Origin of the sequence: Pseudoteredinibacter isoporae (assembly GCF_040372805.1) — a bacterium.
GTDB lineage: Bacteria > Pseudomonadota > Gammaproteobacteria > Pseudomonadales > Cellvibrionaceae > Pseudoteredinibacter > Pseudoteredinibacter isoporae_A.
The window spans coordinates 57,672-114,110 of sequence record NZ_BAABWJ010000005.1 but is presented as its reverse complement, the minus strand read 5'-3'; the positions used below and the strand labels follow the sequence as shown (position 1 = coordinate 114,110).

Sequence of the window (56,439 nt, the reverse complement as noted above, 5' to 3'; positions counted from 1 at the left end):
TGAGGAATACGTTCGCTACTGGATGCACAATGGCTACATCAATATCGACGGCGAAAAGATGTCAAAGTCTTTAGGAAATTTCCGTCTGGTAAGAGATTTGCTGAAAGTGTATCCGGGTGAGGTTCTACGTTACGGCATTCTATCGGCGCATTATCGCTCAGATATGGACTTCTCTCAGAAGTTGTTGGAGGAATCCCGCGATAACCTGGATTACATTTACGGTGTTCTGCGTGATGAGCAAGCTGTTGAAGCTGCTGGCTGCGATGTGAAAACCTTATCGGCCTATCAGGCGCTGCTGGATGACCTGAACAGTCGCCAGGCAATCACTGAAATGCTGGCCATTGCCAAACGATTGAAGTTGGCTGAAATGCAAGACAAGGCTCAGCTGAAAGGGGAGTTGCTGGCGATAGCCTCGGTATTGGGTCTATTGCAGCAGGAGCCAGAGCAATGGTTTACCCAAGGTAGCGAGGATGACTTGGCAGCGGATGTAATTGAGCAGCTTATCGCAGAACGTTTACAGTCGAGAGCCGACAAAAACTTTGCACGTGCTGATGAGATTCGTGACGAGCTGAAAGCTCAAGGCGTATTGCTGGATGACTATCGTGCTGATGATGGCAGTATTGCCACCAAATGGCGGCGTGAATCCTAGGCGGCTGACACCGAAAGAGGCGATCTCATGAAGGTATTGGTTTGGGCATTGTTGTTGATTTGCCTTCTGAGTTTTTTTCAACGAGATCGTTTTGCCAGTAGTCTTCAGCTTGATGCTCGTTTGTTGCAGGAACCCTTGCAACAAGCCCAGGCACTCGAGCGGAAGCAAATACAGTTCAAAGATCGCCAATATTATGTCGATCGCAAATTTCGCTATGAGTTGTATGGTCTCGTGGTGTCTTATCGCGAACACGATGGCGATCAGATGCTGCACAAGAGCTGGGGCGATCATCTCAATGTAGCGGATATCTGTGTTATCTGGAGCGACACTGCACAGTCACCGTTTTTGAATCAACTGGATTTTTGGAACGGCCAGTTCACCTGTAATGTCAAAACACGCAGCAATGAAGCCTGGGCGAGTTTTGATATGACGCAATTGTCGAATAACCATTTGATTACGGCCAGCCCCTATATTCGCGAGCAGATTCGTAAAGTTGGCATCGGCGACCAAATTGTGATTAAAGGGTGGTTATCTGAGTATGGCCATGAACAGGGCCTGATTCGCGGCACCAGCGTCACGCGCGACGATACCGGGAATGGCGCCTGCGAAACCATCTATGTCGAACAGTTTCAAGTTTTACGTTCGGGGCAAAGTATCTGGCGAAAGGTGTTTTATGTCAGTGCAGGCTTATTGATAATGCTGGGGCTTTGGTATTTTTTCAGTCCCTTTAAGCCTGGTCGTAAAGCGCCGTAACCGCACTGGTGGGTGAAGCTTTCGTGACGGCTATCGTAAAATGATACACATGATTTTTTAAGAAAAGAGATTCCTATGACAGTCACTCCAGATTTTCGATTTCGGCGCCTTCGAAGAACCTCGGTGTTACGCCAGTTGGTGCGTGAGAATCACCTGCGGCCGGAGGATTTCATTTTACCTATCTTTGTGGAAGAGGGAATTCAAGAGCCGGTCGATATTCCCAGTATGCCAGGGGTAAAGCGATTCCCTGAAACTCAATTGGGCGGTGAATTACGCCGTTTGTGGGAGTTGGGCCTGAAAGCCGTTATTTTATTTGGCGTCAGTCAAAACAAAGACGATTGCGGAAGCGATACCTGGAACGATAAAGGCTTGATGGCTCGTTGTATTCGGATTGCCAAAGCGGCAACACCCGAGATGCTGATCATCAGTGACAACTGCTTTTGTGAATACACCGACCACGGTCACTGCGGTGTGGTTCATGATGATGATGTGGACAATGATCTGACCTTGGAAAATTTACAGGCACAGGCCGTTACCGCCGCTCGAGCAGGTGTAGATATGATCGCACCTTCGGGAATGATGGATGGGATGATCGCGGCTATTCGTGAGGCACTTGATGCGGATGGCTATGGCCACATTCCCATCATGAGTTATTCCACAAAATTTGCATCAGCATTTTATGGGCCATTTCGCGATGCGGTAGATAGCAACTTCAAAGGCAGTCGCAACACCTATCAGATGGACCCGGCAAACGGGCGTGAAGCTCTGGCGGAATCTTTGCAAGATGAAGGTGAGGGTGCGGATATTCTTATGGTGAAGCCTGGCTTAGCCTATCTGGATATCCTGCGTGAAATTCGTGACAGCAGCAATCAGCCTCTGGCGGTGTACCACGTGAGTGGCGAGTATGCGATGATTAAGGCAGCGGCTGCTGCGGGTGTCATCGACGAAAAAGCCGTGGTGATGGAAACCATGATTGCCTTTAAACGTGCCGGTTGTGATTTGATTCTGACGTATTATGCCGAAGATATTATTGCCTGGTTGAACGAACCGTAAAAACGAAGTGCCCTCAGAATGATAAAAACATTGATGATCATTACCCTAGCGTTGAGTGTATTGTTATTGCTCGCCGCCGCCTTCGTGGGCCCAGCCCAATTTGAACATTGGTTATCGGATGATAAGACCACAGAGGCGGTTGCGGCTTCAGACAGCGCTTGGTGTCTCATGATGGAAGAGAAGCCCAACAAGGAATGGCAGGAAGAGGAGTTTCAACGTTTTGCCAATGAGTGTTTGGAGTAACTCCGGTTTTCAGTGGCTAAAAATGAGCAATAAGGCATCACGAGGCCGGTGCGACTAGGCCGGCAACCATCGTCTAAACAGATCGAAAGCTCTTTCCATAGCTTTCGATTTTTCAACCCAGTTAAGTAGATCGACATTATGGCGAACAGCCCATCTATAGAAGACAATGTGTTTACCCGACTCATGGCCAATAAAGCCTTTGAGATGTTTGTGGTTACTGTCATTATTCTTTCCGCACTTGTGGTCGGCGCGAAAACGTATCCGATTCCTCCAGCGGCCTTGAAGGTGTTGGCGGTTTTGGATTGGGTCATTACCTTTATCTTTTTGGTTGAAATCAGTATCCGTTTTATTGCGGAGCCAGAAAAGAAAAAGTTTTTCAACAAAGCCTGGAACGTTTTTGACACCTTGATTGTTGTGGTCAGTTTGATCCCTATTGAAAATGGGGAAATGGCCTTACTGGGTCGACTCATCCGGATTTTCCGAGTGCTTCGAATGGTGTCGATCATTCCAGAGTTGCGAATGCTGCTCAACTCATTGGTGAAAGCTTTGCCACAGTTGGGTTACGTTATGCTGCTGATGTTTATTATTTTTTATATTTACGCAGCAATTGGCAGCACCTTGTTCCACGACATCAACCCCGAACTCTGGGGGGACATCACCATCGCCTTGCTGACCCTGTTCCGGGTCATGACCTTCGAAGACTGGACCGATGTGATGTACGAGACGATGACGGTGTATAAACTGAGTTGGATCTTCTATCTTACCTTCATCTTTTTTACGGCCTTTGCGTTTCTGAATATGATCATCGGTATTGTGGTGAATGTTCTGGAGGAAGAGCACAGTCGCGAGCGTGAGGAGGCCGCAGAGGCCAGTGGTGAGCCCACCATGTTTGATTTACAGGATCAGCTCCGAGAGATTCAACAGCAATTGAAAGAGTTGAAACAGGGGAAAGACTAGCTCCCTGCATCATCAGCGGACGACTTTCCCGGGTTCTGGAACGCTTGTTGAATCGTGTGCCATAAGGGTACACGGTTGACATGACAAAATAATCTTAGGAATTTCCGGCGCCTAAAGCCCTTGTGGCGCCTTAATTTTCACGTTTTATGTTGCCCTGGCAATAATGCAGAATGAATTGTATACACTTTAGTGATCATTTCTTGGCTACACTGATTAGATAATAAGCTCAAAGCTTATCTTCGTTGTGTAGCCATGGAGGTGGCCATGAATAAAGTGTTGCTCGGATGGGCACTCGCTGCTTGGGCGTTCAGTGCGCCATTAAGCCAAGCCAATACTGATCAATCATCTACGGTGACCAGCGTCCCGCACCATCTGCTTGAAAAGAGTCGTGGTGATACAGGGGCCATTCAATTGGATGAACGTGGTCTACACCTCAATTACCCGGAAGAGCGGCGCCAGGTCGATTCCCTGCAATGGCCTTGGCGTGCCATTGGCCAGGTAAACGTCGCTGCATCCCACTATTGCAGCGGGGTTCTTATTGCCCCTGGCAAGGTTTTGACTGTTGCTCATTGTCTCTGGGATGCCTATCGAAAAGATTGGTATAAGCCTAAAGACATCCACTTTGTTGCTGCCTATTCCCAGGGCAACTATTTGGCTTACAGCCGCATTCATTCTTTTATGGCTGCTGGAAGGTTTAACGCGACCGGTCAGATTGATCTGGAAACGGTACATACCGACTGGGCCATTCTGGATTTGCAGCAGGATATTGGCGATAAAATTGGGTACTTACCGCTCTCGGAAAAGCGTCGAATCGCATCCGGTGCTGAAGTGACATTGGCGGGGTATCGGCGAGATCGACCGGAAGTGCTGACCGCGCAAGAGGGGTGTAAGATTCTGGCCTGGAATCGTTCCGGTGCGTCTTTTGATCACAACTGTGAAATTATTCAGGGAGACTCCGGTGGGCCCATTTTGCAACGTCATAAAGGTTATTGGCAGGTTCTGGGGATTCAATCCCTGGAAGCTAAAATGGAGGATAAGCGTTGGGGAGTTGCTGTGGCTGCTAGGGCCTTGCCATTTGCAAAGCCCTAGCGATATAACGTTTATTGACTGTTTCTGTGTTTATGAATGATTTCCGCGCTGGGGGGCACGCGCTTTGCGACGTGCTTCTTTCTGTGCCGCTTTTTCCTCTTTGATACGCTTAACGTCGGCTAGCTCGTGGGTAATCATATCGGGCGTCTCCAGAGTAATGTCACCGATTTGCCCACTGCGTAGATCTTTGATCAACAATTCTGAAACCTTGTGCAAGTCAGCGCGGCCGCCGGCGCGAACGCAGGCACGTCGCTTGGCGATGGCTTCAAGGTTGTCTATTTCACTGTCATACACATCGTTGAGCTGATAGCGCGCTTTCAGCAGTTCGGGGTAGTGTTTCTGTAAAAAACCGATGGCGTAGTAAGCTATATCTTCATACTCCATCGCCGTATCTTTAATCGCGCCGGACACGCCCAGACGGTATGCACTGTGTTCGTTCTCCACTTTGGGCCATAACATGCCAGGCGTATCCCACAGCATAATACCGTTGCGAAGATTAATTTTTTGCTGGCCTTTGGTTACCGCTGGCTCATTGCCGACTTTGGCTATGGAGCGCCCAGCCAGGGTATTGATCAAGGTGGACTTTCCGACATTGGGAATGCCCAAAATCATCGCGTTGATGGTTTTAAACTGATTGGTATCTGGCAGCAGCTTACGACAGAGGTCGGGCAGGATTTTGGCTTTGGAGGATTGCTGATTAGTAATCGCCAGGGTTTTTACACCGGCTTCCTGTTCAAAATGCTGTTGCCATATTTCGGTGCGTTGTGGGTCAGCCAAATCAGTTTTAGTCAAAACCTTAATACTGGGTTTGTCGCCGCGCAATTCTGCGATCATGGGGTTCTGGCTTGAATAGGGAAGGCGAGCGTCAAGCACTTCGATGTACAAATCGATCTGCGAGGCCGCTTCGCGTACTTCTTTTTGGGCTTTGTGCATATGCCCGGGATACCACTGAATGGCCATGGCGCTCTCTCTTGCGGTTGAATTGTGGGTGAAAACCGAATCGGGTTCAGTTGTTGTTGGCCACTTGAAAACTCGGATTATTCAACAAGGGCTGACTTAACTTGTGAAACTGACGTGGTGCAATGTATTGCAGTACTTCCTTACCATCTTCACTTAAGGCGATGTCCAGTCCTTTATCGGGATAGAGAAAGTGATCCACCTCTTTAGAGTGCAATTGTGTACCGGCTTGACCAAAGCGATTCACAATGATGTCTTCATCGAGGTTGATGGCGGGAATAAAGCTGATGCTCGCGATTGGCGTTTGCTTGGCGATGTCCCAATCGGCATCGGTGGGCAGTAATTTACGGGCCCCGCTGGCCATATAATCGCCATGTTCCAGATTCTGAATCATCTGTTGCAGTTGGCTGGCGGGAATATCGACCACCAGAATAAGCTTGCCTTGTAGGGGACCTGCTTTGTAGTGGCTGATGTAACTCTCAAGGCTGGCGTGGTTCTGTTGGTCGATCACAATGGCGCTTTCACTGTCCTTGCCAATGATCTGTAGAGCGTCCTCCAGGGTGGTATGGCCCAGGCGGAGACCAAAGACTTCACTGCTGCCATCGTCAAAATTATTGATCTGCCAGGGAAGGCCTTTGACGATGCGCTGTGGCGGACTGTCTGGAGCCGGGCCGCAGGCGACTAATACTACGCTGAACAGGGCGACAAGCGCGCCGGGCAATAGCCTTTTTCTGTCAAAATTCGCCAAAATTTTCATGTTAAACTCGCCCTCGATCCCCTGGATTGCTCAAGGTGCGCAGTATAGCAAATGGCGCAATCCAGGAAAAATTTACCGGTCGCCTCGAGGCCGGAATGTATGGCTCAAAAAGCAGACAACAAGGAAAATAAGATGCTGATTGAACACTTTATGCCCCGCTTCTGTGAAACCGATGCATTAGGGCATATCAATAATGTGAGTTACAGCGCTTGGGTTGAACAGAGTCGAACCAGTTTGCTCATGAATCGCGATGAAATTGCCTTTCGAGAAGGTTTCAATTTTGTGTTAGCTAACGTCAATATGGATTTTATGGCTGAAGGTTACTTTGGTCAGCAAGTCAGTAATCACAGCTGGATCTCTGAACTTGGGCGTAGTTCCCTCTGCATTCGAACCGACGTTTTTCAGGATAATCGTCAACTGTTGAATGCCCGCTCAACACTGGTGTATTTTGACTTAACACAAAAGAAAACCTGTCCAATGCCGGATGACTTCCGTGCATTGATTGAACAATCCTCAGCTTTCCGCCCAGAATAATGCCGATATCCCATAAACCTGGAATTCCGTGACAGCCGAGCGGGTATGGATGCGCTATAACCGTGAATACCATAAACAAGTGAAACCACTATAGAGGTTAGAAACATGCAGGCGATTGTGGCCCAAGATTTTGCAGATGATCTTTCCCGTTTGTCCATCACCGAACGTGAGAAACCGGAGCCTGGCCCTGGGCAGGTAAGAGTTCGCATGCTCAGAGCGGCAGTGAATCCTTCGGATTTCAATTTTATTCGTGGTGATTACCGCGATGCTCTCGGGCGCTTGATCTGGAACTATGGCCAAAACGAATGCTATTTCGATCCGGCTCGGCAAATGCGTTATCCCGAGCACCCGTACGTGCTCGGTGGAGAAGGGGTTGGGATTGTCGATGCCTGCGGCAGCAGTCTTATGGCTCGTCGCCTGAAAGGCAAGCGCGTGGCGATCAGTGCCGGACCGCCGGAAGGTACCTGGCAGGAATACACATTAGTTGATGCCAAAAAAGCGATTCCGGTTCCAGACAGTCTGAGCCATGATCAGGCCGCAATGTACACCATCAATCCTTTGTCGAGTTTTGCCATGGTACGCAAGGTGTTGAAAGTCGACACAGGCGAATACCTTTTGCAAAGCGGCGCCAATTCTGCGTTGGGAAAAATGGTCATTCGGTTGAGTAAAGAATTTGGTTTTCGCACAATTAACCTCGTGCGAGAGTCAAAACAGAAAGAGGGCTTACTGGCTTTGGGGGCCGACGAGGTCATTGTTTATCCTGAAGAAGATCTCTTGGCCAGAGTGGCGGAAATAAGCAAGGGGCAGGGTGTTAAGTACGCAATGGATTGCATTGGCGGCGATTTAGCCAGTGACATGGCCCGTTGTCTTGGGGTCTCGGGTACGTTGCTTTTCTATGGCACACTGGGGGCAAATGAGTGCACCATTCCCGCTCGTGATTTGATGATGCCAGGGGCCCGAGTTGAAGGTTTTTTTGCCGGTAATTGGCTGGGGCAACAATCGGTGCTGAGTTTGTTGTCCACTGTCCGTCAAATGGGCAAATTGTCCGCTAAAGGGATTTTCCATTCCGATATCAGTGAAGTCGTGCCTTTTACCGACTACCAGAGAGCCCTGGGCCTAAGCCAGGAGGCAGGTAAAGGCGGTAAAGTCGTGCTGAGCTTCGCAGACTGATGGGCGTTTGAGCCATGCTGCAAGGCCAGGCCACAAACGTTACAATAACGATTTGTTGAGCTGAACATCGTAGACACTATGGCTTTACTCGAGATTTATGCAGGCCCCAAAGCAAAGCGCCATATCACTGAGCGGGGCCTGAGCCCGGCAGACATTTCAACCATTTTTGGCGCCTCAGGTGCGGCAAAGTGGTTGGCAATTTACGGTCTGGATCGGGCGATATTTGAGCAGTGGCTGCCTGCCGGTACGAGTGGCAAATCAAGTGAAACCCTGGACGAGAAGTCGGCAATAAAAGTGTATGGTACCTCGGTTGGTGCCTGGAAGCTCGCCGCAGCCTGCCAACGCCAGCCTGGCGAAGCATTGGAAAAACTCGCCAATGCATACATCAATCAAAGCTACGCCAAAAAAGCCAAACCCGAAGATGTCGTCTACGAAACCGAACGCATCTTGCAAACTTTTTTACCTGATGCGCATATTGACCAAATCTTAACGCACCCCTATTTGCGCTATAGCTGTGGAGCAGTAAAGTGCCGGAGTTTTTTAGGGCAGGAGCGTTCATGGCGGTTGGCGGCTGGTATGGCAGAAGGTTTTTACCGTTCTCTCGGGCGCGGCGGTTATGGCCAAATGTTCGAACGAGCGGTGTTCAGCGATCCGAGAAATAAACCGGCATTGCAAGAAGAGCCTGGAGTGCGCACTCAGCACATCAGTCTGGGGGAAGACAATCTCAGGGCTGCCTTACGGGCCTCAGCCGCGATCCCTTATATTATGGATCCCATCCGCGAGATAGAGGGCGCTGAACCCGGTTTATACCGCGACGGCGGTTTGCTCGATTACCATCCCATTCCTCAACGCTTTTGGCAGGAACCTGGTCTGGTTCTGTATCCGCACTTTTATAACTATTTGGTGCCAAACTGGTTTGATAAGTTTTATGCCTCTCGCAAGGCAAAAGCGGAAGACTTGGAAAATGTCATTATGCTTTCGCCCAGTGCTGAATTTATCGCGCAGTTACCGGATGGGCGTTTACCTGATCGAAAGGATTTTTCGATTTACAAAGGCCGTAATGACATTCGTCAAGCGCGTTGGCGCCAGGCCATGACAGCGAGCCTTGCTCTGGGTGACGCGTTTTTACGTTGGGTTAACAGTGCTGACCCCAGTCGTGACGTGCTCGACTTCGGCGAACAGTAATAATGAGTGTGGCTTCCGAACTTCTCGCGGATTTGTCTCTGCCCGATTTACCGATTCTGGAATTACTGCCCGAACTTGCAGAAGCGCTGGAAGGTTCAGCTGATACGCTGATCTTGCAGGCAGCTCCCGGTGCAGGCAAAACCACTATTCTGCCACTGCTGGCGCTCAAGCTCGGCCTGTTTAAGAGCCAAAAAATCATCGTGTTGGAGCCGAGACGCTTGGCGGCGAAAGCGGCAGCTGAACGAATGTCCGTCTTGTTAGGTGAGTCGGTGGGGCAGACAGTGGGTTATCGCGTACGTATGGAAAGCCGCGTGAGCAAATCAACTCGCCTGGAAGTGATGACCGAAGGTTTGTTTTTACGTCGATTGCAGAACGATCCAGAGCTTGAAGGTGTTGGCTTGCTCATTTTTGATGAGATGCATGAGCGTCATTTGGATGGCGATTTGGCGTTGGCATTGGCTCTGCAATCGAGGGACATTTTTCGCGAAGACTCGACGTTGAAAATCCTTCTGATGTCAGCGACGCTGCAAAGCGAGCAGTTGCAGCAGCGCTTTCCTGAGGCACCAATGATTCAAAGCGAAGGACGACAATACCCAGTTAACGTGGAATATCAGGGACAGCTCAGTTTGTCTGGATGCTATCGACAAGAAATGGCTGAACGACTGGAGAGAGCACTGCACATTGCATTGACAAAAGTGCCCGGCGCGGTACTGGTTTTTTTGCCCGGGCAAGGAGAAATCAAATTCTGTCTGGAATATCTACAGGAACGCTTTGTCGATTGGCGAGATACATCGGGAAATCAGCTGTGTTTTTCACCTTTGTACGGCGACCTGCCTTTAGAGAGACAGTTTGAGGCTATTGCTTCCGCTAAAAGTGGATTCAGAAAAATTGTTCTGGCGACCGATATTGCCGAATCGAGTCTCACCATTGATGGCGTGACGGTGGTGATTGATGGTGGTTTGAAGCGCAGTTCTGCCTTTGACCCGAACACCGGAATGAATCGCCTGCTTACCGAACGCTGTTCCAAGGCCAGCAGTAAACAGCGCGCCGGGCGAGCGGGGCGTCTGCAGGAGGGTTATTGTCTGCGGCTCTGGCACGAAAGCGAACAAGAAGGCTTCGCGGAACATGGTCAAGCTGAAATCTTGCGAGCAGATCTCAGCCCGCTTTGCCTTCAGACTGCTGCCTGGGGAGCACAAACATTGGATGAATTGCAGTGGTTGGATGTTCCGCCACAGGCCCATGCTTGGCAAGCTTGTGAATTACTGGCGTCGCTTTCGGCTCTCCAGGATTTAGGAAGCGATCGAGATGCTCAGGCGTTTCCCACTATGCAGGTGAGTCAGCATGGTGAGCAGTTGGTCCAACTGCCGATGCATCCACGATTGGCACATATGCTCGCTCTGTCGGGAGATCAAGCTTCGTTGGCTACCCAAATTGCGGCCTTACTCATGGAGAAGGATCCGCTGGGGCAGCGTGCAAACAGTTGTGATATTGAATTGCGCTTACAGTGGCTGGCCGGAGACCACGACACTAAGTACAATCCCGGTGCTCGTCATCGTATCCGTAGCAGTGTTAAACAAATGACTCAACAGCTGGGGCAGCAAGAAGCAACGTCCGCGGGGAGCATGAATACGTCATCACCCGGTTCTGCTGCCGAGTTATTGCTGCTCGCATACCCTGATCGTCTGGCGAAACGCTTACGACAAAATAACGACGGTTATTACATTTATCAGCTGAGTAATGGTCGTCAGGCGATGCTGGCCGCTACAGACCCATTAAGTCGGGAAGCATTTCTGCTGGCGGCGCAACTCGGTGGTCGAAAAGGCCAGCAGTACGATCGAATTTATCTGGCAGCAGCTGCAAGCTTGGACAGTATTCAAACACATTGCCGGGATCAATTACGCTACGAAGCCTACACCAACTGGGACAAACTGGAAGGGCGCTTTGTGGCGGAAGAACGATGTTATCTTGGTCGTTTATTGTTGGATAAAAAGAAACTCGCATCGGTATCGCCGGAACTTAAAAGCACCGCTCTGATGAATTACATCAAACAGCACCATCGTGATTGTTTGGTGATTAAGGATGACTGCCAACAACTAACCGCGCGGATTAACTGGCTTCATCGCCTGGAGCCTGATAAGGGTCATCTGCATATACAATGGCCGGAAATCCTTGAACGTCTTGAGCCTGTTTTGGCGCCAGAATTGACGCGTATTAACAGACTGAGTGAGTTGGCATCACTGGATTTAAAAAACAGTATTCTGGCGTTGATGAATTGGGAAGAGCAACAATACCTCGATAAACATTTACCGACGACGTTTGGCGTACCGAGTGGTGCGCAAAAGACTCTGAGTTATCAAGGTGAGTCCGCAGTGTTGGCGGTAAAATTGCAGGAAATGTTTGGCTGTACCGAAAGCCCCAGATTATTACAAGGCAAACTGCCCATCAGTATTGAGCTGTTGTCGCCTGCAGGGCGGCCGCTGGCTGTTACTCAGGATCTTAGCAGCTTTTGGCAGAATGCTTACCAGGATGTTAAAAAAGAAATGAAGGGACGCTACCCGAAACACCCATGGCCAGATGACCCATTGCAGGCACTGGCGACCAGTAAAACCAAAGCGGCATTGGCCAGGTCCAATAAACGCTAGACATGAGATTGACCCATGAAGATTACAAAAGACACTGTTGTTTCCTTTCATTACCGGCTGTGGAACAGCGCCGAAGAACCAGCAACAGAATTGGAAAGTTCACACGGCGAGCAAGCCAGTTTATATTTGCACGGTTACGGTAACATTTTGTCCTCCCTAGAAGAGGCGATGTTGGATCACGAAGCGGGGGATGTATTCAGCGTCAAGCTGAGCCCGGAAAAGGCCTATGGCTTAAGGCGCGAAAATTGGACTCAGCGTGTGCCTATCAAACATCTTCTTGGTAATAAAAAGCCCAAGTTGGGAGACATTGTTCATATCAATACCGATCAGGGACAAAAGCAGGCAACAGTTATTAAAGTGGGCTTAAAAAACGTTGACATCGATGCAAACCACCCTTTGGCTGGTAAAGATATTCAGTTTGATATTGAAATACTGTCGGTTCGTGAAGCAACGGCTTCTGAGATCGATCACGGTCACGCTCACGGCCCCGGTGGCCATCAGCATTAAATAGAGGCATACTGCTCTGACACCACGGTGTTTGACCTGAGCTTCGGTTTGGGTCTCGGAAACGAAGCGCCAGATTATTTTTACAATCAATCACTCGATAAAAATCGTGGAAAATAGTTGGATGGAAAAGGGTATGTCTGTTTCACTTAGAAAGTTGATGTTGCTGGCAACATTGTTGTTCCCAGTTGCTGCGGTGGCCCAAGTTGAACTGAATCAAACGCCGAGCAAAACCACCAATTTAAGTAAACCAAGGGCATTACCCGATGACGTTTCAACTCCCGTGCCTGGCAACCGTGCCGCGCAACGGGAAAGCGATCGCACAATCTTTAAGGACTGGGTGCTGAATTGCACCGATGGGGATTGCATTGTTCATCAATACATTTTGGACGATAAAAAGCGAGTCATCAGTTCAGTGTCCTTACATCAAAAAGGACCGTCGATATTGATTACCTTTACGGTCCCGTTAATGACGCGTATTGATCACGGCGTCGATCTCAGCGTGTTGCGTTATGACGACAAAGAAATTTTTAAAAAGAACTACGGCTATTCTTACTGCACTCAAATCGGATGCATGCTGACTTATCCGCTACAGGATGAGTTGGTAAAAGCAATGCAGGCGGGCAGAAAGTTACGACTGAATTTTGCCGCGCTGGATGGGCGAAAGGTAACGTCGATTCATTCACTGTTTGGTTTCAGTAAGGCTCTTAACCACTTCGAAGGCTTGCCTCAGGCAGCCAAAAGCCAATAATACGATTATCAGCTGAGTTGGCAGCCAGTCAGAACTCGAATCAGGTCTTTGGGAGACAGGGCGTCGTCCAGGGCGGCTTGGGTTTCCTGACTCATTTCAATCGCCCCCAGAGCCAAATCAACAGCGGCAGATTCGAGTAAAACCTCGGCTTGGCGTGGCAGGGCTTGATCCTTTACGCGAGCCTTAAACGTTTGGCATATCTGATCAATATCCGAGGTGCTGATATCGTGTTTGGCAAATAGCTTTTGTGGGTCCATAGGGACATCTCTGCGAATCAAATAAAGGCGCCACCATACCGGAGGGTGTGCGTGATGTCGATATTCCCCTGAATTCCAGATGCTTGATTCCTATCGCCTACGTGCTCCCAATAAGCGCTCCAGGGCTACTCAAAAGTGCACTGAAATAGGCTATAATTCGCGCTTTCGACGACTGCTGACGGGAACACTGTGTCCAAAGAACGAAATGAAACCATGGCGGGCTTTTACTCCCGCACGGCACTGGCTGAGAAGCTTGATATGCCGTTAAAAGTGCTGACCAAGACGCTTTTGGACGCCGGTTGGATTCAATATTTGGACGAAAGCTGGAAGCTGACCGCCAAAGGTGAATTTGAGGGTGGCGAAATACGACACAGCAAACGCTATGGTGACTACATTGTTTGGCCATCGCGGGTCTGTGAGCACGCCATCTTTGCCGATCGAGAGCCTGGCAGTCTCAGCGCCTCAGCTATTGCGCAGAAATTCTCCATCAAGGCACGTCAGGTCAACGCTTTACTGGCGGAGCAGGGCCTGATTGAACGGGACATTCGTGGATGGCGCTTGAGCCCATTTGGACGACAGTGTGGTGGCAGTATTCACACCCATGAACCTTCCGGGCGTACCTACGCACTCTGGGAACAGGACTTTTTGGACCGCCTGAAGCCTTTAGCCGCAGAGCTACAGGATCTTGCTGCCGGGAGTGTGCTCAGCGAAGAGGAACTGGCCCAGAAACACAGTTGCGTGGCTTTGGATGGCCAAGAGCACCCATGTCGAGCTCTGAAACTGGTTGGGGACTGGCTGTATCTGGCGGGCCTCGGGCATAGCTGTGGTCGGGCCTTACCCCGAGAACGCAGTTTGAAAAGCCAGTTTTATCTGCCTGACAGTCGCCTGTACCTGGAAGTGTGGGGGCTGGATCTGAGCCCTCAGGAGATCAGCGCTCAATTTCAGCGCCAGGAATACTATGAGCGTGAGGGCAGTCCCTATGTCAGCCTCAGCCTGCCAGATCTGGCCCATCTTGATGAACTGCTGGCAAGGCAGTTACTTGAGCGCGGGGTCGAGTCTTATCAGCATCTTTAACCATTTTTAGTGGGTGAAAATCCAAGCAGTTCAGACCCGGTTAAGTTGCACTTTGTCACAATCTCTCCAGTTTGAGTAATAACGCATGGCTTGAAAGGTGGCCATGCTAGTGGAGGTCGTTGTGCAAACCGTAGCCAATGCAGGGAATGGCATGAAAAGTCTGGTATTTTCCGACACGCTGCTAACCGAAGCCGAAATAGAGTGCTTTGAAGTCGGGCGCAAAATACAACGTCGTGCCCTGGTGAAAAGGTCTTTTGATGGGCGTGGCTTTTTAGATTCCCTGACTATGAGTTCCCTGAGCTGGTCTCGTTCTTCCTGGTGTTTCACCTTGCAACTGCTGGTGTATCTCTTGTGCTTGCCTGTGAACGCGGTTTGGCAGGTCTTAAAACAACTCTGGCTGTGGATGCTGTTCCCTTTTCGCTACATGGCGACGTATATGCCTCCGCGGGGCTTTAGCGCACCGGGCGAAAAAACCTTGCAGGGTATCCATTACCAGTTTACCCCTTATTTTGAATTGCAGGGGCATGACTATATTGAGTGCATCAACCGTTGGGTGAAAATTCTCTACGGACTGGATAAAGCCAAATACCACAATTTTGCGCGCTACCTGCATCAGGAGCGCAAACGCTTGAAAGATCAGGGTGTGAACGACCCGAGCTTTTTAGCCGTGACTTACCGAAATCAACTGAGTGCGGCTCGTCAGCGCTTAAGCAAGGATCTCGGCAACTACTGAATCTCTCCCAAAACTGTTCTAAATTGTTTCTAGTCAGTTATGCTTGCGCCCGGCCCAGTGCCGGGCTTTTCTTGTCTACTCGCCTCGAATCTGGTTACACTTCGGCTCTTTAATGTGTAAAGAGCACGACTACTTTTCGGCCAAAGGAAACCGCCATGAACAAACAGTGTCATGAAGTTGATTATCAAATTATCGGTGAGAGCATGCAGCTTGTCGAAGTGGAGCTCGATCCAGGTGAAGCGGTCATCGCTGAAGCCGGTGCGATGAATTACTTTGAGGAAGGCATCGAATTCGAAACCAAAATGGGTGACGGCTCTGATGCGGAGCAGGGCATTCTGGGGAAACTGTGGGGAGCGGGAAAGCGTGCCTTGACTGGTGAGTCTGTATTCATGACGCACTTTACTCATCAAGGCGCCGGAAAATCTAAAGTGGCTTTTGCCGCACCATTTCCCGGTAGCATTGTTCCCGTTGATATGTCTGAGATTGGCGGCGAATTAATTTGCCAAAAAGACAGTTTTCTCTGCGCGGCCAAGGGCACGCGTATTGGCATCGCTTTGCAAAAGCGTTTGGGCGCAGGATTTTTTGGCGGAGAAGGTTTTATCCTTCAGCGCTTAAACGGTGACGGTATGGCATTTGTGCACGCGGGAGGAACCGTGGTGCGAAAAGAGCTGAAGGGTGAGTCTCTGAAAGTCGATACCGGTTGTATTGTTGGGTTTACCTCTGGGATTGATTATGACATCCGTTTGGCCAGCGGCTTGAAGAGTATGTTCTTCGGTGGTGAAGGTTTGTTTTTGGCGGAGTTAAGTGGCACGGGTACGGTATGGCTGCAAAGTTTGCCCTTTTCCCGACTGGCTGATCGAATTATTTCACATGCCCCAAGCATGGGTGGCAGTGATCAAGGCGAAAGCTAATGTGTGAAAGTGGAGGCATTACCAGAAAGTGGCAATGCCTCTGAACGCCTGTCTTTGAGACCGCGTGGTTTATTTTCCGCCGTCCACGTCATAGGGGTTTTTCGGCATATGAGCTTCGATGCGTTCAATGGCATTCTTATAAATGTCATTGACACGGGGCAATAGCCCAACTTCCATACGGCGGGACAACATTGTGATAGGGAAGAGGCAGTGTTGTGTTTTGGGAACACAAACGGCACGGCTTTTACCCAATCTGTCTTCATAGTTTTGCCATTCCAGCTTTTCTTCGTTGACCAAAACTTGACCAAGTACGGCGCCGAGTGCCTGTAGCTTTAAGCGGTCATCTCGCTTGATCAAGCTGCGATCAATAATACGCTGCATCAGCTTTAAATCTTGCTTGGTACCGTGCAGACCTCCACCGAAGTTACGGCGACTGATTTCATCGATAGAATCAATTTGTTTTTGGATGTGGCTGCGGTCAATCCAGCCAAGATCTTTCACGCTGAGTTCCTCATCCTGTGCAAATGCAGATGAGCACAGTAAACCCATGCACAAGACGGCCACAAGAGACAGACGGCTCTTTGCCATATTGCTTTGCTGCTTCATATCAACTCCTATGTTCTATCGAGTGAGCTATTCGGGCGCTGCCAGTATAGCCAAGGCGAAGGGGGATAGATAGCAGGGGCCTTGAAATCCAGGCTGGGGTATACTGAGGCCTTTTACGTGAAGGACATTCAAGCCCTATGGCACTTAGCTTCTTTACCGCCAGCTACATGCAGCATGCGGCCCAGGCCAATCAATTTCGTTGTCAGACCCCCAGTGCTGAATTGGGTACCGGAGGTCGCCCGGAATATCTACTTCGGGAGTTAAAACAAGCCTTTGTTGGCAAAGCCGGGAAAATCCATGGCAATTTCAGTCGGGATCTGGCGGAAGCCCCCCTCAAGCCCTGGTTGCAGGGGCTACAGGAAGAAAAGATGAGTTTCAAAAGCCTCGGTGAAAAGCTATGGCAGCACTTTGAAACCAAACTGGCAGGCAGCAGCGTGGACCTGGACGCGCACATTCTGTTATTTGTCGAAAGTCTGGCTGAATGCGATTTCCTGCATCTGTTTTTGCTCGATCATAAAGAAGGTTTATACCTGGATACCGAACTGCAATTGTCCGATAGCCTGTATCTCGATATCAGTAAGATCATTGCTGGCTGCCGCATTAACATCACCGACGCCCTGATCACTGATCCCGAGGTCCAGAGCGACAGCTCAATATCAATGTTGCGCCCAAGGGGTGACAAAGAACTGAGTGATTTCTTTACCGAAGTGGTGGGTATGGGTGATGCTCTGGACACGAAAGCGGATACGGAAAACTTTCTGGATGCTGTTGCTGAATTCACCAAAGATATGGAAGAAGACCAAGCCGCTCTGTGCCGCAGCGAGGTGGTCGATTTTTGTATATCTCAGGATAAACTGGGCGAAGCCGTCGTGTTTGAAGAGCTATCCAGTGCTTTGGTCGAATCCAAAGCTGTAGAAGATGACGCCAGTTTTGCGAGCTTTGTATCCGATTACCAGTCCCAGCGGGATATTGCCAAAACGGAAGAGCTGATTCCAGATCGGGCCAAGTTACGCCAATTTTTACGTATCAGCGGCCGCAGTGAACAACTCAGCATGAGTTTTAATGCGGAGTGTTTGGGCGACAGTATTGTCTATGATCCATCGGCTGACAGTTTAACGATCAAAGCGATCCCGAATGCATTGAAAATGCGTTTGTTAGAACATCTGAATCAGGGCTAGTTATTTGGGGTTAAGCGGTTGGGTTTATAATGATTACTGAGGCTGTAGGCTTAGTATGTTGTTCCGGATACCGATAACGTACGGAATTGGACGCGCAAGCAAGTAGGCACATGAATAGAGTGGGTTATACAAATGGATAACGGCCCAGCTCATTGAATGCGGAGGAAACTCAATGAAACACTTATCTATCATCTCTCTGGTGGTAAGCTTACTGCTGGGCTTTTTTTGCTTCCAGCTGTGGCAGCAATCGTCTGACCTTGCCACGCGAATGCAAGCTCTTGAAAAGCAGAATGAACAACTTGCTGCTGAGCTGAAAGCCAGTCAGGACGAAATGGGCTTTATTCGTGAAAAACTGTTAGAGTTTGAGCGTACCAGCCTGAAAGGCATTGCAGATCAAGCCAATGATGCCTTTTTGGAGGGCTGGGAATCATTGATCGGTATCGTTGGTAAAGAAATCGATCAGGCAAGAAAGAACATCGAACAGCAGCGCCGCAGTACGCCCAATTCCAATCAACAGGGTAAAACACCGGGTTCTGGGAATGGTGGCTCCGCTCAACGCGATAATGGCATTACGGAAAACCCAAAAGAAACCTAAATCAGCATTAAGGATAACGCACCATGAAAGCCCTCAAAATATTGATCGGCCTGATCGTCTTAGTGGTCATTGCCGTCGTTGTAATAGGGATGTTGTTTTTAAATAACATCAATCAGCTTACTGTCGATACCGTACAGGATCAGGGCAGCCAGCTGCTGAAAACAGAAGTCAAACTTCAAGCTGCCAATATTGAGCTCACCAAAGGCAAAGGCAGTCTGCAGAATCTGACCGTGGCCAACCCAAGTGGCTTCAGCCAGGCCAATGCCCTGGAAATGGGTGCCGTAACTCTACAGATCGATCCTGAATCCCTACTGGGAGACGTTAAGGTGATCAAAGAAATCAGTGTTGATGGTGCCCGATTGCTCGCCGAACAGAAAAATCTGAAAGACACGAATCTGCAAGCCCTTTTGGACAATATCCAGCAGTCTGCTGGTCCCACAGAAGATACTGCGCCCGCAGAGCCAGGTCCGGAAGTACGCTTGATGGTCGAAAAATTCCGTTTCACCAATGGTCAGCTGAATTTGAAGAGCGCTCAGTTTGGTGAGCGCACGATTAACTTGCCGACCATTGCTCTGGATAATATCGGTGATAAAACGACGGGTTTAACGCCTGAGCAACTCGGACAAGCCGTTGTAGCGCCGTTATTGGAACAGGTGAAAGCCGCAGTTACTAAAGAGCTGACCGAGCTGGCGAAGGATAAGGCCGAAGAAAAGCTGAAAGAAAAGCTCAAGGAAAAATTGTCTGACAAGATCGGTGGTGAAGCCGTCGATAAACTGAAAAGCATATTCGGGCGCTAATTCTGTAGCGTCTTTTGAAAGCGGTGCAGAGATTGTTCTGTGCGCCGCTTTTACCAGATCATCCGAGTCTCAATCAGCCAGTGGCTTATAATCCAATGTCATCCGCCAGTTGCTGCAAGGCGTCTTCTGAAAGCTGCCTCCGATCACCAATCAGCTTGGCTGGATTGCCGGCAACGATCGCGTAATCGGGCACATCTTTACTGATCAGGCTGCCCATTCCGACAACGGCATGATTCCCTATGCGAACACCGTCTACGATGCCCACTCTGGCGCCCAACCACACGTCGTGGCCAAGTGTAATGCCTTTTGACGTGACAGCCTGTTGATGGATCGCCCTATCGAGTGACATGCCATGATTAAAAGCGTAAAGCGTGCAATAGGGGGCTAGACGGCAGTTGTCGCCAATGGCGATGCCGTGCCGGCCGCCATCCAGACTGCAATGGTGGTTAATGCTGACCTGGCACCCGATTGAAATCGGGCCGTGCAGAACGCAGTCCGCGGCCACAAAGCTATTCGCGCCTATGTCGATCAAACGACCGGGTTCAGCAAACAGTTTGGCCTCTGGTGCGATAAAACAAGGCTCAGCGATGTTGACGGTTTCCAAGGACATCAAGCGGTGTTGCAGCTCATCCTGCCAGGGTTTGGCCCAAGTAAGGTGCTTGCTTTTTAAGCGAAAGTACAACCAAGGCATGAAACTCAACCTGAGTTTGTGTTGAGGAATGTAGTCTATCTCTTTGTTTTTGCTCATTTTAAGTTTCTTGCACTTCGGCAAATAAAGACGGCTGAACGTTGTATAAGAAAAAGCTATTAGCAGGATTGCTTAAATTAAATATTCAAATATACGCGAAAATGGATAATAGCAAACATCCGAGGTGCAGCAAGCACCATTACTGACAGCGAGAGGATTTAAAGATGAGTTATACCGTTTTTGGCCGCCCAGGTTGTGGTTTTTGTGAGCAGGCAAAACGTCTATTAGGACAGAAGTCATTGGCATTCCGCTACGTGGATATTCATGCGGAAGGCATCAGTCAGGCCGATCTGGAAAAGACCATTGGCCGACCCGTAAAGACTGTCCCTCAAATTTTTAAAGAAAGCGAATACGTTGGTGGCTACACCGAGTTAGCAGCCAGCTTAGCCCAACATTAACCCCTGCCGATCCGCTCTTCGAGCGCTTTGCCCGCCGTTATTCTTCCCAGAGGGGGAAGAATACTCCGGGCGTTTCTTTATTGTCGCTTCTTTCCTTGCTGAAATTTGCCAAAGCCACAGGGTCTTGTTTAATATTTCAACAGTTGGGCCGATAAATACTTTGAGTGTTAACAAACTGATTTCAGTTTTGTTAGCGAAAACGTGTTGAAAGCGGTGTGTTTTATGATCAATATTCCCAATATATTTCGCCCGGGGGTGACTCGCAAAGCACTGAAACGTAAAGTGCCAGGGCAAAGCAATGTGACTCACACCCAAGCCACAGATGCCGCAGGTGAATACAACACAGTCGATCGTCGTCAAGGCGAGCGTCGCAAAGAAGATAAAGACGTCGTATTGGATACCCGGAAAAAGAATCGCCGCAAAGGCGATGATCAGCCCCACATTGATATCAATGCCTGATTCTTCAATCCTGTAAAATAATAAGCTTATTCGTTATTGAATATAGCGAAAAGCTATTACTTGTATTAGATTAAAATAATTCCCCAATTTAAATTCTTGGCCTACAGTTACGGCCATGATGACATCCATTGAGCAAAGGACAATCTTGTGAGCAGTGAAACCCCATACGATTATGATTTTCTGGTAATTGGTGCAGGCTCTGGCGGTGTGCGCGCCAGTCGCATGGCCTCGGGACTCGGCGCCAAGGTTGCCGTGATTGAAGACAGTGCCCTGGGTGGCACCTGTGTAAACGTTGGCTGTGTGCCGAAAAAGCTGTTTGTGTACGGCTCACATTTCAGTGAAGAGTTCGAAGCGGCCGAAGGCTTTGGTTGGACCGTTGGCAAAAGTGAATTTCACTGGCCGACATTACGTGATCGCAAAACCGCAGAAATTGAACGTTTGAATGGCATTTATGGAAATATTCTAGGCGGCGCCGATGTTGAAATTATTCGTGGTCGTGGCGTTGTAAAAGGACCAAACACCGTTGCGGTCGGTGAACAGGAATACACGGCCAAGCATATCTTGATAGCTGTAGGGGGATGGCCTTATGTTCCGGAATTTCCTGGCAGCGAACATGTGATCAGCTCGAATGAGGTTTTTTATCTGGATGAATTCCCGAAACGCGCTTTGGTTGTAGGTGGTGGTTATATCGCCGTTGAATTTGCCGGTATTTTTGCGGGACTGGGCGCTGAGACCCATCAAGCGTATCGTGGCCCGATGTTCCTGCGTGGCTTTGATGAGGATTTGCGTGAATTCGTCGCCAACGAAATGCAGCAGAAAGGCGTAAACCTGCATTTCAATACCGATGTCAGTGAGATTGTTAAAAACGACGATGGCAGTTTGAAGGTCAGCTTTAACGATGGCCGTGAGCTGGAAGTGGATACGGTTATGTACGCCACAGGCCGCCGGGCCAAAACAGAAGGTTTGGGTCTTGAAAATACTCAAGTGGAGATGCGTGCGAACGGTTCGATTGTGGTGGATGAACAGTATCAAACAGCCGAGCCAAGCATTTATGCCCTAGGTGATGTGATTGGTGGTATTGAATTGACGCCGGTGGCATTGGCGGAAGGTATGGCACTGGCACACAATCTTTTTGGCGAAGGTGGTCGCCGTGTTGATTACGATAATATTGCGACAGCGGTATTCAGCCAGCCCAATATCGCAACGGTTGGTTTGACCGAAGCGGAGGCAAAAGAAAAATACTCCCAGGTTGATGTGTACAAGTCAGAGTTCAAACATATGAAACATACGCTCAGTGGTTTGCCCGAGCGCACGTTGATGAAAATCATTGTGGATCGAGACAGTGATAAGGTTCTGGGTTGCCACATGGTTGGAAGCGATGCCGGCGAAATTATTCAAGGCCTGGCCGTAGCGATTCGTGCGGGTGCGACTAAGGCTATTTTCGACAGCACCATTGGTATTCACCCAACGGCCGCTGAAGAATTCGTGACCATGCGTGAACCTGTCAGCTGAGGGTGTTTTGATTTCGAAATTGGACCGGTGACAGACCGGTCCAGCGTTTGAAGGCGTGGGAAAAATTAGCGGTTTCACTGTATTTCAACAGTTCGGCAATGTGTTCAATCGATAAGCCAGTTTTGAGGTACTGCTTGGCAAGCTCACAACGAGTATCATTCAGTAATTTTTGATAACTACTGTTTTCTTCCTGTAGGCGTCTGCGCAAACTGCGCTCTGACAGATGCAGCTGTTCAGCAAGGCTTTTAATTCCTGGAAACTGACCGGGCTCGGCCAGCATTAAACGCCTGACTTTGTCGATAAACCCACCTTGCTGACTGAAGCTTTTCAGCAACTGCTCGCATTGTTTGCGAAGGTATATCGCTGCCTGGGCGTCCCTTTGTGGCAGGATTCCTTGTAATAACCTTGGATCGAAAAGCAGGGCATTACAGGGTTGGTTAAAGACCACGTCACAACGAAAAAATTGCTCATAGCGTTCAACGTTATTTTGACCGTCGTGTACCAAGTGAATTTTTGTGGCTTGCTGTTTTTGCATGGAAAAACTGTTAAACGCCGTGATAGCGGCAGACAGATCACGATCACTGTATATTCTGAGTAAATCGTCTGGCAATTCGTAGCTGGGAGCGAAGACAAAACCCGCAAGATCGTCGATGTTTCGAATGGCGATATTAAAGTGTGAAAACGTTAATTCACCGAAATCGGCGACCAGTTCCAAGGCTTCTTGCACCGTTGCTGCGCTGAGTATGGCGTACCCTAATACACCATAATTTTGCAGCTCAAAGGCCTGACCCAAATCCAAGCCAAGATCTTCGCTATCAACAAGATTCTGCAGGTTTCGATAGATTCGAAATTCCTGTTCCAGGCGGAGACTTTGTCCATCGCGCAGAAGATCATCAACGCTCAAACCCGATCCATCAAGACACTGTTCTGCGCTGAACCCTTTATCGTGCATAACACGAAGCACGGGCTGTAGGCCTTTCAGATGGTGGTTTTTAAATGTCGGTGGTGAAATCATCAGTGCGTCAACACGTTGAGAACGGTTTAAGCAGGTAGACTATCACAATGTATCATGGTCGACATGATCAAAGGATGGGGGTAGGTGTTCCGATGGGTGTTTTTTGAACATTTTCCTTTGGTCGTTTTCTCCATTTTTTTCTCTGAATGGCGTGGAGAAGTTGAATAAAAAGCCGATACAAGGGGCAGTAGTTTGCCCAAGGTTGGACAATGAAAATCAATACCGCGCCTTTTTCCAATATGCAATTGCCCAAAGTGGATCTTGGGCAAGCCTCCATCCACTCTCAATCCCCGCAGCCGCTTGCTGACATTGAATCGGTGAAAGTTTCTCTCAGTGACTTTTCTGCTGCACAGGACGCCATTCTCACGGCAGATAGAAGCCTCGCCCGTTTCGCTGTTTTTGAGGGACACAATCGTGGCTTACTGATGCCGGAGTCGGAAAAAACCGAACGCATGCAGACTCAGCTGGATCGCCTCTCTGGCGAGGCGGGCAAAAGTCTGGTGGATTCAGGTTTGCTGGAAAGTGAAGCGTTTTTGGAGTTTGCGGAAAGCTTAAGTGAAGAGGCGTTGGCTGACTTTGCCAAGGCGGCCGGAGCGTTACAGACGCCACCGAAACTCAATAATGCTTTCTTTGCTGGATCCGCCCGAGAAAAAACCGAAGCTTTTATGCGCAGTTTGTCTGATATGGACGCCGATGTGCGTGCTGACGTACTTAGCAAGGCCGCTGAGTTCAGTCAGGGGATTCCGCGTCGTGAAGCCAGCCCAAGCTACTCAGCGAAAGGGCTGTTACCAGAAGGTTCAGCCAGTGCCAATAATCTGCACAACTTTGTCAAAACAGTCAATCAACTGGGCGGCGACAGTGGCCAACAGTCGACGTTTCTGAAGAGTTTGGATGGTTATCAGGCGGATCAGCAAAGCGGCTTGCTGACCATCGCTGCTGGTGGTGCAGACATGGGGCTACGTTTGATGGAAAGTTTGCAGGCGTTTTCGAAGGACGCCCAAGACGCGACAATTTCTTACCTTGCGGATATCAGTGAACACAAGTCACCCTTTGAGTTCACGGTTCAAGTTGCGAGTGACCCCGACAATTGGAGTGGCGCTGTTCTAGGCTACGATAATCACGCCGCAAATGTGGTCGAGGGAATGATCGAAGAGCTTGTCGGTCTGAGCGAGAATTACCGTTTCAGTGACGAGCAATGGCAGGGAATGATGGAGGAGTTGAGTGATCTCGATACCCTTGATCAACGCGCCTATATTGCAATTACCAAAGGTGGATTGGATACCTTGCTGGGCGGCACGGCTGCCAAGCCGGAAGATGTGAATCAACATGCCGAACTGATGGATAACCTGAGCAGGCTTCGAGACAGTTCCGTGGTAAGAGAGGTTGTGTTTAAGTCGCAGTATGGTGAAGAGCGTATCCATGATGGTCGCAGTTATTTCGCCCACAAAGATGCCTCTGACCGTGAACAGGATCAACAGGCAATGGTGAGCTTTTTGGTCACCGATGCCTGGCTTAATCGGGAAGATGAGTCCAGAACCGTTGTGATTGCGTCAAAGCTGGAGGCTCTGAGTGCCGAGCAGCGAGACGATCAGGTCCGCAATATTAATGCCTTTGCTGACGATAGAACGCCGCTGGCCTTGTCTTCCGATGCGCAGTTACGAGAGGACTATGGAGAGCTTGGTTGGCACAGCGATGTTCTGTATTTCAGTCAGGACATTACTGCCCTTAATGCCTTCGAAGAAACCCTGGATGAGGGCTTAAAAGACAGCTTTTGGTCCTCGGCGCCTTTGATGGCGAGCTCAGTCGATGAATTTGTACAAACCATAGCGACGCTTGAGGCTCCCCAACAGGCGATGGTGCTCGACTACCTTGATACTTTGCAGGAGGAAGGACGAGATCAGGGGTTGGGTGAGGAGGCTCTTAGAAGCACTGCTCTCGATTTTCTGAAAGAACTTTCAAGAAGCTCAGGGCGCCCCTGGTCAAACACAGCGTAGTGCGTCTCACAAGCTAACCCTCGCCAGCCACTCACACCCGCTAGAACCTTTCAGAACTTGGCGCGTCTAGCCAGGCTAAGTGGCCTGAACTGTGCCTATTACCTCTACAATTCGCCAGGGCGTGCTTGATTTTGGCCGAAAATCACAAATTTTTGTCCTGCTGACACATCCCTAGAATGATAGGGCTCCGTTAGACTGGGTCGTATAGATTGAGCTTCTATCTCACAACAGAATAATTCAATAAGAGAGAACCCTAAGATTATGCGCCAACCAAAGATCGTAATCGTAGGTGCCGGTATGACAGGCATACTGCTGACCATCAAGCTGCGTGAAGCAGGTATATCCGATATTACCGTATTGGAAAAAGCCGGGAAGGTGGGCGGCACTTGGCGCGAAAATCGTTACCCCGGAGTGGCCTGTGATGTGCCGGCCCATATGTATACCTATTCATTTGAATACAACCCGGAATGGAGTGATTTCTTCGCGAAAGGGGATGAGATCCAGCAATATTTTGAGCGGGTTGCCGAGAAATATCGAGTTCATGATCATATCAAGTTCAATCAGGAAGTGGTGAAAGCTGAGCGCAAGGACGGGCAGTGGTACGTACACTGCAAAAACGGAGAAGATCATCAGGCGGATTTTCTGATTCATGCCACCGGTATTCTGCATCATATTTCACTTCCTGATATCGACGGGCTGGACAGCTTTAAAGGCGAGATGTTTCACACCGCGCGCTGGAATCATGATATCGATTTTAAAGGCAAACGCGTTGGTGTTATTGGCACCGGATCCACTGCAGCTCAGTTTATTCCGGAACTGGTCAATGCTGGTGCGGATGTTTCAGTGTTTCAGAGAACGCCGCAATGGTTGTTGAGCATGGGCTCACAACAGTACAGCGAAAAGGATAAGGCCAAAATGCGAGCTCGCCCAAGCATCATTCGGCGAATCCGACGACGGGCTGAATTTGGTCTGGAACACATTTTTACCAAAGCGGTGACCGGGCAAAAACTGCAGGGGGCATTGCTTAGCTGGGCTTGCAAGCGCTACTTGAGGAAAAGCATCAAAGATCCAGTCCTACGCGAAAAACTCACGCCCAATTATACCGTCGGTTGTAAGCGGGTAATCATCAACAATACCTTTTACGATGCCATTCAAAAGCCCAATGCTGAATTGGTCTGCGAAGGTATCGACCGCATTAATGAACAGGGTGTTCTCACCAAAGACGGTCGTCAGCACGATTTGGATGTGCTGGTATTGTCTACTGGTTTTAAGCCATTTAATTTTATGCGCCCAATGACGTTAATGGGCCGGGGTGGTTTGCATATTGACGAAGCCTGGAATAACAAAATCCAGTGTTATCGCTCATTGTTGGTGCCCAATTTTCCGAATATGTTTTTGATGCTGGGGCCTTACACACCGATTGGAAACTTTTCAGTCATAGCCATGAGCGAGGTACAGACTCAGTATATTTTGAAGTTGGTTAATGCCTGGCGAGCTGAAGAGTTTGACGAGTTAGACGTGAAACAAACCGCGGTTGAAGAATTTAATCAACGTATGAAAGAGGGCATTAAAAAGACCACATGGGTCGGTGGGTGCCAAAGTTGGTATCAAGACGAAGATGGCGATCCGATTCTGTGGCCTTTTACCTGGAAGCAATGGTGCGATGAAATGGCTCAGGTGGATTACGGGGATTTAAGTCTGGAAAAATAGGCAAGCTTTCAACTGTTGTTACTGCGGCGTACCGTAATATTCAAATCAGCTCCTGGGACATCCAGGTCTTGCAGCAAGACGGTAATGAATTGCCCGGTAGGGCTAATGTGAATGCCGGGCAGCTGTAACCATTGTTGAACTTTGGCTTTTTGAGCTTGGCCGGGTTTGTGCTTATTCGGTGCCTGGTACAAACGGTGCTCTCGGCTTTGGCTGAAAATCAATGCGCCTTTTTCATCTTTAATCTGCACCGAATAACTCAGGGCTTTTTTAACAGCTTGGTCGCTGGCAACTGGATTGATCTCAAGCAGTATAGGTCCGCGTTGATCAATGGCAATGTTGAGCTTTACGTTTTTATTTTCATCCAGTGAACTGCCTGCCAGGTGAGTTGAATACAACAATTCACTGTGACTATTCCGATTCAACTCTGTCCAGCAATAGAGAGACAACAAGCAAAAAATAGTGCCGATTGCCAAAGGGGTGAAGTTATGACTGAAATCATCTTCCGGGCGACGGCGCAGAAAACGCTTAAGGCTTACGTAAATCGCGTATAATCCCGCCGCTGCCAGCGCGCCGCCCAGTAAAATCAGAAGCAGGGTCGCGGTATTCATTGATGTTGCCGCCAGAATTCTTTTTCACCGTTGGGGCGAGTAATCAGCATGCGACCATGTTCAATATAGTAACGCCCGTACACATACCATTGGCCGCTCTCTTGCAGAGACAATAGGCGGTCTCCATTGGTATTTTGTTGAACTCGCCACCGCCCGACGAGTTCAGGTTGAGCTCCAGAAATGACGTTGCTGTCTGGGCCGCCACCGAAGCTTTGACTGGCACTGTGGACTTCACCATTTGAGCTCAGCTCTACCCAGTCCTGGGAGCCAAAAGCGTACTCTCCACTGGTATAAGATTCTGAATAAACCCAACGCCCAATCAATTGATAATCCAGAGATTGTTGCGCTTGGGACTGATGTGCCTGAGGTTGACGTTCCTGAGGCTGGGTTTGATTGCCGTCAGGGCGCAGCTGTAACGTTTGCGGTTCTGCGAATGCCCCTTGTACGTAGATACGCAAATTGATTGAGCGATCGGCATGGAGCTGCGCTTGCACGGGAACCTGGGCACCCGATTGATCCGTCAGTAGGCCCCGGAACGAGCTGCCCTGTAAGTGGCTCTGGAGCTCATAGCGGTAGTTGTCGACCACAATTGAACCCTTCAGTTGTTGCTGGTCGTGTCGCAAGTCAGCCTGCACGGGGAGGGCGATAGCGTGGCCGTTGTTCTGGCTGTCCCAAGTGCCTGAATAACTGAGCGCCATACTGATTGAGCCGAGCAAAGAGGTATAAACGGCAAGAAGCGAAGTGAAAAAGAAGCGGCGCATATCCTGTGCTTTAGAGTTGGGAGGGATACACTATTGTCGACAAGCAAGGGGGTTTGGAGTAGTGCTAAAACTAGTGAGAACTAGTGTCTTCTAATCGCTAAAATCGGTCATAGATTGGGGTGTGAACTACAAATAATTGCGGGCAATAAAAAAGGTCTGGGCTTATTTGCAAGCGCAGACCTTTGTTAGGCAATTTTGAAAATAAAATCAAAAATCGTACTGGGCCCATATAGGGCAGTGATCCGAAGGCTTTTCCATGCCTCGCACATCGTAATCAATATCGGCATCCTGCAGTGTCTCACCGAGTGATTTTGTGTGCATAATCAAATCAATACGCAGTCCACGTTTAGGTTCACGTTCAAAGCCGCGGCTGCGATAGTCAAACCAACTGAATTTATCGTCTCGCTCAGGGTGGATTTCACGGTAACTGTCGCTTAGCCCCCAATCAGATAGGGTTTTCAGCCACTCACGTTCTTCCGGTAAAAAGCTGCACTTGCCATCTTTCAGCCAGCGTTTGCGATTGCTGTCGCCTATACCGATATCAATATCTTCAGGAGAAATATTCATATCGCCCATGACAATAAGATTATCTTCCGGTTTGCAGTGCGCGTCCAAAAAGCCCATCAGGTCTGCGTAGAAGTTTCGCTTGTTCGGAAACTTAACGGGGTGCTCGCGGTTTTCGCCCTGTGGGAAATAACCGTTTAAGACCGTAATTTCTTTACCATCGACATCAAAGCGCCCCCCGATAAAGCGACGCTGGCTGTCTTCACTGTCGCCGCTGAAACCTTTGAAGGTTTCTTTAAACGGGTGACGGCTCAAGAGGGCAACGCCGTAGTGGGTTTTCTGGCCGTGAAAAGCAACGTGATAGCCCAAGGCTTCAATGTCAGCGATGGGGAAGTCTTCATCGGTCACCTTGGTTTCCTGGATACCGATGAAGTCAGCCTGATGAGTATCTTTCAGGGCCTGCAATTGGTGCAGGCGCATACGAATACTGTTGGTATTGAAAGAAATAGCGCGCATAAAGCAAATAACACTCGCAGATTATTAACGTTTGCTTACCTTCGGAGATTGTGGGCGTTTTGCGAATTGCCCACGCTCAGACTGCAAGCGTATAAAGTCTGCCATTATATATCCGCTTTCCATCAAAAGTGGATCTTTATCCGGATTAATCCGGCTTTCAGGTTCCTGGGTTTGCGCGGTGTTTTCTTCCTCGGTGCTTTCATCCTCTTCCTTGCCGTCGTTTTTGTAAGCTTCGATATCGACAAAGGGTTCCATACCTTTGCCCGCACGACGCTTGTTTTCAAGCACAAACGCTTGTTCTTCGCGGGCTTTCTTTTCCGCACGACGGGTATCTTCGTTCAAGGAGACGAATTTTTTCTCACGCTGTTTTTCAATAATATCCAGTTGTGACAGCAAGTGAATAAAATCAGGGTCTTTATCCACTCGTTTCTGGTGGAGTTTTTTCAGCGCAGGCTTAATGTTGGCGATATTGTCGTAGGTACCGTGTGGGACGCGATGAATCGTGTCCCAGGCCAGGGCATTGTCATAGGCGCTTTCGCCGACCTCATCCACATCCACCAGTGTTGGCAGGGCAATATCGGGCAGTACCCCACGATGCTGGGTGCTGTCACCGGACACACGATAAAACTTGGACTCAGTAATTTTCAGACGCCCCTGATGAACGGGACTTAACGATTGTACCGAGCCCTTGCCAAAGGTCTGTGTGCCGACCACCAGGCCGCGACCATAGTCCTGAATCGCTCCGGCAAAGATTTCTGAAGCCGAGGCGCTCAAGCGATTGGTCAGAACCATCAGTGGTCCTTGGTAAACAGGGGGGCGGCGCGAACGGTGCGTGCGGCTGATGGATTGATTGGCTCTGCGAATTTGGACCACAGTACCGCTATGGATAAACAGGTCAGTTAACCAGGTGGCTTCTTCCAGAGAGCCGCCGCCGTTATTGCGCAAATCGAGAATGACGCCATCCACTTTGGCCATTTTCAACTCATTGAGCAAACGCAAAACGTCTTTAGTGGTGCTTTTAAAGTTCGGGTCTCCGCGGCGGTAGGCACTAAAATCCAGATAAAAAGCAGGCAGGTTGATGACGCCCAGTTTGTACAATTTGTCGCCATCGCTTACTTCAAAGACATGGCTTTGGGCCGCTTGCTCTTCAAGTTTCACCTTGTTACGGCGAATCTCTACTGTTTTGTAGCCGCTGTCTTCACCGTCGGGCAAGACCTGCAGGCGCACTACGCTGCCTTTTTTACCGCGAATGAGCTGCACCACTTCGTCGAGGCGCCAGCCGATAACGTCCACCATCTCACCTTCACGACCCTGGCCAACGGCCACAATACGATCAGAAGGTTTTAACTCACCTTGTTTATCGGCGGGGCCGGCACTGACAATACGAACCACCTTCGTGTATTCATCTTCAGTCTGTAACACCGCACCAATACCTTCCAGGGAGAGGGACATATTGATATTGAAGTTCTCCATGGTGCGGGGAGAGAGGTAATTGGTATGAGGATCGTACAGTGCACCCAGTGCATTCATATACGCTTCAAACGCATCGTGTGTGTCTTGTTGTTCGACACGCTTCAATAGGTTGCTGTAACGGCGCTTCAGAGTTTTCTTGGCTTCAGCGAGGTCTTTGTCAGCGAGCTTGAGGTTGAGCAGATCGCTTTTCAGGCGCTTGCGCCAGAATTCATCCAGATCATTTTTGGATTGCGCCCAACGTCGTAAATCCGGGTCCAGGTTCAATTGCTCATCTTTGCTGAAATCGACGTGATAGTCGGTGCTGTTCAGCTGATCGAGAATCCATTGAGTGCGGTCACTCAGGCGTTGGCGAAACAGATTGAAAATATCGTAACCGGCATCCAGTGAGCCGGCTCGCAGTTGATCATCGAACTGGCGCTTGTATTCGGAGAACAGGGCTATGTCCTGAGCCTGAAAATACGCTTTGTAGGGATCGAGTCGATCGAGGTATTCATCAAACAGCCGCTGTGACAGCGCGTCATCGATATTCTGACGGCGATAGTGTTGGCTGTTGAGAGTTTCGAGTATGTCTTGCGCGGTTTTTGATTGATCTTTGTTGTAGCTCAGCTTCTGAAGGGCCTCAGCTGAACTTGGGAATAAACTTAAGGCCGTGCTTACCATGAATACGGACAGTGGTACGCAGAGAGATAAGGCAGTTTTTCTCATAATCATAATCGCTATTAAACCCGGAGGGGTATTATTGTTACATCCTGTGATCTGAACCGGCGCTGAGTGAGCTATGGCCTACTGCAAGTGGCTTGATCAACATAAGTACGGACTTATAGACTCAATATTAGCCGGTTTGCTCCCGACCCTCCACGATAAGAGTGGTTTTTGCGGTAAATGCCTAATGTTCCGTACAAAATTCCTACAAATTGGGTTTATTGCTACAACCCCTTACTCGCTGCTCAATGGCTTGAAAAGTCGATAATCACCGTAAATCCTCCTTGATATGAACTTGAATATACCCCCTAAGTTATTGACAGGCATATAATAATTAAATCTATCTATATGCGGGGAGTATTTGTCTCTATTCGCTCTAAGAACAGTGTAGTCCTTAGGATAGACTGCACACCATTGTCGGATCACCATTCATCATTATTGTTTTAGTGATCACTAACGATTACCGCTGGTAACCGGACAGCCCTATTGGCTCCACAGGGTTGCGGTTTATTGAGCCGTTTGAGCGATTTGAGGAGTATGACTGTGTCCATGTTCAACGCTATAGATCGGGTTATGCTGGCAGTCCAAAATCTGGACCGTGGTCGCGATGCCTATCGTGCCGTGTTGGGGCGAGAGCCCAGTGAAGAAGGCTCAGACACCACGCTGGGCGTGGCCTATTGTCGGTTTCGTCTATTGCATAGCTGTATTGAACTGATCAGTCCACTCGCGGGTCATGAGGGCAATAACCCTTTGTTCCGGCGTGCCCAATGGCAGTTACGGAATCACGGTGAAGGATTGATGGCCATCGCTTTCGCCAGCCAACAGCTGGACGAATGCCAAACCGCACTGAACGAGCGGGGCGTCATGGTGGAAGAGTTCAAAGGGGATATCAAAGGAGATAGCTACCTCAGTCGCTCACGCATGATTCAGCTGACAGAGGAGCATTGCCTGGGCTTGGGGCTCTTCGCCGTAGAGACCTGTGATCGATTGCAGCGGCCCTTTGCTGTCGCGATCGATTCAAATCAGTCGATGGGCGTGATCGATGATGTCGACCACATTGTACTGAATACTCGTGACAGCGATGCGCTGAAAGCTTGCTTATCTGAGCAGCTTGGTTTGTCCTTGAGACTGGATCAATGCCGAGAAGAGTGGGGTGTGCGGCAATTGTTTTATCGTGTCGGTGCGAACATCCTGGAAGTGATGGAATTTTTGTCGGAAGAACAAAAAGCTAAGGCGGATTACTTCTGGGGCATCGCTTTGGCCGTTCCGCGCCTTGATCCTTGTTTGGAGCGTTTGAAAGAAGGTCAGGTTGACGTCAGCAAGGCGAGAAAAGGGCGAAAGAGGCACAGCCGGGTTGCGACGCTCAAAAGCCATGACTGCGGTGCAGCGACCTTATTGATCAGTCAGGAGCAAGCGTAGTTTTACGTTGACGTTGCCATTGCAGCAGAGCCAATGCGCTATTGGCCGAGATAATCAAGGCCGCCCCGAGAATCATGTGCATGTTGATCTCCTCATCTAAGATCAGATAACTGGAGATCATGGCCAGAGGCACATACAAATAATAAATCATTGCAGTGAACAGGGCGGGTAATTCCGTACTTGCCTTGACCCATAGGCCATGAGCCAACACCGTACAAATGACCCCGAGAGCGAGAAGTTTGTGCAAATCCAGCGTTGTTTCTGGCGTGTCAAAATCAGCGGCGAATAACAAAAACACCAGTAATGCGAATGCAAATTGCCCCCAGGTCCGCGTCATGGTGGGGAGTTCGTTTGCGCGTTGGTGCAACAAGGGCATAGCCCCATATAGAAAGCCACTGAGCAAGCCGACAAGCAATCCCGGCGTGCTGCTTTCCTGCCAGTTAAGCGGTGGCGCCACCATAATACAACCGCAAATACACAAAGCGATGGCCAGCCATTCTGAGTATCGAATGCGATAGCGCTTGAACATGACATTCAACAGCAGCAGGTGCACTCCATAGGTCGATACGGCAATGGCCGCTAGCGCCGCCCCGGCGGCTTTGATGCTGTAGAAATAGGTTAGCCAGTGCACGCCAAAACACAATCCAATCCACATGAGCCCAAGCCATTGCGTACGGCTCAGTTTCATCAGTAGCTGTTTGTAAAACACAAAGGGACTGATCAGAAGCAGGGCAATTCCCAATCTGAAAATGCCAATACTGATTTCATTGGCGGAGGTGGATTTTACCAATACCGGTACCATCGACATGCTGCTAACAGCCAGGAGGGCAATGAGAATCAGACGAACAGGCATGGTGGCTCCAATGGGTACAGGCGCAGGGATAATAGTGCAAAGGGCGTACAAACTAAAGCAGAAACATGTCTAATTTATACGCGAAGCCGCTGAACTTGAACCCATTGAAAACGCGGCGCTCAGTAAGCGCCTTTTGCAGAAAGAACCGCGGGAACAGTGAGCAGAAGAATGAACAGATCGTTAACTGGACTCTGCTCAGCAATATAACGTTTGTCCAGTTCCAGCTGCTGGTCGAATGCAATATCAGCGCGCCCGGATACCTGCCAAAGACCTGTAATTCCAGGCAGAACTTTTAGCCGAGCCATATCGCTTAACGCGTATTGCGCCACTTCACGGGTAAGGGCAGGGCGGGGGCCAACCAGAGCCATTTGGCCGCACACAACGTTCCACAGCTGGGGCAGTTCATCCAGAGAATAGCGACGTAAGTAATAGCCAAGCCTGGTAATGCGTGGATCTTTTTTGAATTTCAGGCAGATACCCTCACGGTTGCTTTCACTGGCATTGGGTGCAATATACTTCGGATCGTTTTCGGTATACATAGTACGCAGTTTGTAAAAACCAAAATGCTCCCCATGTTTGCCAACGCGCACCTGCTTATAGATGGCACCACCTTGAGATTCCAATCGTATGGCCAAAATAATCAACAGTAGCAACGGGCTTAGTATCAATAAAATTAAAAAGGCGATGCTTTGCTGCAAAAACATTGGCAGGCCCTGGTGACCGTTTTGATGGGCACGCCAGCTTCTGGGAATCAGTAACTCGCCTGGCTTATCAATAAAGTGAAAATCTACTCGTGAATTCATCATGGTTATTTCTCCTTACTGGCTACGCTTAAGACGGAACAATCGAAACAGATATAATGGGTTGCCATACACATAACGCTGCCATTTCTGGCGCGGTTCTTGTGCTAAACGCCACAACCATTCAAAACCCATTTCGCGTAAAAACAGCGGTGCACGGGGAATGTTGCCGGAGTAATAATCGAACAGGCCGCCGACCGCGAGTGCCTTACGGCAACGTAAGTGTTTACGATTACGCTGCAACCACTGCTCTTGCTCGGGCGAACCCAAGCCGAGTAATAAAATGTCTGCGTGACTGCGATTTATTTTTTCCACCAGTTCTTTTTTCTGGCGGCCATCGTCATCGTTGTCGATATAACCGTGCTGAACACCGGCAATATGGATAAAGGGATAACGTTTACACAGATTGCGCGCGGCTTGCGCAGCAACGCCGGGTTTTGAGCCCAATAGAAATATTTTCAATCCGCTTTCCTGAGCACGTTCGCACAGCAAAGGTAATAAATCGGTACCATTGATGTTGCCTTTCAGATGCACACCCTGTTTGCGAGCGCCAAGACGTACACCCGATCCGTCGGCGAAGACTCGGTCAGCCTGATTGATGGCCGATTTCAATTCTTGATCCTGATGTGACAAATTGATGGAATTCACATTGACAAAAACAGCCGTTTCACACTCACCGCTGTAAGGGCTGAACAACCAATTCAGAGCGTCCTGCATGCTGTCATTGTTAATGCGCAAACCAAACAAATAGAACGATGAGGGGCGGCGCAGTTTTTCTCCTGAGAAACACAACTGGGTAAACACGGCTCGGAACAGGGAGCTGAGATATCGAAAACCGCGCAGAGAATCGAGCTGTTGTTCGAGACCCAGGCTTTCATTCGGCGGAATCAGCCCGATATTACGATGGCTGTTTGCGAGGCTCAGAATTCCTGCCGCTGGGGCGCAATCGCGAGTTTCCTGGTCCATCGAAAGGCGTTCGAGTTTTGCGTTCACGGGCAGGCGATCGATTCCAAAGACACTCAATTTTCCTTGCAGAACACTGAGCAGTAGCCCACAGCCGGCATAATCGGTATTGCGCAGGTATAAGAGGTGAACGGGGCGTTGCAATGCATCGAGCGCCATCTCTTTTCTCAGACAGGACTCTGAACGGAAATAGGAGCGCAGGGCCGACAAGGCATAGATTGGGCTGCAGGCAAGCAGACCGGTACAGGCCGCGACGATATCAAAGGTTCTACAAAGGGGGTTCTGCCCGGTAATTAAGCGATCTCTGCTGTGCATGGCAAACTCCTGTTTTGTGATTTAACAGGGGTGTTGCAAGCGCCGTTCCAGTTTTTAATGTTCTTTTATGTTGTTGATTTTTATAGACTTTATTGAAATTTTTTCTAGAAAGCCAAAGAAGTCGTGGCGTGTATTTCCATTCTGCATTGCAGCTTGCAAGAGTTGACATTCATAAAGCGAAACCAGGGCTTTTGAGCTAAACTGAATGCGCCAACAACGAGTTTTAACGGCCCAAGGTATGGAACCCAATACAATTGCACGACGCAGACCCTACACGATACTGTTCATCGATGATGAGCAATCCATCTTGAACGCTATCGAGCGCCTGACGTTCGATAGCGACGCCAATTGCCTGTTTTACGATTCGCCCCTGAAAGCCTTGGACAAGCTGCGAAAAGACCCTGTTGATATTGTGGTCTCTGACCTCAATATGCCTGAGATGAGCGGTATCGACCTGCTTGCTCAGGTGGCCAGCGAATACCCAGAAACGATTCGCCTGGCGATGAGCGGTATGAATGAGAAAGAAACCGTATTGGAAGCCATTAATCAGGGACGAATTTGGGGCTACATTACTAAACCCTGGGACAACGAGGCCTTATTGAGCAGCCTGGAGCAAGCTATCTACCTGCGCAGCCTGATTTTAGAACGTTTGATGCTCCAGCGCAGCGTCAGTCAGTTGAGCTGCTTGAATCACGAAGGTTTCGACAACTTCGTGGGGGACAGCTTGGCTATGCAGTGCGTGTATCAAATCATCAGCCGGGCGGCCCCCAGTGATGCCAGTGTGTTTATCACCGGTGAGAGTGGTACGGGTAAGGAACTGGTTGCCGAAGCCTTGCATCAGCGCAGTAATCGTTCTGACAAAGCCCTTGTAACCCTGAATTGCGCGGCAATTCCCAGCGAGTTGCTGGAATCTGAGATCTTTGGGCACGTGAAAGGCGCCTTCTCGGGGGCGGTTAAAGAACGCGAGGGGCTGGCGAGCATGGCGGACGGCGGCAGCCTGTTTCTCGACGAAATCAGCGAGATGGATATCGGTTTGCAGTCGAAGCTTTTGCGCTTTATCCAGACTGGAACCTTCTCCAAGGTGGGGTCTGGCAGCACCGAAACCGTCGATATTCGCTTTATCAGCGCGTGTAACCGTGACCCCATGCAAGCGATAGAAGACGGGCAGCTGCGGGAAGATCTCTATTACCGCCTGAACGTTATCTCCGTGGATATGCCGCCCTTAAGAGACCGGGAATGGGATGCTCTTTTACTTGCCAATAACTTCTTACAGAGCTTTGCCTCGAAGGAAGACAAGTTAGTTGTCGCCTTTGATGAGCAAAGTGAAGCCCTGATTTGCAACTACCACTGGCCTGGAAATGTACGTCAGTTGGAAAACGCGGTGAACAGTGCAGTAATTCTATGCAACGAACAGCTGATTTCGGCCGCGGACCTGAACAATACCTTGAAACTTCCTCCCGAAGAGCTTGAGTCTCTGGCCCGGCGATCGATGGGGGCGAAGCCGCCTATTAGTGCCGGCGGGGCCCTGCCTCCCCATTCGACACCTCAGCCGACGGGGCATATGGCCACAAACGGCGTTGCAACGGCGGTTTTGGATCAGCCGAGTATACGCACTACGCCTAAGCCTCTGAGTGAAGTTGAGCGTGAAGCTGTCGAACAGGCGCTGGAGCACTGTGACCAGAACGTGGCGCGTGCCGCCGCGCTGTTAGAGGTCAGCCCATCGACGCTATATCGCAAAATGCAGCAGTGGAGTCGCTAGCCTGATGGGACTTATCAGGCCTCCCGTTCTGCCTTGCAAAATGCAAAATCTTCACCGGATTCAATTCTCTTCTTAATGTAAAGCCATTTAAAAACAATGGCTTAGCCTCCGTTTTTATCCTTGGCCCGATTATTGAAAGTCTCTGTAAAAAGGAGACTGGATATGGATTCTCAACCCCTCAGCACTAAAACACGTTTCGTACAGAATCTGGCTTCGCTGTTAGGCGGTGAGGGCGCACATCGTATCAGTCGCCTGGTCAGCATTATGGTTATTGCTCGTGCTTTGGGTGTGGAAGCGTACGGTGCAATGGTGTTTGTGGGTCTTTGTCACGAGATGTTTCGCAGCTTCTCCAGATTGGCCGGCGGAACGTTAATTATTCAGTGCAAGGAAAACGAGCTGAAGTGGATGTGTGAAAACGCCGCAGCACTGAATTGGATCATTGCGTTCTTTACCGTGATTTTACAATGTGCACTGGCCGAGATGATTGCACAGTATTTTGAACAGCCATCAGTCGCGTTTCTGATTCAGGTTCTTAGTGTGAGTCATCTGTTGTATCCATTGGTGATGGTAAGGGTGAATCTTTTGCATCGTCACCAGCAACTGAAAAAATACGCGCTGCTGAGCACGGTGTGTGTGGTACTGGAAGACCTCAGTTGTGCATTGGTGGCCATATACACAGAGGACGCCTGGTGTGTGGTTGTGGCAAAAATCAGTTCAGCAGTGTTGTGGTGTGTGTTGTTTTACCGATACACCGATCAAGATTACCCCTTCAAATTGACGGTAAGACATTCGTTAAAGCTGCTGACAATTTCCAGTCGGGTTTTTGTTTCTGAGTTATGCAAACAGCTGCGCAGCAGTTGTGACGTGTTTATCGCTGCTCGAGTGTTGGGCCCGGAAATCTTTGGTTTATACAGTTTTGCCAGGAATGCTGCCATTGGTATAGCCCAGTCATTGGGTAACGCCTATATACATGCTCTGTACCCTCATCTTTCTCGACAGGTTCAATCCGGGTTGTCAGCGAAAGGCTTACTGAGTGCCTATGGTTTTGCGCTGATTATTTCGAGTTTGTTTTTAGTCCAGTCATGGGCAGCTGATATGTATGTGCCGCTATTGTTTGGTGAAAAATGGCAAAACGCCAGCACTCTGGTTGCTTTGCTGTGTTTCGCCAGTGTGGCCATTTTATTACTTGATACCAGTTTGTTGTTCCTGCGTTGTTTGTCCCAATTTACCCGTGAGCTGATCGTTCAGCTGCTGGTGCTCGCCGGCCTGAGCCTGAGTTTACTGTACGCTGATGTTAACAATGCCCATGAATTTGCCAGTTGCTTTGTATACAGCCTGGCTGCTCTGAGTATGTTGGTCATGAGCGTAAGCACCGTTTCATTGATGACATTAAGACACCTGGGAGGTCGATATGAATATGAATAGCCCACCGATTTTTTCGGTTGTAGTGCCTATGTACAATGTCGAGAAGTACATAGATCAGTGCATTCAGTCTATTCTTGATCAGACGTTTGAACGCTATGAAATTATTTGCGTTGACGACGGATGCACCGACGGTACTGTACGTAAGGTGAAAGCGTATACGGACAGTCGTATTCGTCTCGTGCAGCAAGAAAACGGCGGTTTGTCTGCAGCCCGCAATACTGGCATCCGTCACAGTCGGGGTTTGTATATCGCATTTCTCGATTCAGATGACTTTTGGCACCAGGACAAACTGCAGGCGCATCTCGACCACTTCGAAGGCCGGGCCAATCTTGGTCTGAGTTATTCCGCATCACTGTTTGTTGATGAAGACGGCCGGGAGCTGGGAATAGGCCAACATCCCAAGGTGAAACAGATTAGCGCGCGTGACATTTTCTGTCGAAACCCGATAGGTAATGGTTCCGCACCCGTGTTGCGTCGGGCCGCTTTGAATCAGATTGCGTTTTTTGAAAGCAATGATGGAGGCGATGATCGCCTGTTTTTCTTCGATGAGAAGCTGCGCCAGTCTGAAGATGTAGATTGCTGGTTACGCCTCGCTCTGAGTACCCAGTGGGAAATCGAAGGCATTGATCGCCCGCTGTGTTACTACCGCGTAAACAGCGAAGGCCTGTCCTGCAATTTGGAAAAGCAACTCAGTAGTTGGGAAACGGCGATCAGTAAGCATCGTGTTCGCTTTAAGAGCTTTTACGAAGAACATTATCGTTTAGCGAAGGCGTACCAGCTTCGCTATCTGGCTCGTCGAGCGGTTATGAATAAGCAGAGCATCGCGGCTTTGAGTTATGTGGGTCGCTCTCTTTGCTGCAATATTTCGGTTCTGTTCCAGGAGCCTGGTCGAACCCTGGTGACGATTGCCGGTGCTTTCCTCACATTGTTTCCAGGCTTTATTTATCGTGCGGTTCGTGAGCTGGCCTTTGCCAGCTTGGCCAAGCCGAAGCAAAGTGGGTAAGCGAGGCGCATTAAAAAAGGGGCTTAAGCCCCTTTTTTAATGCCTTGAATAAGCTTCCAGCTAGTACTGCTCTTGCTGGTTTAAGGTCTGGCGCCAGCGACGACGATAGCGCAACTCAGACAAACGCTCTTTATGGGTGGAGGTTTTACTTGCTGAAAACAGGGCGCTGCAAACACTCAGCAGTGTTCCTGCTTGTTGCTTCCATACCGCAACAGTGGCCCAGGCCAAATAGCACGCGGTTTTACTGTCTTTCACACGGCGGAAGGCTTTACTCAGAAGTTTACGGGCTGTCGCAGGGTGCCCGGATTGAAGATTCAAGCGGGCCAATTGGCGTAAGTGAGTTACGCTACAGGCGATCAGTTCATCGCGCAAAAGGGAATGTTCCGGCAAACGCTCGGCGAGTTCGCAGAGTTGCAAGCTGTAGGCACATTCCGATTGCTCGGGCTGGCTGCCACAAGCCCGGTCAGCAACGTCAATGCGGTACAAACTCAACTGCAGAGGCGAGTACGCAATTTTTGAACACAGCGCTGCACGTTGCCATAGCTCCTGGTCTTCTCCCATTCGCTGGCCAACAGGAAAGCCTTGCAGTTCTTGTAGCAAGGTTTTGGCGATACACACACTGGATGAGTTAAAGGGCAAATCCCCCCGGGCAACCATGGCAAAGTAATTCCGACGTGGACCGTCAAAACGATAACGTGCCTGGCGATATTCATTGTCGGCCAGTTCGTACTGATACGCCGTTGCCAATACGGGGCAGCCCTGATTTTCCACATACAGACGTTCGATTTGTTCGAGATACTGGGGTAGCCAGGCATCGTCGGCGTCCAGAAAAGCAATATAGTTTCCCCGCGCGAGTTCAATGCCGTGATTCCTCGCGGCGGACACCCCCTGATTCTCCTGGCGAGCAAGGCGGATTTTTTTCCAATCAAAAGCCTGTCCGCTGCTCTGCTGTTCACGGAGGTACGTTTCCAGTCGTTCAACAGAGCCATCACTGGAACCATCGTCGATGATTACAATCTCATCGGCGGGTCGGCTTTGCAGAATCACCGATTCGAGTGTGTCTATAATCGTGTGCGCTTTGTTGTACAGGGGGATGACAACGGTAATGTTTAATGGTGTAAACATAGGGCTTCCTCCATCGAGAATTGATCGAGACTAAAATTTTTCAAGGATTCCTGCAGCGCTTGGGAATGACTCAGGCTTGGTTTGTCAAAACCATCAGACAGACCATCCAGTAAAACTTTTTGCATCTGCATTTCGTCAACAGCAAAGGCATTAAAGCGATGGGCGGCGGGCAGACCAATCTGATCGTTCCAGCCGTCACACTTTGAATGGTACGACAAGGTGAGCGTTGGAGTGTTGGCCAGGTAGCCAAAAACAGCCGCGTGCAAACGCATGGCAATTACCGCTTTCAGGCGTTTAAATTTTTCGATAATGAGCGCCGGGTTACTCTGGTAGTGGTAGTAGATAACGGGCACTTTATCGGGGATCAGTTGCTTCAGCTGTTTATGAACCGGGCCATCACCCAGTGTGTTATGACCGTTGAAGTCGAAAAGGTAAATTGGCTCACCAGTAAGCGCATGAACGAGCGCAAGACTTCGGGCCAAGGCTTTAAGGCGATAAGTTTCGGAAGCAAAATCTCCTTTGAAACGTTCAACCGGACAAAGTGCAACGCCGATGCCACGTCGCTTGGCGTCACCGGACTCGCGTTTGATGTGGGGAGCCGCTACGGCGTTATCAACCGAAGAGGAAGTCGCCGCCAAATTGGGAATGCTCAGTAGCATTGGAGCCAAGTCAAAGGTCAGTTCTGTACGGGCATTGGGCGCTAGCTCCTTAGCCACACGATAGCTGTTCTTGTCTCGCAGACCGATAAAATCACAACGTTCAAGGAGTTTTTTACACTCACGTTCTGCGGCAACATTTTTAAAGGGGCCAATGCCCACGCCCAAGGCGAGAGACAGTCCCTGGTTTAGGTTGCAGAGGTGGCGCATATGCTGGATGTCCCGGGCGCAGTGCAACACGCTGCCACCGCCAAAAATGAGATGATCGTTCGTCCAGGCAGCGCGATATTGATGCAAACGATTTTGCCCGCGAAAGAGCTGTTTCTCGCTAATCAAACGCTCGACCGCTCCCAGTACTGGGAGTTTGAACGGTACAGGGGAATTTACCGTAAAGCTTTCGGCGTGCAAGTAGTGCTTAGCGCCCCAGGCAGAGGCCAGTAGTAGGGCGTTGTCGCCCGCGTTGTGCATGCCATAGTAGCCGTATAAAAATGCCTTACTCATAAACCACCTCCAAATTCCATATTTCAAAGGGGTTATTGCAAGCCATATACCAACAATTTAATATTTTTAAGTCGTTGATTTTAAAGAAATATTTGATCGATCTATGTTTGCAGGTGCGAGTGAGAATGATTACTTTGCAATTTGCAAGTGGCCTTGGGCCTCAGTCTTTGTAATTTGCGATAGAAACTCGCGCCTCGGGTTTAAACAGGCGCCAATCCAGAGTAAAGCGGGCCAAATCAAATAAGCCAGGATCTCGAGGTTCTCAGTGAAGCTGTATACACAAAGGATGACCACCAGAGCAAAGCCGGTCGCGATATCGGGGTGGGCGTTAGCCCGCCAGAACAAGTACAAAAGGCTGAGCACCAGAGGGGTTGCGAAAGCTAAAAGTCCAATCAAGCCTTTGACATAGAGAAGCCCGTACCAGCTATGGTGAGAGCCAATCGGCATGAATTCCACGCTTTTAGGGCCTGCGATAACGATCCCATGTCCGAACAGATACGCATCAGATTCCCAACTTTGCAGGGCAATCTGTGCCAGTTCTGCGCGCACTCGAGTGGAATCGGGCCGCGAGTTTTTAATGTTGTCCATGGTGCTGTTGAGAAGTTCTAAAACGTCAGCGGAAAACAGAATCATCACTGGCACTGTTGCGCCCAGTAATAGGTAAACCCATCGTTGGTTCGTTAGTCGTGAAAAATAATACACGGGGAAAATGAGCAACAACAGTAACCAAGCCACCCTGGACTGGCAGAGAATGATCATGAGTGCGCAGGATGCGATGCCGAGGCCGCGCATAAGCCAATGCTGCTCACGGGCGCACATCATGAGCATCAACGTCGCAACCAAGCCAGCCGCCGGGGCCCACGGCGCATAAAAAAACCAGCGCGGCCAACCGGTTTCGGGATTAATGCCATACAAGCGCACGTCAAAAAATTCCGGACCACCACCGCCCATAAATTGAAGCGGAGAAATAAACAGGCTTTGGGGTAAAGAGAGCGCGTAGGCGAAAATCGAGATAAAGGCGTACGCCGCCCCCATGCAGGCAACCCAGCAACAGGCACGGCTTATTCGTGATAGTGTGAGGGGCAGAATCGAACCGAGAAATATAAACAGCGCGAATAGGGCCCATCCCTTTGCCCAACCAAAGCTCGACTTAATGGTTTTTCCAGCCCCGAGTTCCCAGTCGATGTGGGCGTACCACAAGCACAGCAACATCAAACCCATTGCCAAGATCCAGAGACATGACAATGGGGAAGTTCGAAAATAGACAGCGTTACCTTCGACCAAACTGCGCAAGCACACCAGAGCCAATAAAACCCAAGCGATCATGGAACCGAGCACATACAACAATCCCCCCAAATAGGCAGGCCAGGTCGCTATCAGTGCGATCAGGATTACTCTTTCTTCAACAAGAAGCGGATGATTGCTTGTCTTTGCCATATCACCAGCCCCCCTGTGTTGAGTAAGAGCAGGCCTACAATCACGGCCAGAATGGCGATAAGCGGGCTGGGGCTAATAGGTTTGATAGCGGTACTGGGTGCAGCCAGTAACTGAACAATTGGGTAGGACGCATAGATGTCGGTTTGGTTCAGTTCCAGGCGTGCAGCGGCTGAGTTATATACAGCTTCGGCGCGTTGCTGTTCACGTTGCAAACGTTCAAGTTCCGAGGCTTCTCGGGTCAACAGGCGCAGTTCATCTTCAAGGCGTAAATGTGCCAATTCCAACTGAGATAACTCTGCGTTCAAACCTTCCAGTTCGGCATTGTCCTGCAATAGTTTGGCAAACAGTGTGGCCAGTTGCTGACTGGTGCCCAAGTTAGTGTTTTGCAAAATTTCGGCTGAGTATTCTCCGGCAATTTCTTCACTGCGCTTACGAATATTGGCACGAGCTGTTGTATAACGCTGCTGTACTGAACGCATTTTGGGGTGGTTTTTCCCGAATTTCGCGCGGTGTTCATTGTATTCGACCGAAACGATAGAAAGCTCTTCCAGATACACATTAAAACGAATATCAGACTGTAAATTAAGGGCTCTTGCGGCCAAGAAGGGAGAGATCCCCAGATCTTTGCTGAGACGGTCGACTTCAAACTGCATGCGTTTTGCCTGGGCTTGAAGATTGGTCTTTTTGGAACGCACTTCAGCCAGGAGACTCATTTGCTCGTCCATCATTTTTTTGTCGACCAGCATGGCTTGTTGTTGGAAGTTCAACAGCAGCTGACGGCTCTCGTTTAAGGAACGCAGCTGTTGAGAAAGAGCCTTGCGTGTACTGGCCTGGCGGCGATCAAGCTCATCTTCACGCAATTCGGATAGGCGCTCCTGTAACGCTGAGAAATAGGCCCAGGACAATTCCTGGCTATGATCGGCCAGCGTAGAGCGCACAGAAATGTCTATGATCGACGTTTGCTGAACCAGTTTCACCTTGGGGGCGGGTGGTAATTCGGCGAGATTGAGTTGACGCTTTACCTTATTGGCAACATCCGTACTCTGCAAAATAGATTTGTAGTTTGCGCGAGGATTAAATTGCTGGCTGAACGGTGATGTGGAACTGGAACTGACTTGGCCCACGTTTTCCAGCTTGACGTTGCTGCTGCCCGCCTTGCCCGGCAACAGAACCGACATCTCACTTTCAAACACCGGTGCTTTCATCATGTACAAGCCAGCAAAGACGATCGGCAGCAGATTAAGCAGCAGAAAATACAGCAGCGTCAAAGCGCGCGTATGACGCGTTGACGCGGATTTTTTATGCTGTGTTTCTCTGCAGTTCATGGGGTTCTCACTTTCCCGTTATAGCAACTTGATCGGAGACAAAATATCCAGCAGTGATCGAGCCAGCGATCGCGCATTGCTGATGTCCGAGTCGTAACAGGCTATGGCATCATTCGGCATGAGATAGGGGTTCAGAATATCTCGGTCCGGATGGCGTAACAGTTCCTCGATGGAGCGTTCAATGACTTGCGTTCTACCCGTAAAGGGGTTGCGCGTGGCAAGAATAATTTTGCGAGAAGCATTGCTTAAACTGGCACCGCCCATGCAGTTTGCTGAGGCGGCCGCGTGCAATAAGCGCGAGCCATAGGGCAGGTTACTGCTGAAACTACCGATGGCAGCATTGGAATTGTTGGACGCGGTTTCGCTTAAGTTAGACAGAAATACGCGCATTCCTTTAGGGGTAATCATGCTGGGGCGAATCAAGTATTCCTGCAAGCATCCAGTGCTGGGTACCCAAACGCTGTCACCGGCGAGCAGAGGGATGTCTTCATATGAATCCCCACTCACAATCCCGGCAACATTCACGCTGTATGTCCAGCCATCACGTTTGAGTTGAACATTGCTCAAGTCGGCATCGGGACGCACGCCCGACGCTGCGCGCAGAGCTTCGGACAAATAACGCAGTGGCGCATAATCGCCACGCGCCAGCAACGCGCTTTCAGTGACGCTGTCTTTGGATTTTTTGTTGATTCGGACTCGGCCAGGCTCAAAAACCGAACCTTGTACAGTGATGTCGATCGCCGCCCACTGCAATACCCGCACATCTAGCATGAGCGCATGAGCTTTGTAGATGCCTTCCTTGATCAGGGCGAGCTCCAGCTTCTGGGCCAATTGCTGGGTGTTCTGACCGGCGGCCAACACCGGAGGAAGCATCGCCAGGTGCAGGTAGCCATCATCCGCGATAATGAAGTGTCCCGAGAGCGCTTTATCGATGCCAATGTCTATCTCCAGCAAGTCACCGGGGCCTAAGACGGGTGACAAGGGAAGAGGGCGGCGGTCAAGATTTTTGGCGTTCTGTTGGCGAGCGACGCACTGGGGTTCAGGTCCAAATTGGCCATTGGGAATGTCCACTTGGCTTCCGTACATGAAATGACGCTGATCGGTATCACGGCTGTTGTCAGGCAGGCCTAAACCATGGTGCTGGGTACAAGCGCTGAGAAATAGCAGTGAAGCGGCTGCTGTCAGGAGGGTGTTGAGATTCATGTAAGGCTCCGTTGGCGATTTATCGGTTCCATTTGCCAGACCGGTAGCAAGTTTTGTGCCATAGAGACAGAAAACCTACAAGCTGTTGTTTTTACTGATAATTTTTTTGGGGCTTACATCACCCTTGCAGAACGAGAGGCACGGGTTTCGCATTTTGCAATGGAAAATAGGAGCCTTGGGATCAGGGCTCCTCGGGCATATCCCGCTCGATTGGAAGGCGGATGTGGAATTCAGTGCCTTTTCCCTCTTCACTGTTAACTTCGACTGTACCCTCCAGGTTTTCAATGATTCCGTAGGACACCGACAATCCCAAGCCAGTACCTTTTCCTACTTCTTTAGAGGTGTAAAAAGGGGTGAAAATCTTGTCGAGGTTCTTCTCCGGAATGCCTTTACCGTTATCTTTGACCTTATAGTGAATGTGGCCATCTTCAACGAAACTGTGTATCGAAATCAGACCATTTTCCTTAATGGCATCGGCTGCGTTGATGATCAGATTGATAAAAACCTGGCTGAGCTCATTTAAATTACACATGATTGGTGGCAAATCCGCCAGATCCGTGTGAACCTCGCAGTGGTACTTCACTTTATTGTTGGTGATGCGTATCGCGGAAAGAACGGCTTCATTGGAGTTGGCCATATTGAATTCTTTCGATTTCGATCGGGCAAAGGACTTCAGGTCAGCGACGATAGTTTGCACCCGCTCAACCCCTTCTTTTAATTCCTTGAATATGGCCTCAGAGTCGCCGGCGATAAATTTCAGTTTTTCCAGGCGCGCACGATTGATGTCGACCGCCTGGCCACTATCCGTATCAGGAAGGTGCTGCTGGTAGAAATGAAAGTAGCGTTCCAGAGTGCCAATATTACTTTTAATAAACGCCAAAGGGTTGTTGATTTCGTGGGCGACGCCCGCAGACAGGGTACCGAGCGCAACCAGCTTTTCGGTTTTGACCATTTCTCTCTGCTGGCGCTTCAGCTGGGCATTCGCAGCTTCTAACTTTTGATTGGCTTCATAGATATCGCGAGCCTTGGTTTCCAGCAGGGACTCGGCTTGCTGTCTTGCCTGGCGTTCTCGGGCTAAGGTTTTTTTATAGAGTTCTAGCTCATCCATTACCCATAGAAACCCTTAACTCACAATGATCCGAGCCCTCGTGCATGCAGACGGGGTGCTCAAGCGTCATATCGGTCCCAAAATGCTCAGCCGCCGCTTCAATCAAACCGACGGACAGGTGACACAGTTTTCGTGGGGAGCGGTAATACATTATCAGCTGATTACGGTCATCGACATTGTAATCAAAGTCAGGTGTGGAGGCGTTGGGGTAAAGCTTATTCACTTCGATATGAATAACGGAATCCACGGAAACCAGGAAGTCGAATAGATTGTCATGATCGCTGATAAACTTGGGGTAGTTTTTCTTGAAAAAAGTCCACAGATAATGGCCGAAGAGGCGTATCAACTCGGGCACGGGGACATTCAGTAACTCGGACGCGGCTACAACCAGGCCGACCAACTCATCGTCGTCGTACTGCGCAGTAGCCACATAAATACCTCCGGACGCGGGTTGCGCGGCATCAAGGATATTTTGCCAGGTTGCCAATCCGTAATTTTCTTCGACCATTTCGGCCAAATTAGTAAATACTACTCCCTTCATAGCACAGCCTCCGTGTTGCGACGCCTTAAGTGTATGACGAATACCATAAATAGCAAACAGGATGGCGAAGTTTCCTATTCCGTTTATACTAAGGTCATGAAATCCAAAGAGAATTTCGAGGCATGGATACCGAAAAAGACAATTTAGGCGCAGTTGCAGAGATTTCGCTGCCGGCAATTCAGATTATGATTGTCGATGATGAAGAAGCCATTCTGAATAGCTTGCAACGCTTGCTGTTCGACATGGATTGCGACATTCGAACATCCTCCTGTGCGCACAAGGCACTTGAAATGCTTTCTGAGCAAGCCGCTGATATCGTAATCTCGGATATGCGCATGCCTGGCATGGATGGGGCGGAGTTTCTCAGCGAGGTGGCGAATGGTTGGCCAGACTCGGAACGGATTCTGCTAACCGGCTACTCAGACCTGGAATCCACTATTGGGGCGATCAATAAGGGTAAGATCAATTTTTATATGGAAAAGCCCTGGGATGATGACCGATTACGGCGCATTATCAGCAAGGGTATTGAGATCACTCACAATAAACAACGCACAGCCATACTGGAACGTACCGTTCTGGAGCAAAACGAACAATTAAAAGCACTGAACGACGATTTGGAAGCGAAGGTGCAAGCCCGCAGCAAGGCCTTGGTCGAAAGCAATGAAAAGCTGCAAATTTCCGTTAGCAAGATTAAGCAAAGCTATCAGCAAACAACCCAGTTGTTCTCCAGTTTAATTGAACAGCGAATGGGGCAAAGCTTGATGAGCAAGCAGAACCTGATGTTGTTATTAAAGCGTATGGCGGAGAAGTCTGGCCTTGACGATGCCGAAACCAAATCCCTGATTTACGCAGGAATTTTCAGAAACCTTGGGAAAGTCGGCTTTCCCGATACATTGATCAAAACACCGTATTTGGAACTTGATGTTCAGCAGCAGCGAATGTTTCAAACGCACATCAGCGTGGCAGAGAGTATGATGAGCAGTATGCCACCGTTAAAAGGTGCGGCCCGGATTCTATCGCAGAGAGAAGAACATCTGGATGGCAGTGGCTATCCCCTCGGTATCAATGCCAGCGAAATAGGAACATCCTCTAAAATTCTCTGTGCCGTATCCGATTTGCTTCTTTATTGTCAGGGCTTAATTGTGCCTAATGAGTTGGCCATTGATGAAGCGTTGGGCAAGCTCAAGGAATTATCCGGTCAGTATTACGATCCGGTAGTGGTTGAGCACTTGTGTTCATTGGAAACCGAACTTGGGATGCTTTTGAGGCAAGCCGCTGATAAATTTCTCAGCCTGGATGAGGTCGGTGTTGGCATGGTTCTGCAGAGGGATTTAGTGGCGAGTAATGGCTCGATATTATTGGCTGAAGGTTGTGAGCTGGATAGTGAAATGATTACTCGCTTGCGCAAGCTGGAAAGGCAAATGCGTGAAAACTTTAAAGTTTACGTTAAGGAATAGACAGGTCAGTTTATTCACTTTCCAAGTAAAAACAAAACGACTGAGTGTAGCTGCGTTTAGCAAAATACATGGCTTCGTCGGCATAGCGCACAAGCTCACTCAGGGTTCGGGCCTGTTCACTCGATGCGATGCCTATACTGATCTTGCAGCCCCGCAGTGATCGCCGCTTGATCTTTTCAATTAATCTTTCTGCCAAAATGTGGGCAGCCTGTTTGTCTCCGCTCATATAAAGGACAAACTCATCTCCGCCAATTCTGGCCAACAAATCTGAATCTCGACACTCGCTTTTTAAAATATTGGCAAACAGGCAGAGTACTTTATCGCCTTCCTGATGACCGAATTGATCGTTTACAGTTTTGAAGTCGTTGAGGTCTATAAACAACAGCTTGGAAGGGGTGTGTTCACGTTTCAATCTGGCCCACATGGTCTCACCAAATTCGTAAAACGCTTTACGATTATAAACTCCGGTTAAGTAATCATGGGTGGCTTGGTGAGCAATGATCTCCTGATGTTTTTTCATCTCGGTAATGTCTTTGCTGATGCCAATAAGACCGACAACATTGCCGTCATCATCAAAAACCGGATTCTTGGTGGTACAAACCCAGCCTAGTTCGCCGTCGAGATTGAAGTAGGGTTCTTCGTGTTGACCGAGGGTTTCACCATTTTTGATGACGCCTTTTTCGTGTTCAAAATAGACCTTGGCGTGTTCTTCTGGAAAAATATCAAAATCATCTTTGCCGACGAGTTCCTGCCAACTCGAGTGGCCGCTCAGCCGAGCAAAGGCATCGCTGGCGAACATAAATTTATGATGGGCATCTTTTATATAGACAAAGACATCGGTGATTTTCAGAAGAGCTTCAAGCACGTGCTTATATCGAAGAGCCTGATATAACACGCGTTCCAAGTCGCTATTGTTTTGGCCTAATTTAAGTTTGGCGTCGTTGCCAAATCCAAGAGACCAGTCTTGAAGCTTAGTCATGCAAGCCTCTTACTCATCCAACAGTATCAGGGATTTACTTTAGTTATCCCTATTTAAGAATACAAGAAATAATTCATTCTGGTACTAAATGCAGAAGAAAGTAGTACTTTATTGCGAAGTTTGCATGAAAATCAGTTCAAGGGACGAGTCTGGCAATGCTGATATTCAGCGGTCATTCAGCCTAATTTGGGTTTGCTTGAATTTTGATCAGGTGATGGAATTGAAAAAATCAGGCGAGTGCTTTCAGCAACTGTCTTACGACTGTCCTCAGTTCCAAGCCTTCATCACGTAAGTTCAGGCGCTTTGATCCTGTGTTTCCGGCTCTTTTAAAACCAAAACCCCCAACGATAAGGATTCAACCCGATAGTGTTGTCCACAGGGCGTGCAGTGAAAGAAGTGCACATTTTTTTCAATCGCAACTTGTGTCAGGCCGTTCAATAGCAGCTCTAATTCATCTGGGTGTTGAGGTTCAAAGCAATAGGGGTAGTTTTTACAGTTACAGGTATACATAAGCGAAGCCGATGGTATCGGGATCTGTTTGTAAAGACGGAGTCAGTAACCTGCCGTTGGGCCAGCGTCCTGATCACAGAAATCTTCGGCAAGTGCTCGCACCGATTGTGCTAGGAGTGCCGCATCGACTCCCACACCGATAAAGTCGACACCACACTTTTGGTAGTGTCTGGCCATATCCTGTGAAACCGACAGCAAGCCACAAGCTTTTCCTGAAGCCTTGATTTTGTGAATCGCCGAATCAATGGCCGCTCGAACGGTGGGGTGGTCAGCTTGACCAATAAAACCAAGAGACGCCGATAAATCCGAGGGTCCGATGAACACGCCTTCAATTCCTTCGACACTGAGTAATGCATCAAGGTTTTCCAGCCCGGTCCGCGTTTCAACTTGAATAATCAAACACACATTATCATTAGCTTGCGTGACATAATTCGAAATTCCGTTCCAACGAGCCGCTCTCGCCATGGATGTGCCCAGGCCTCGAATTCCTTGTGGGGGATAACGCATGGCCTCAGCGAGAGCCTGGGCCTGCTCTACGTGTTCAACCATTGGAATCAAAAGTGTCTGGCAACCGAGGTCCAGTAATTGTTTAATGTTACTGCTGCTGCCTTCGGCCGGTCTTACCAGAGCGGCGCTGCGGTAGGGCGATAGGGCCTGGAGATGTTGTTGAATATCCTGCAAAGAATAGGGCGCGTGCTCCGCGTCAATTAACAACCAGTCAAAGCCTGCGGTTGCGGAAATCTCGGCGCAGATCGGGTTGGGTAAACCAAGCCACAAACCAAACTGACATTCTCCGCTGTTGAGGCGATTTTTAAAGTGATTTTCCTGCAGCAACATGTCGATACTCCTGAAGAATAAAGCCTATACAAAATGGCAAGCGATGCTGCCCAGTGGACCGTAGTCAGCGTGAATGGTGTCGCCGGCGCTGACGGGAATGGGGGCGGTAAACGAGCCCGACAAAATGATTTGTCCCGGCTTGAGCGAAACGCCGTGAGGCGCAAATCGTTTGGCCACCCAGCTCACACCATTTGCCGGATGATTCAACACCGCCGCTGCCAAACCGGTTTCTTCCAGTAAGCCGTTGAGATACAACATGCCACCGCACCAACGCAGATCGGTGGCGTCCGGTTTGATCGGGCGACCGCCCATGATGATGCCCGCATTTCCAGCATTATCGGCAATGGTGTCGCGAACTGTCCGTTTATACTGGTTTTCGGGGTGGATACGGTGGCTGCGCGCCGCGATGATTTCCAACGCCGGTACCACATAATCTGTGGCATTAAGCACATCAAACACCGACACGTTTTCTCCGGACAATTCTTCTTTCAAGATAAAGGCCAGTTCCATTTCCAGGCGTGGATCACAAAATTGACTGACATCAATATCAGAACCGTCCGCGAACACCATGTCGTCCAGCAGAACGCCGTAGTCGGGCTCGTTGATGTTCAGTGCTTTCTGCATAGCTCGTGAGGTATAACCAATTTTGTATCCGACAACGTTACGGCCATCAGCAATTTTTTTATTTACCCATTGCTGTTGAATCGCGTAGCTATCATTGATGTCCATGTCTGGAAATCGGAGGGTGATTGGATCGATTGCTTGCCGCTTACGCTCGGCGTGGTACAAATCTTCCGCGGCCTGTTGAATGTCGTCTGATTGCATAGTCTACTCGTTGATTAAATCTAGAATCCGTTAGCGCTTGTTTTTAAAAATCCAGTGCCCGTTTTCTACGGTTGTTTTTCCGACAGATAAGCACGCAAATTATTCTGATTGAATTTCAGGGTTTCTGGTAGTTCGTTCATTTCGAAAGAAATGGCGAGGCCGCGCTGCTGATAGCAGTCGTCTAACGATTGGCTTAGTGCCTGGAAGATAGCATCAGCTGCGGTTTGCTTCTCTTCGTCGGTACGCCCTGGGCCCAGGCGGACCTCAAGGTGTACAAAGGCAAAGCTCGAATCCCCATCGGCAACGCGATAGTCATTGCAGGGGTGGGCACGGCTGCGCAGTCCGGCCAGCGGAAAGAGCCCGGTACCGATGGCCGCATTGTGTAGGTTTTGGAACAACTCATCGAGTTTGAGCTCGTTTGCGCTGAGATTTTTTGAGTATTCAAGGATAAAATGCGCCATTACACTGTAATCTCCTTTGCGTGTCGACGGTCTTTTTCACAAGGCTTGTACGACAATTTTTCTATGACAATCTTTCTATGACACTGTCTCTACGACAAAACTTCAACAGGGAAAACCGCATTTAGCTGCCCAGTCCCTGAACTTCCGAAGTAAGGGGTGACGATATCGACTTTACCTCGGTACTGATCCCAACCCAGAAGGCCGAGCAGCATGGCGGTGTCGTGCATAAAACCTTCGCCGTGGCATTTTTCGGCATACTCCGGCAGCATCTGAGTAAATTTATCCCATTCACCGTTTTCCCACATTTTGATCACCTCACGATCGGTGGTTTCGAGAAATTCAGACCACACTTTAAAAAGGTATTCCTCTGATACGCCATTTTGCGCAAACCGATGAGAGAGAGAGCCTGAGGCCAGAACGGCTACTTTGCCATCGTAGTGCTGTTCAATGGCTTCTCGGAAGGCTCGTCCCAGACGACGGCTGTCGTCCAGATTATGAACCTGGCACATGGCTGATACCGACACCACTTTGAAATGATCGTCGTCGTTCATATAGCGCATAGGAACCAGAGTGCCGTATTCCAATGGCAAACTGGTATCGCTGTGCGCACGAGTGTGTATCCCGGCTTCGGTTGCGGCTTCAGCCAGAAGATGGCCGAGCTCAGGATTACCACGATACTGGTAGGGTAGATTTTTAATAAAATGTGGCAATTCATTACTGGTGTACACGCCAGCGAATGCTTCCGCACAATTAATGTGATAGCCCGCGTTGACCAGCCAATGAGTATCGAACACCAGAATGGTATCAACACCTGCCGCTCTGCAGCGCTTGGCGATTTCTTTGTGGCCATTGATGGCCGCTTCACGACAGCCTTTGTTGGGCCCATCCATCTCGGACAGATACATCGAGGGTACATGCGTTATCTTTGCGGCAAGGGCAACTTGTCCCATGGGTATGCTCCTGATATTAATTCGATGTGTCTATGTCGTTTGACTGTGAGCGTAGTGGCCACAGATTAAAGAAATCCGACATAACGACAATAAGTGGAAAGGTGATTGCCAGCATGGCGTTTGCTAACCATAACTCCAATTGATAGTCCATAGGACCTGCGCTGATTTCAGGGTTCAGCAGCTGCGCAACACATTGATATATCAGTTGCATGACTATGGCCAGCACCACAGCAGATAAAGCGAGCACAATGCCTCGGAGAGGTTGTGGCCTCTCGGAAAAAACGGAGTTCTCAAGCATGTTAAGCAATATGAACGCGCCAAAAATAAAACTCACGGGGCCTCGCACCATATAAACCACAGGATCGATCTTGACGATATACACACAAAGATAGAATACAAGGCCGGCGAGTAAAAGTATCCAGACGCTATTAGCCGATGCGGCCGAAAACCCTTCCCATTGGTAGTTGGAAAGAGGGTAGAAGTCCATTAACAAGCACAACATAATCACCGCTACCGTTGTCACTAAAAATGCTAAGGCGGGCCATGCTGCGAAGAGGCCTTTGGGGTCCAGGCTTTCAATATAGATGGGAGCTAATGACAAAAACTCATAATTGAACGCAAGCTTAAATACTAAATACGCTAGTAAATACGCGGAACCGAGAATAATAATGCCTAAAGGAATTGGGGATGAGACAAATGCTGCAAAGGGCCAGGCGTTCCAGGCGACCATTAACCAGAAGGTCGCGATAACGGTAACGATTGTCAACATCATGAGCTGGGGTGTCGGTCCCATGCCCTGGCCGGCAACAAAGTGCAACAACGATCCAAAAACCACACCACCCAAAAGGCTGATGATCGTTTGACTGAGGCCTTTGGCAAGTGGACTCATCTTGTCAAACAAGGGCGCCCAAACAAACGCTGTAATGATTTGTGTCGGTATGCAGGCCATTACGGCAAACGATAAATCACCCATAAAAAACGAATGCTCGTTTATCGAAATAATGCCCAGCGCTAACATGACGACACAAGCGGTACTGATTACGCCGAGTAAAGGTTGTTTCATATATCTGCCTTTTGATACTTGTCAGTAGTGGTAAGACCCAGCGCCCATTTATGCACCCAGAACCGGTACGGTGTGAGTGCCGTGTGCGATACAGACGTTTTTGGTTTCCATATAGAAGTCGAAACTGTAGTCACCGCCATCTCGACCAATGCCCGACATCTTGATGCCGCCAAAAGGGGATGGCAGATTGCGATTGTTTTCGGAATTTACCCAGAGCATTCCGGCCTCGACCGCACGGGCCATGCGCATGGCGCGACCGCTGTTATTGGTCCAGATATAAGCGGATAAGCCATAGTCGGTATCGTTTGCCAGAGCGATGGCTTCTTCTTCGGTGTCGAATCCAATGCTGGTCAAAACCGGGCCAAAGATTTCCTCGCGAGCAATACGCATTTGATTGTTCGCTTCCGTGAACAGCGTAGGGCTTACATAGTTACCGTTACCCAAATCCTTGCGGGCTGTGCCGCCGGCCCGCACGGTTGCACCATCCTCTTTGGCGATGTCCATATAAGACATTACCTTCTCGTAATGCCCTTTGTGCACGAGAGGGCCAACTTCGGTGTTCGGGTCCAATGGGTGGCCTACGGTGAGGTGCTTAACGCGAGCTTCCAGGGCATCAAGGAAACGCGCTTTAATGCTGTTTTGAACCAACAAGCGGCTTGAAGAGGTGCAGCGCTGACCATTCAAGCTGTAAATCATAAATACAACGGCATCGAGGGCCCGATCAAAATCGGCATCATCGAAAACAATCACTGGGTTTTTGCCGCCGAGTTCAAAATGGACACGCTTAAGTGTGTCGGCTCCCTGGCGCATAATGTGGCTGCCGGTGGCGCTTTCTCCCACCAGAGCAACTGCTCGAATTGCCGGGTGTTCACTCAATCGCTTACCCACGGTTTCGCCGAATCCATTGACGGTATTCCAAACCCCATCGGGTAGCCCGGCTTCATGGGCAATTTCCGCCAGCAGCATTGCACTCAGGGGGGTTAACTCAGCAGGTTTGTGAACGATGGTACAGCCGGATGCCAGAGCTGGGGCGATCTTCCAGGTCGCCAGCATGAAGGGCGTATTCCACGGAGTGATTATCCCAACGGGGCCGATGGGGCTGCGCAGGGTGTAGTTGGTGTGTTCGGCC

The 56,439-nt window shown here is 49.4% G+C and carries 55 protein-coding genes (2 of these 55 running past the window's edge); 28 read left to right on the top strand and 27 right to left on the bottom strand.

Features of this window, described 5'->3' with window-relative positions:
- From cysS to ABWW03_RS11810, 6 genes are all read left to right on the top strand, one after another.
- Positions 1–649, top strand: the final stretch of a protein-coding gene (cysS, locus tag ABWW03_RS11835; RefSeq protein WP_353408698.1) for a cysteine--tRNA ligase. It extends 743 nt beyond the left edge of the window; the window shows 649 of its 1,392 coding nt (coding positions 744–1,392); its start codon lies off the left edge, out of view; its stop codon occupies positions 647–649.
- 27 nt (positions 650–676) lie between these two features.
- On the top strand, positions 677–1,402 hold the full coding sequence (locus ABWW03_RS11830; protein ID WP_353408545.1) for a hypothetical protein: 726 nt from the start codon (positions 677–679) through the stop codon (positions 1,400–1,402).
- 75 nt (positions 1,403–1,477) lie between these two features.
- Complete coding sequence (gene hemB, locus ABWW03_RS11825) at positions 1,478–2,455, top strand: porphobilinogen synthase (RefSeq protein ID WP_353408544.1); 978 nt, start codon at positions 1,478–1,480, stop codon at positions 2,453–2,455.
- An 18-nt stretch (positions 2,456–2,473) separates the two neighbouring features.
- Positions 2,474–2,698: a DUF3012 domain-containing protein gene (locus ABWW03_RS11820; protein ID WP_353408543.1), complete on the top strand. Its 225-nt coding sequence runs from the start codon at positions 2,474–2,476 to the stop codon at positions 2,696–2,698.
- A gap of 138 nt (positions 2,699–2,836) precedes the next feature.
- Entirely contained in the window at positions 2,837–3,655 is an 819-nt protein-coding gene (locus tag ABWW03_RS11815; protein ID WP_353408542.1) for an ion transporter, read from the top strand.
- 264 nt (positions 3,656–3,919) lie between these two features.
- Complete coding sequence (locus ABWW03_RS11810) at positions 3,920–4,744, top strand: trypsin-like serine peptidase (RefSeq protein ID WP_353408541.1); 825 nt, start codon at positions 3,920–3,922, stop codon at positions 4,742–4,744.
- A 30-nt stretch (positions 4,745–4,774) separates the two neighbouring features.
- On the opposite strand, the gene ylqF is transcribed toward ABWW03_RS11810, so the two are convergent.
- Both ylqF and ABWW03_RS11800 read right to left on the bottom strand, forming a co-directional pair.
- Entirely contained in the window at positions 4,775–5,704 is a 930-nt protein-coding gene (gene ylqF / locus ABWW03_RS11805) for a ribosome biogenesis GTPase YlqF (protein WP_353408540.1), read from the bottom strand.
- Positions 5,705–5,750: 46 nt separating this feature from the next.
- Positions 5,751–6,458, bottom strand: coding sequence for a hypothetical protein (locus tag ABWW03_RS11800; RefSeq protein ID WP_353408539.1), 708 nt, complete (start codon positions 6,456–6,458; stop codon positions 5,751–5,753).
- Between the two features lie 99 nt (positions 6,459–6,557).
- Here ABWW03_RS11800 and ABWW03_RS11795 point away from each other — a divergent pair, with 99 nt between their 5' ends.
- The 6 genes from ABWW03_RS11795 (at position 6,558) to ABWW03_RS11770 (ending at position 13,244) form a co-directional block, all read left to right on the top strand.
- Positions 6,558–6,992 (top strand): acyl-CoA thioesterase, encoded by a 435-nt coding sequence (locus ABWW03_RS11795; RefSeq protein WP_353408538.1) that lies wholly within the window; start codon positions 6,558–6,560, stop codon positions 6,990–6,992.
- 105 nt (positions 6,993–7,097) lie between these two features.
- On the top strand, positions 7,098–8,162 hold the full coding sequence (locus ABWW03_RS11790; protein WP_353408537.1) for a zinc-dependent alcohol dehydrogenase family protein: 1,065 nt from the start codon (positions 7,098–7,100) through the stop codon (positions 8,160–8,162).
- A 78-nt stretch (positions 8,163–8,240) separates the two neighbouring features.
- On the top strand, positions 8,241–9,347 hold the full coding sequence (locus ABWW03_RS11785) for a patatin-like phospholipase family protein (protein ID WP_353408536.1): 1,107 nt from the start codon (positions 8,241–8,243) through the stop codon (positions 9,345–9,347).
- A gap of 2 nt (positions 9,348–9,349) precedes the next feature.
- Entirely contained in the window at positions 9,350–11,989 is a 2,640-nt protein-coding gene (gene hrpB, locus ABWW03_RS11780) for an ATP-dependent helicase HrpB (protein WP_353408535.1), read from the top strand.
- A gap of 15 nt (positions 11,990–12,004) precedes the next feature.
- On the top strand, positions 12,005–12,496 hold the full coding sequence (locus ABWW03_RS11775) for an FKBP-type peptidyl-prolyl cis-trans isomerase (RefSeq protein WP_353408534.1): 492 nt from the start codon (positions 12,005–12,007) through the stop codon (positions 12,494–12,496).
- A 133-nt stretch (positions 12,497–12,629) separates the two neighbouring features.
- Positions 12,630–13,244: an invasion associated locus B family protein gene (locus ABWW03_RS11770; RefSeq protein ID WP_353408533.1), complete on the top strand. Its 615-nt coding sequence runs from the start codon at positions 12,630–12,632 to the stop codon at positions 13,242–13,244.
- 8 nt (positions 13,245–13,252) lie between these two features.
- Here ABWW03_RS11770 and ABWW03_RS11765 read toward each other — a convergent pair whose 3' ends face one another.
- Entirely contained in the window at positions 13,253–13,501 is a 249-nt protein-coding gene (locus ABWW03_RS11765) for a hypothetical protein (RefSeq protein WP_353408532.1), read from the bottom strand.
- 189 nt (positions 13,502–13,690) lie between these two features.
- Here ABWW03_RS11765 and ABWW03_RS11760 point away from each other — a divergent pair, with 189 nt between their 5' ends.
- The 3 genes from ABWW03_RS11760 (at position 13,691) to ABWW03_RS11750 (ending at position 16,219) form a co-directional block, all read left to right on the top strand.
- Positions 13,691–14,575, top strand: a complete 885-nt coding sequence (locus ABWW03_RS11760; protein ID WP_353408531.1) for a hypothetical protein — start codon at positions 13,691–13,693, stop codon at positions 14,573–14,575.
- Positions 14,576–14,696: 121 nt separating this feature from the next.
- Entirely contained in the window at positions 14,697–15,308 is a 612-nt protein-coding gene (locus tag ABWW03_RS11755; RefSeq protein ID WP_353408530.1) for a hypothetical protein, read from the top strand.
- Positions 15,309–15,463: 155 nt separating this feature from the next.
- Positions 15,464–16,219 (top strand): TIGR00266 family protein, encoded by a 756-nt coding sequence (locus tag ABWW03_RS11750; protein WP_353408529.1) that lies wholly within the window; start codon positions 15,464–15,466, stop codon positions 16,217–16,219.
- A 69-nt stretch (positions 16,220–16,288) separates the two neighbouring features.
- Here ABWW03_RS11750 and ABWW03_RS11745 read toward each other — a convergent pair whose 3' ends face one another.
- Positions 16,289–16,825: a DUF3806 domain-containing protein gene (locus ABWW03_RS11745; protein ID WP_353408528.1), complete on the bottom strand. Its 537-nt coding sequence runs from the start codon at positions 16,823–16,825 to the stop codon at positions 16,289–16,291.
- A 137-nt stretch (positions 16,826–16,962) separates the two neighbouring features.
- Between ABWW03_RS11745 and ABWW03_RS11740 the strand changes: the two genes are divergently transcribed.
- The 3 genes from ABWW03_RS11740 (at position 16,963) to ABWW03_RS11730 (ending at position 19,395) form a co-directional block, all read left to right on the top strand.
- The gene (locus tag ABWW03_RS11740; protein WP_353408527.1) at positions 16,963–18,003 is read left to right on the top strand and encodes a nucleoid-associated protein; all 1,041 of its coding nucleotides are present in this window, start codon (positions 16,963–16,965) and stop codon (positions 18,001–18,003) included.
- A gap of 172 nt (positions 18,004–18,175) precedes the next feature.
- On the top strand, positions 18,176–18,598 hold the full coding sequence (locus ABWW03_RS11735) for a hypothetical protein (RefSeq protein ID WP_353408526.1): 423 nt from the start codon (positions 18,176–18,178) through the stop codon (positions 18,596–18,598).
- Positions 18,599–18,621: 23 nt separating this feature from the next.
- Positions 18,622–19,395, top strand: coding sequence for an AsmA family protein (locus ABWW03_RS11730; protein ID WP_353408525.1), 774 nt, complete (start codon positions 18,622–18,624; stop codon positions 19,393–19,395).
- 85 nt (positions 19,396–19,480) lie between these two features.
- On the opposite strand, the gene ABWW03_RS11725 is transcribed toward ABWW03_RS11730, so the two are convergent.
- On the bottom strand, positions 19,481–20,143 hold the full coding sequence (locus tag ABWW03_RS11725) for an acyltransferase (protein WP_353408524.1): 663 nt from the start codon (positions 20,141–20,143) through the stop codon (positions 19,481–19,483).
- A 164-nt stretch (positions 20,144–20,307) separates the two neighbouring features.
- On the opposite strand from ABWW03_RS11725, the gene ABWW03_RS11720 reads away from it, so the two are divergent.
- From ABWW03_RS11720 to gorA, 3 genes are all read left to right on the top strand, one after another.
- Positions 20,308–20,541, top strand: a complete 234-nt coding sequence (locus ABWW03_RS11720) for a GrxA family glutaredoxin (RefSeq protein ID WP_353408523.1) — start codon at positions 20,308–20,310, stop codon at positions 20,539–20,541.
- Between the two features lie 222 nt (positions 20,542–20,763).
- Positions 20,764–21,000 carry a hypothetical protein gene (locus ABWW03_RS11715; RefSeq protein ID WP_353408522.1) on the top strand — a complete coding sequence of 79 codons (237 nt, stop codon included), beginning with the start codon at positions 20,764–20,766 and terminating at the stop codon, positions 20,998–21,000.
- Between the two features lie 147 nt (positions 21,001–21,147).
- Positions 21,148–22,512: a glutathione-disulfide reductase gene (gene gorA, locus ABWW03_RS11710; protein WP_353408521.1), complete on the top strand. Its 1,365-nt coding sequence runs from the start codon at positions 21,148–21,150 to the stop codon at positions 22,510–22,512.
- Here gorA and ABWW03_RS11705 read toward each other — a convergent pair.
- Positions 22,505–23,527: an AraC family transcriptional regulator gene (locus ABWW03_RS11705; protein WP_353408520.1), complete on the bottom strand. Its 1,023-nt coding sequence runs from the start codon at positions 23,525–23,527 to the stop codon at positions 22,505–22,507. The genes gorA and ABWW03_RS11705 overlap by 8 nt on opposite strands.
- A gap of 209 nt (positions 23,528–23,736) precedes the next feature.
- On the opposite strand from ABWW03_RS11705, the gene ABWW03_RS11700 reads away from it, so the two are divergent.
- Complete coding sequence (locus ABWW03_RS11700; protein ID WP_353408519.1) at positions 23,737–25,521, top strand: hypothetical protein; 1,785 nt, start codon at positions 23,737–23,739, stop codon at positions 25,519–25,521.
- Between the two features lie 261 nt (positions 25,522–25,782).
- Entirely contained in the window at positions 25,783–27,231 is a 1,449-nt protein-coding gene (locus ABWW03_RS11695; protein WP_353408518.1) for a flavin-containing monooxygenase, read from the top strand.
- Between the two features lie 8 nt (positions 27,232–27,239).
- Here the strand turns inward: ABWW03_RS11695 and ABWW03_RS11690 are convergent, their stop codons facing one another.
- The 4 genes from ABWW03_RS11690 to ABWW03_RS11675 form a co-directional block, all read right to left on the bottom strand.
- Positions 27,240–27,839 carry a hypothetical protein gene (locus ABWW03_RS11690; protein WP_353408517.1) on the bottom strand — a complete coding sequence of 200 codons (600 nt, stop codon included), beginning with the start codon at positions 27,837–27,839 and terminating at the stop codon, positions 27,240–27,242.
- Positions 27,836–28,600 (bottom strand): hypothetical protein, encoded by a 765-nt coding sequence (locus ABWW03_RS11685; protein ID WP_353408516.1) that lies wholly within the window; start codon positions 28,598–28,600, stop codon positions 27,836–27,838. The genes ABWW03_RS11690 and ABWW03_RS11685 overlap by 4 nt, the downstream gene beginning before the upstream one ends.
- A 207-nt stretch (positions 28,601–28,807) precedes the next feature.
- Positions 28,808–29,620, bottom strand: a complete 813-nt coding sequence (gene xthA / locus ABWW03_RS11680) for an exodeoxyribonuclease III (RefSeq protein ID WP_353408515.1) — start codon at positions 29,618–29,620, stop codon at positions 28,808–28,810.
- A 24-nt stretch (positions 29,621–29,644) separates the two neighbouring features.
- Positions 29,645–31,798: a carboxy terminal-processing peptidase gene (locus tag ABWW03_RS11675; protein ID WP_353408514.1), complete on the bottom strand. Its 2,154-nt coding sequence runs from the start codon at positions 31,796–31,798 to the stop codon at positions 29,645–29,647.
- Positions 31,799–32,344: 546 nt separating this feature from the next.
- Here ABWW03_RS11675 and ABWW03_RS11670 point away from each other — a divergent pair.
- Positions 32,345–33,214 (top strand): VOC family protein, encoded by an 870-nt coding sequence (locus ABWW03_RS11670; protein WP_353408697.1) that lies wholly within the window; start codon positions 32,345–32,347, stop codon positions 33,212–33,214.
- Here the strand turns inward: ABWW03_RS11670 and ABWW03_RS11665 are convergent.
- The 3 genes from ABWW03_RS11665 to ABWW03_RS11655 all read right to left on the bottom strand — a co-directional run bounded on the left by ABWW03_RS11665 (position 33,195) and on the right by ABWW03_RS11655 (position 36,145).
- Positions 33,195–34,067, bottom strand: a complete 873-nt coding sequence (locus ABWW03_RS11665; protein WP_353408513.1) for a DMT family transporter — start codon at positions 34,065–34,067, stop codon at positions 33,195–33,197. The genes ABWW03_RS11670 and ABWW03_RS11665 overlap by 20 nt on opposite strands.
- 119 nt (positions 34,068–34,186) lie before the next feature.
- Positions 34,187–34,873, bottom strand: a complete 687-nt coding sequence (locus ABWW03_RS11660; RefSeq protein WP_353408512.1) for a sugar transferase — start codon at positions 34,871–34,873, stop codon at positions 34,187–34,189.
- Between the two features lie 12 nt (positions 34,874–34,885).
- Positions 34,886–36,145, bottom strand: a complete 1,260-nt coding sequence (locus tag ABWW03_RS11655; protein ID WP_353408511.1) for a WecB/TagA/CpsF family glycosyltransferase — start codon at positions 36,143–36,145, stop codon at positions 34,886–34,888.
- Between the two features lie 205 nt (positions 36,146–36,350).
- On the opposite strand from ABWW03_RS11655, the gene ABWW03_RS11650 reads away from it, so the two are divergent.
- From ABWW03_RS11650 to ABWW03_RS11640, 3 genes are all read left to right on the top strand, one after another.
- The gene (locus ABWW03_RS11650) at positions 36,351–37,904 is read left to right on the top strand and encodes a sigma-54-dependent transcriptional regulator (RefSeq protein WP_353408510.1); all 1,554 of its coding nucleotides are present in this window, start codon (positions 36,351–36,353) and stop codon (positions 37,902–37,904) included.
- A 162-nt stretch (positions 37,905–38,066) separates the two neighbouring features.
- Positions 38,067–39,329: an oligosaccharide flippase family protein gene (locus ABWW03_RS11645; RefSeq protein ID WP_353408509.1), complete on the top strand. Its 1,263-nt coding sequence runs from the start codon at positions 38,067–38,069 to the stop codon at positions 39,327–39,329.
- Positions 39,316–40,332, top strand: a complete 1,017-nt coding sequence (locus ABWW03_RS11640; protein ID WP_353408508.1) for a glycosyltransferase family 2 protein — start codon at positions 39,316–39,318, stop codon at positions 40,330–40,332. The genes ABWW03_RS11645 and ABWW03_RS11640 overlap by 14 nt, the downstream gene beginning before the upstream one ends.
- 60 nt (positions 40,333–40,392) lie before the next feature.
- Here the strand turns inward: ABWW03_RS11640 and ABWW03_RS11635 are convergent, their stop codons facing one another.
- The 7 genes from ABWW03_RS11635 to ABWW03_RS11605 all read right to left on the bottom strand — a co-directional run bounded on the left by ABWW03_RS11635 (position 40,393) and on the right by ABWW03_RS11605 (position 48,228).
- Complete coding sequence (locus tag ABWW03_RS11635) at positions 40,393–41,457, bottom strand: glycosyltransferase family 2 protein (RefSeq protein WP_353408507.1); 1,065 nt, start codon at positions 41,455–41,457, stop codon at positions 40,393–40,395.
- Positions 41,442–42,614, bottom strand: a complete 1,173-nt coding sequence (locus tag ABWW03_RS11630; RefSeq protein ID WP_353408506.1) for a polysaccharide pyruvyl transferase family protein — start codon at positions 42,612–42,614, stop codon at positions 41,442–41,444. The genes ABWW03_RS11635 and ABWW03_RS11630 overlap by 16 nt, the downstream gene beginning before the upstream one ends.
- A 129-nt stretch (positions 42,615–42,743) precedes the next feature.
- Positions 42,744–44,051 (bottom strand): O-antigen ligase family protein, encoded by a 1,308-nt coding sequence (locus ABWW03_RS11625; RefSeq protein ID WP_353408505.1) that lies wholly within the window; start codon positions 44,049–44,051, stop codon positions 42,744–42,746.
- Positions 44,006–45,376: a hypothetical protein gene (locus tag ABWW03_RS11620; RefSeq protein WP_353408504.1), complete on the bottom strand. Its 1,371-nt coding sequence runs from the start codon at positions 45,374–45,376 to the stop codon at positions 44,006–44,008. The genes ABWW03_RS11625 and ABWW03_RS11620 overlap by 46 nt, the downstream gene beginning before the upstream one ends.
- 18 nt (positions 45,377–45,394) lie before the next feature.
- A complete protein-coding gene (locus ABWW03_RS11615) occupies positions 45,395–46,579 on the bottom strand; it encodes a polysaccharide biosynthesis/export family protein (protein ID WP_353408503.1) in 1,185 nt (394 codons plus the stop codon).
- Positions 46,580–46,760: 181 nt separating this feature from the next.
- A complete protein-coding gene (locus ABWW03_RS11610) occupies positions 46,761–47,687 on the bottom strand; it encodes a sensor histidine kinase (protein ID WP_353408502.1) in 927 nt (308 codons plus the stop codon).
- Positions 47,680–48,228: a heme NO-binding domain-containing protein gene (locus ABWW03_RS11605; protein ID WP_353408501.1), complete on the bottom strand. Its 549-nt coding sequence runs from the start codon at positions 48,226–48,228 to the stop codon at positions 47,680–47,682. Before ABWW03_RS11605 ends, ABWW03_RS11610 begins: the two co-directional genes overlap by 8 nt.
- Before the next feature lie 122 nt (positions 48,229–48,350).
- On the opposite strand from ABWW03_RS11605, the gene ABWW03_RS11600 reads away from it, so the two are divergent.
- Positions 48,351–49,685 (top strand): HD domain-containing phosphohydrolase, encoded by a 1,335-nt coding sequence (locus ABWW03_RS11600; protein WP_353408500.1) that lies wholly within the window; start codon positions 48,351–48,353, stop codon positions 49,683–49,685.
- 10 nt (positions 49,686–49,695) lie between these two features.
- Here ABWW03_RS11600 and ABWW03_RS11595 read toward each other — a convergent pair whose 3' ends face one another.
- From ABWW03_RS11595 to hpaE, 7 genes are all read right to left on the bottom strand, one after another.
- Positions 49,696–50,664 (bottom strand): sensor domain-containing diguanylate cyclase, encoded by a 969-nt coding sequence (locus ABWW03_RS11595; protein ID WP_353408499.1) that lies wholly within the window; start codon positions 50,662–50,664, stop codon positions 49,696–49,698.
- 552 nt (positions 50,665–51,216) lie between these two features.
- Positions 51,217–52,011, bottom strand: a complete 795-nt coding sequence (locus tag ABWW03_RS11590) for an HpcH/HpaI aldolase/citrate lyase family protein (RefSeq protein ID WP_353408498.1) — start codon at positions 52,009–52,011, stop codon at positions 51,217–51,219.
- A gap of 24 nt (positions 52,012–52,035) precedes the next feature.
- On the bottom strand, positions 52,036–52,836 hold the full coding sequence (hpaH, locus tag ABWW03_RS11585; protein ID WP_353408497.1) for a 2-oxo-hept-4-ene-1,7-dioate hydratase: 801 nt from the start codon (positions 52,834–52,836) through the stop codon (positions 52,036–52,038).
- A gap of 65 nt (positions 52,837–52,901) precedes the next feature.
- Positions 52,902–53,297 carry a 5-carboxymethyl-2-hydroxymuconate Delta-isomerase gene (locus tag ABWW03_RS11580; protein WP_353408496.1) on the bottom strand — a complete coding sequence of 132 codons (396 nt, stop codon included), beginning with the start codon at positions 53,295–53,297 and terminating at the stop codon, positions 52,902–52,904.
- 89 nt (positions 53,298–53,386) lie between these two features.
- A complete protein-coding gene (gene hpaD, locus ABWW03_RS11575; protein WP_353408495.1) occupies positions 53,387–54,247 on the bottom strand; it encodes a 3,4-dihydroxyphenylacetate 2,3-dioxygenase in 861 nt (286 codons plus the stop codon).
- A gap of 16 nt (positions 54,248–54,263) precedes the next feature.
- On the bottom strand, positions 54,264–55,310 hold the full coding sequence (locus tag ABWW03_RS11570) for a hypothetical protein (RefSeq protein WP_353408494.1): 1,047 nt from the start codon (positions 55,308–55,310) through the stop codon (positions 54,264–54,266).
- Positions 55,311–55,358: 48 nt separating this feature from the next.
- Positions 55,359–56,439 carry the 3' portion of a 5-carboxymethyl-2-hydroxymuconate semialdehyde dehydrogenase gene (hpaE, locus tag ABWW03_RS11565; protein WP_353408493.1) on the bottom strand. It continues 437 nt past the right edge of the window, so the window shows 1,081 of its 1,518 coding nt (coding positions 438–1,518); its start codon lies off the right edge, out of view — the gene reads right to left on this strand; it ends in the stop codon at positions 55,359–55,361.

What these genes read in the sequence shown, in the direction of transcription:
- ABWW03_RS11830 (WP_353408545.1), top strand. Translation starts at nt 677, where the DNA reads ATGAAGGTATTGGTTTGGGCATTGTTGTTGATTTGCCTTCTGAGTTTT.
- hemB (WP_353408544.1), top strand. Translation starts at nt 1,478, where the DNA reads ATGACAGTCACTCCAGATTTTCGATTTCGGCGCCTTCGAAGAACCTCG.
- ABWW03_RS11820 (WP_353408543.1), top strand. Translation starts at nt 2,474, where the DNA reads ATGATAAAAACATTGATGATCATTACCCTAGCGTTGAGTGTATTGTTA.
- ABWW03_RS11815 (WP_353408542.1), top strand. Translation starts at nt 2,837, where the DNA reads ATGGCGAACAGCCCATCTATAGAAGACAATGTGTTTACCCGACTCATG.
- ABWW03_RS11810 (WP_353408541.1), top strand. Translation starts at nt 3,920, where the DNA reads ATGAATAAAGTGTTGCTCGGATGGGCACTCGCTGCTTGGGCGTTCAGT.
- ylqF (WP_353408540.1), bottom strand. Translation starts at nt 5,704, where the DNA reads ATGGCCATTCAGTGGTATCCCGGGCATATGCACAAAGCCCAAAAAGAA.
- ABWW03_RS11800 (WP_353408539.1), bottom strand. Translation starts at nt 6,458, where the DNA reads ATGAAAATTTTGGCGAATTTTGACAGAAAAAGGCTATTGCCCGGCGCG.
- ABWW03_RS11795 (WP_353408538.1), top strand. Translation starts at nt 6,558, where the DNA reads ATGGCTCAAAAAGCAGACAACAAGGAAAATAAGATGCTGATTGAACAC.
- ABWW03_RS11790 (WP_353408537.1), top strand. Translation starts at nt 7,098, where the DNA reads ATGCAGGCGATTGTGGCCCAAGATTTTGCAGATGATCTTTCCCGTTTG.
- ABWW03_RS11785 (WP_353408536.1), top strand. Translation starts at nt 8,241, where the DNA reads ATGGCTTTACTCGAGATTTATGCAGGCCCCAAAGCAAAGCGCCATATC.
- hrpB (WP_353408535.1), top strand. Translation starts at nt 9,350, where the DNA reads ATGAGTGTGGCTTCCGAACTTCTCGCGGATTTGTCTCTGCCCGATTTA.
- ABWW03_RS11775 (WP_353408534.1), top strand. Translation starts at nt 12,005, where the DNA reads ATGAAGATTACAAAAGACACTGTTGTTTCCTTTCATTACCGGCTGTGG.
- ABWW03_RS11770 (WP_353408533.1), top strand. Translation starts at nt 12,630, where the DNA reads ATGTCTGTTTCACTTAGAAAGTTGATGTTGCTGGCAACATTGTTGTTC.
- ABWW03_RS11765 (WP_353408532.1), bottom strand. Translation starts at nt 13,501, where the DNA reads ATGGACCCACAAAAGCTATTTGCCAAACACGATATCAGCACCTCGGAT.
- ABWW03_RS11750 (WP_353408529.1), top strand. Translation starts at nt 15,464, where the DNA reads ATGAACAAACAGTGTCATGAAGTTGATTATCAAATTATCGGTGAGAGC.
- ABWW03_RS11745 (WP_353408528.1), bottom strand. Translation starts at nt 16,825, where the DNA reads ATGAAGCAGCAAAGCAATATGGCAAAGAGCCGTCTGTCTCTTGTGGCC.
- ABWW03_RS11740 (WP_353408527.1), top strand. Translation starts at nt 16,963, where the DNA reads ATGGCACTTAGCTTCTTTACCGCCAGCTACATGCAGCATGCGGCCCAG.
- ABWW03_RS11735 (WP_353408526.1), top strand. Translation starts at nt 18,176, where the DNA reads ATGAAACACTTATCTATCATCTCTCTGGTGGTAAGCTTACTGCTGGGC.
- ABWW03_RS11730 (WP_353408525.1), top strand. Translation starts at nt 18,622, where the DNA reads ATGAAAGCCCTCAAAATATTGATCGGCCTGATCGTCTTAGTGGTCATT.
- ABWW03_RS11725 (WP_353408524.1), bottom strand. Translation starts at nt 20,143, where the DNA reads ATGAGCAAAAACAAAGAGATAGACTACATTCCTCAACACAAACTCAGG.
- ABWW03_RS11720 (WP_353408523.1), top strand. Translation starts at nt 20,308, where the DNA reads ATGAGTTATACCGTTTTTGGCCGCCCAGGTTGTGGTTTTTGTGAGCAG.
- ABWW03_RS11715 (WP_353408522.1), top strand. Translation starts at nt 20,764, where the DNA reads ATGATCAATATTCCCAATATATTTCGCCCGGGGGTGACTCGCAAAGCA.
- ABWW03_RS11705 (WP_353408520.1), bottom strand. Translation starts at nt 23,527, where the DNA reads ATGATTTCACCACCGACATTTAAAAACCACCATCTGAAAGGCCTACAG.
- ABWW03_RS11700 (WP_353408519.1), top strand. Translation starts at nt 23,737, where the DNA reads ATGAAAATCAATACCGCGCCTTTTTCCAATATGCAATTGCCCAAAGTG.
- ABWW03_RS11695 (WP_353408518.1), top strand. Translation starts at nt 25,783, where the DNA reads ATGCGCCAACCAAAGATCGTAATCGTAGGTGCCGGTATGACAGGCATA.
- ABWW03_RS11690 (WP_353408517.1), bottom strand. Translation starts at nt 27,839, where the DNA reads ATGAATACCGCGACCCTGCTTCTGATTTTACTGGGCGGCGCGCTGGCA.
- ABWW03_RS11685 (WP_353408516.1), bottom strand. Translation starts at nt 28,600, where the DNA reads ATGCGCCGCTTCTTTTTCACTTCGCTTCTTGCCGTTTATACCTCTTTG.
- xthA (WP_353408515.1), bottom strand. Translation starts at nt 29,620, where the DNA reads ATGCGCGCTATTTCTTTCAATACCAACAGTATTCGTATGCGCCTGCAC.
- ABWW03_RS11675 (WP_353408514.1), bottom strand. Translation starts at nt 31,798, where the DNA reads ATGAGAAAAACTGCCTTATCTCTCTGCGTACCACTGTCCGTATTCATG.
- ABWW03_RS11670 (WP_353408697.1), top strand. Translation starts at nt 32,345, where the DNA reads ATGTTCAACGCTATAGATCGGGTTATGCTGGCAGTCCAAAATCTGGAC.
- ABWW03_RS11665 (WP_353408513.1), bottom strand. Translation starts at nt 34,067, where the DNA reads ATGCCTGTTCGTCTGATTCTCATTGCCCTCCTGGCTGTTAGCAGCATG.
- ABWW03_RS11660 (WP_353408512.1), bottom strand. Translation starts at nt 34,873, where the DNA reads ATGATGAATTCACGAGTAGATTTTCACTTTATTGATAAGCCAGGCGAG.
- ABWW03_RS11655 (WP_353408511.1), bottom strand. Translation starts at nt 36,145, where the DNA reads ATGCACAGCAGAGATCGCTTAATTACCGGGCAGAACCCCCTTTGTAGA.
- ABWW03_RS11650 (WP_353408510.1), top strand. Translation starts at nt 36,351, where the DNA reads ATGCGCCAACAACGAGTTTTAACGGCCCAAGGTATGGAACCCAATACA.
- ABWW03_RS11645 (WP_353408509.1), top strand. Translation starts at nt 38,067, where the DNA reads ATGGATTCTCAACCCCTCAGCACTAAAACACGTTTCGTACAGAATCTG.
- ABWW03_RS11640 (WP_353408508.1), top strand. Translation starts at nt 39,316, where the DNA reads ATGAATATGAATAGCCCACCGATTTTTTCGGTTGTAGTGCCTATGTAC.
- ABWW03_RS11635 (WP_353408507.1), bottom strand. Translation starts at nt 41,457, where the DNA reads ATGTTTACACCATTAAACATTACCGTTGTCATCCCCCTGTACAACAAA.
- ABWW03_RS11630 (WP_353408506.1), bottom strand. Translation starts at nt 42,614, where the DNA reads ATGAGTAAGGCATTTTTATACGGCTACTATGGCATGCACAACGCGGGC.
- ABWW03_RS11625 (WP_353408505.1), bottom strand. Translation starts at nt 44,051, where the DNA reads ATGGCAAAGACAAGCAATCATCCGCTTCTTGTTGAAGAAAGAGTAATC.
- ABWW03_RS11620 (WP_353408504.1), bottom strand. Translation starts at nt 45,376, where the DNA reads ATGAACTGCAGAGAAACACAGCATAAAAAATCCGCGTCAACGCGTCAT.
- ABWW03_RS11615 (WP_353408503.1), bottom strand. Translation starts at nt 46,579, where the DNA reads ATGAATCTCAACACCCTCCTGACAGCAGCCGCTTCACTGCTATTTCTC.
- ABWW03_RS11610 (WP_353408502.1), bottom strand. Translation starts at nt 47,687, where the DNA reads ATGGATGAGCTAGAACTCTATAAAAAAACCTTAGCCCGAGAACGCCAG.
- ABWW03_RS11605 (WP_353408501.1), bottom strand. Translation starts at nt 48,228, where the DNA reads ATGAAGGGAGTAGTATTTACTAATTTGGCCGAAATGGTCGAAGAAAAT.
- ABWW03_RS11600 (WP_353408500.1), top strand. Translation starts at nt 48,351, where the DNA reads ATGGATACCGAAAAAGACAATTTAGGCGCAGTTGCAGAGATTTCGCTG.
- ABWW03_RS11595 (WP_353408499.1), bottom strand. Translation starts at nt 50,664, where the DNA reads ATGACTAAGCTTCAAGACTGGTCTCTTGGATTTGGCAACGACGCCAAA.
- ABWW03_RS11590 (WP_353408498.1), bottom strand. Translation starts at nt 52,011, where the DNA reads ATGTTGCTGCAGGAAAATCACTTTAAAAATCGCCTCAACAGCGGAGAA.
- hpaH (WP_353408497.1), bottom strand. Translation starts at nt 52,836, where the DNA reads ATGCAATCAGACGACATTCAACAGGCCGCGGAAGATTTGTACCACGCC.
- ABWW03_RS11580 (WP_353408496.1), bottom strand. Translation starts at nt 53,297, where the DNA reads ATGGCGCATTTTATCCTTGAATACTCAAAAAATCTCAGCGCAAACGAG.
- hpaD (WP_353408495.1), bottom strand. Translation starts at nt 54,247, where the DNA reads ATGGGACAAGTTGCCCTTGCCGCAAAGATAACGCATGTACCCTCGATG.
- ABWW03_RS11570 (WP_353408494.1), bottom strand. Translation starts at nt 55,310, where the DNA reads ATGAAACAACCTTTACTCGGCGTAATCAGTACCGCTTGTGTCGTCATG.